Source organism: Actinacidiphila yanglinensis (assembly GCF_900107965.1).
GTDB lineage: Bacteria > Actinomycetota > Actinomycetes > Streptomycetales > Streptomycetaceae > Actinacidiphila > Actinacidiphila yanglinensis.
Genome location: NZ_FNVU01000001.1, coordinates 857,839 through 914,154, shown reverse-complemented (window position 1 = coordinate 914,154; position 56,316 = coordinate 857,839). Strand labels below are relative to the sequence as shown.

Below are 56,316 nucleotides of genomic sequence, written 5' to 3'. Positions count from 1 at the left end.
GCGCATCAGCAGCTGGTCGCGGGTGATGCCGGCGTTGGCGACGAGCACCTCCACGTTGCCGTGCTTTTCCTCGACCTCCTTGTACGCCTGCTCCACCTGCTCCGCGTCGGTGATGTCGCAGCGCACGGCGAGCACGCCCAACTCGGCGAGCTCCGCGGGCGGCTCGCCCGACCGGTACGTGATGGCGACCTTGTCGCCCGCGTCGGCGAAGGCCCGGGCGATGGCGAGGCCGATGCCCCGGTTTCCTCCGGTGACGAGAACCGAGCGGCTCAACGGATCACTCTTTCCCTGCGTCGATGGTCGTGGTGTATGCCTGAAAACTATCGGCAACCACCGCGTTCCGGGGGATCGCCCCCCACAGCCTGGTAACGCGGTCCCTGTCGGATTCCTACAGTCCCCGCGTCGCCACTGGTCCGGACCCAGATTTCCGGTCCCCGAAGTGGCACGCCGATCCAAGCGCCGCGCACGGCGCCGCCGGTCGGCGTCACCTGCACCGTACCCGTACCGCTGCCTGCGCCGTCGTGCGGGAGCGGCCGCCGTCCACGTGGACACCGGACCCGGTGGCGGGGCGAGCGGGGGCACGTGGATCCGGGGCGCGCTGTTCGAACGCGACATCGGACGCGACGTCGCGCACGACACCGGACGGGGCTTCGGACAGGGCTTCGGACGAGGCGCCGGACGCGGTGTCGGGCGGGGCGCGGTGGGCGGCCGGGGAGTTGTCCACAGGCGGGCGGAAATCTCCGTCGCGGGGTGCCGCGGACATGGTTCACTGCGAAGACGCGAAGGAAGGGAAGATCGTCGTGCCGCATGAGGTGGATGAGTCGTTCGTGGCGTTGCCGTTGCGCGCGCTTGCCGACGCCGCGTTGGCGAGGGCGCGTGCGCTGGGGGTGGAGCACGCGGACTTCCGGCTGGAGCGGGTGCGCAGCGCGGCGTGGCGGTTGCGGGACGCCCGCCCGGCCGGCGCCTCCGACTCCACCGACCTGGGATACGCGGTGCGCGTCGTGCACGGCGGGGCGTGGGGCTTCGCCGCCGGCGTGGACCTGACGATGGACGGCGCGGCCAAGGTCGCCGCGCAGGCCGTCGCGATGGCGAAGCTGTCGGCGAAGGTGATCGACGCCGCCGGTTCGCAGGAGAGGGTGGAGCTGGCCGCCGAGCCGGTGTACGCGGACCGCACCTGGGTGTCGGCCTACGAGGTCAATCCGTTCGACGTGCCCGACCCGGAGAAGACCGGTCTGCTCGCCGAGTGGAGCGAGCGCCTGCTGCGCGCCGAGGGCGTCTCCCACGTGGACGCGTCGCTGCTCACCGTGCAGGAGAACAAGTTCTACGCCGACACCGCCGGGACCAGCACCACCCAGCAGCGCATCCGGCTGCACCCGTCGCTGACCGCGGTGTCGGTCGACCCGGACAGCGGCGACTTCGACTCGATGCGCACCCTCGCCCCGCCGGTCGGCCGCGGCTGGGAGTACCTGACCGGGGACACCTGGGACTGGGACGGTGAACTCGCCGCAATCCCGGGTCTGCTGGCCGAGAAAATGCGCGCCCCCTCGGTCGAGGCGGGGCGGTACGACCTGGTGGTCGACCCGTCGAACCTGTGGCTGACCATCCACGAGTCGGTCGGCCACGCCACCGAGCTGGACCGCGCGCTGGGTTACGAAGCGGCCTACGCCGGCACCTCCTTCGCCACCTTCGACCAGCTCGGCACCCTGAAGTACGGCTCCTCGCACATGAACGTGACGGGCGACCGGACCGCCGAGCACGGCCTGGCCACCGTCGGGTTCGACGACGAGGGCGTGGCCGGCCAGTCCTGGGACCTGGTGCGCGACGGCGTCCTGGTCGGCTACCAGCTCGACCGGCGGATCGCGAAGCTCACCGGGTTCGAGCGGTCCAACGGCTGCGCGTTCGCGGACTCCCCCGGCCACGTCCCGGTGCAGCGCATGGCGAACGTGTCGTTGCAGCCCGCACCGGACGGACCGTCCACCGAGGAGCTGATCGGCTCGGTCGACCGCGGGATCTACGTGGTCGGCGACCGCTCCTGGTCGATCGACATGCAGCGGTACAACTTCCAGTTCACCGGCCAGCGGTTCTTCCGGATCGAGCACGGCAGGCTCGCCGGCCAGCTCAAGGACGTCGCGTACCAGGCCACCACCACCGACTTCTGGGGTTCGATGGCGGCGGTCGGCGGCCCGCAGACCTACGTGCTCGGTGGCGCGTTCAACTGCGGCAAGGCCCAGCCGGGCCAGGTCGCGGCGGTCAGCCACGGCTGCCCCTCCGCCCTCTTCCGGGACGTCAGCATTCTCAACACCACGCAGGAGGCCGGCCGATGACCAGCAGCGCCAGCAGCGCGGCGACCAAGCCGCACGAGATCGTCGAGCGGGCCCTGGAGCTGTCCCGGGCCGACGGCTGCGTGGTGATCGCGGACGAGGAGTCGAGCGCCAATCTGCGTTGGGCGGCCAACTCCCTGACCACGAACGGCGTGACCCGCGGCCGGACCCTGACGGTGATCGCCACCGTCGACGGCGCCGAGGGCACCGCGTCGGGCACCGTGTCGCGTTCCGCGGTGAGCGCCGAGGAGCTGGAGTCGCTGGTGCGGGCCGCGGAGGCCGCCGCCCGGGAGGCGGGACCCGCCGAGGACGCCCAGCCGCTGGCGGCCGGCCGCGCCCCGTCGGCCGACTTCACCGCACCGCCCGCCGAGACCTCCTCCGAGGTCTTCGCGGCCTTCGCGCCCGCGCTGGGCGAGGCCTTCGCCACCGCCCGGGCCGGCAGCCGGGAGCTGTACGGCTTCGCCCACCACTTCGTCACCTCCACCTACCTGGGCACCTCCACCGGGCTGCGCCTGCGGCACGACCAGCCGTCCGGCACCCTCGAGGTGAACGCGAAGTCGCCCGACCGCACCCGCTCAGCGTGGGCCGGCCGCGCCACCCGCGACTTCACCGACGTCGATCCGCTGGCGCTGGACACCGAGCTGGCGCAGCGGCTGGGCTGGGCGGAGCGCAAGGTGGACCTGCCGGCGGGGCGGTACGAAACGCTGCTGCCGCCCACCGCGGTCGCGGACCTGCTGATCTACCAGCTGTGGTCGTCCGGGGCGCGGGACGCCGCCGAGGGCCGCACCGTGTTCAGCCGGAGCGGCGGCGAGACCCGGATCGGCGAGAAGATCGCCTCGCTGCCGGTGACGCTGCGCAGCGACCCGGCGGAACCGGGCCTGGAGGCGGCGCCGTTCGTCATCGCGCACGCCTCCGGCGACGACTCCTCGGTCTTCGACAACGGACTGCCGCTCGGCCCGGTGGACTGGGTGCGCGACGGCACCCTCAACCAGCTGATCACCACGCGGCACAGCGCGGAGCTGACCGGTGTGCCGCTCGCCCCCATGGTGGACAACATGGTGCTCGACGCGGGCGGCACACGGTCCCTGGAGGAGATGGTCGCCGGCACCGAGCGCGGCCTGCTGCTGACCTGCCTGTGGTACATCCGCGAGGTGGACCCGGCGACGCTGCTGCTGACCGGCCTGACCCGGGACGGCGTGTACCTGGTGGAGGGCGGCGAGGTGACCGGTGCGGTGAACAACTTCCGCTTCAACGAGTCGCCGGTCGACCTGCTGGGCCGGGCCACCGAGGCCGGCCGCACCGAGCGCACCCTGCCCCGCGAGTGGGGCGACTACTTCACCCGCGCCGCCACTCCGGCGCTGCGGATTCCCGATTTCAACATGAGTTCGGTCAGCCAGGGAGTCTGACCGGACCCGGGCCGGCCGGGGTGCGCCCGGCCGGCCCCGCCGAGGGGGCGGACGCACATGCTCGACGAGAAGCAGACCGTCAAGGTCTCGAAGTTCCTGTCACGGGTGCTGCGGCACGACCCGCAGGCGGTCGGCGTCACGCTCGACGGCGGCGGCTGGGTGGACGTGGAGGAGCTGCTGGCCGCGTGCGCCGCCAAGGGCCGCCGCTGCTCGCGGGCCGACCTGGACCACGTGGTCGCGACGAACAACAAGAAGCGTTTCGCCTTCTCCGCCGACGGCCGCCGGATCCGGGCCAGTCAGGGCCACTCGGTCCCGGTCGACCTGGGCCTGGCGGCCGCCGTTCCCCCCGACGTGCTCTACCACGGCACCGCGACCGCCACATGGCCGTCGATCCGGGCGGAGGGGCTGCGCCCGATGTCCCGGCAGGACGTGCACCTGTCGGCCGACGTGGAGACGGCCCTGCGGGTCGGCGCGCGGCACGGCAGCCCGCTCGTGCTGGTGGTGGACGCGGCCGGACTGGCCGCGGACGGCCACGAGTTCCGGGTCAGTGACAACGGGGTGTGGCTCACCGGCCCGGTGCCTCCGCGGTGGCTGCGGCGGTGGAAGGCGTCATCGGAGCAGCCCCGCGGCTGACGCGGCGACCCGCCCGACGCGACACGCTGCGCCCGCGTACGGCGCCTCCCGCCCCGGCCGCGCCGGTCACACCGTGGTGCTGCGCTTTCGGCCCTTGTAGGCGGCCCACAGCCCGTCGCCGAGGGCCACGAGCACGATCGCGCCGACGAGTTGGAGGGCGTGCCGGGTCCAGTCGAAGCCCTTGGTGTCGTCGACCCCGATCCAGCGGGCCGCACCGTTGCCGAGTGCGCTGCCGGCCATACCGCAGATGACGGTGAGCCACAGGGGCAGGCTCTGCTTGCCCGGGATGATCGCCTTGGCGATCAGACCGAGCACCAGACCGACGATGATCGCCCACAACCAGCCCATGCCGTTCGCCTCCTCCGGCCGGGCAGCGGGTGCCCGGCAGTCGTGCCGCCAGTCTCCGTCCGGTCCTCCTACGCCGCACGTCGGAGGGCCCACTACCGCTCGGGGCCGGCCAGGCCCGGCACGGCACGCGGGCAGCTCCCCCACCCTGATGCGCGGGGACCCGGCGGCGTACCGTGGACCCGTCGGGCAGCAGCGTCGTGACCCGTGATCGGCGCGGTCCGATGCGTGGAGCAGGCGGGTGGAGCGGGATGCGGAAGCAGGGCGGGTCGGAGGTCTTCCCGATTTCCGGGGCACGGACCGGACTGACCGAGGACGTACGCGGGCGCCAGCGGCGCTACATCATCTCCATGTCGATCCGCACCCTCTCGGTGATCCTCACCGTGGTGCTGTGGAACGTCGAGCGGCCGCTGGCCTGGGCGACGCTCGTGCTCGGCCTGCTGCTGCCGTACGTGGCCGTCGTGTTCGCGAACGCGGGCCGGGAGAACACCCCGACGCTGCCCTCCTCCTACGTGCCGCCGTTGATCCGGCCGGCCCTGGAGCCGACCCGGGTGGAGTCGGCGGCCGAGCGGGCACCGGAACCCATGGCGGAAGCGGCGGCGGACCCGGGACAGGAACCGGCGGGCGAGCGCCCCGACGTGGGCTGATTCCCCCTGGCGCGATCATGGATAGGTCTAGACCTATGGCAGCTCGCGGGGAACCTCAAGAAAAGCTCAGATCAATCATCGGGTTCCCCCTCCACGAGCGGCTGACCGCGTGACATACTGCGGTACGCGCTCCGTATCCCCCGTCGGAGCGATGGACCGACGCCGGGCGGCTCCCCCCGTGGCTGCCCGGCGTCGCCATGTTTACTGGGTGCCATGAGCGACGAGACGCCGACCTGCTCGGCCAAGGGCTGCCGGGTGCCGGCCGTGTGGGTACTGGCCTGGAACAACCCGAAGCTGCACACGCCCGAGCGGCGCAAGACCTGGCTGGCCTGCGAGGAGCACCGCGAGCACCTGTCCCGGTTCCTCGGCGCGCGCGGCTTCCTCAAGGACGTGGTCGCGCTGACGGAATGGCAGGAGCGGTCAGCCGCCGATGGCTGACATCGGGCGGTCCGGCTGGAGGAAGGCCGGGTCGTCCAGGCCCGAGCCGGCCTTCTTGCCCCACATCGCCGCCTTCCACCGCGCGGCGACCTCGTGGTCCGGGGCGCCGGAGCGCAGCGCGCCGCGCAGGTCGGACTCCTCGCGGGCGAACAGGCAGTTGCGCACCTGGCCGTCGGCGGTCAGCCGGGTGCGGTCGCAGGCACGGCAGAACGGCCGGGTGACCGACGCGATCACGCCGACCCGGGCCGGGCCGCCGTCCACCAGCCAGCGCTCGGCGGGCGCGTGGCCGCGGGCCGGCTCGCCCTCGGCGGTGAGGGTGAAGCGGGTCCGCAGCGCGCCGAGGATCTCCTCGGCGGTGACCATGTCCGTGCGCTGCCAGCCGTGCTGGGCGTCGAGCGGCATCTGCTCGATGAACCGCAGCTCGTAGCCCTCCGCCAGTGCCCAGCGCAGCAGTTCGGGGGCCTCGTCGTCGTTGACCCCCCGCATCAGCACGGAGTTGACCTTCACGGGAGCGAGCCCGGCGGCGCGGGCGGCGTCGAGGCCGTCGAGCACGTCCTGGTGCCGGTTGCGGCGGGTCAGGGTGTGGAAGACATCCGGGCGCAAGGTGTCGAGCGAGACGTTGACCCGGTCCAGGCCGGCCGCGCGCAGGGCGGCGGCGGTGCGACCCAGCCCGATGCCGTTGGTGGTCAGGGAGAGCTTCGGGCGCGGCAGCAGGGCGGCGCAGCGCTCCACGATGCCGACCAGGCCGGGGCGCAGCAGCGGCTCGCCGCCGGTGAAGCGCACGTCGGTGACGCCGAGGTCGGTGACGGCGATCCGGATCAGCCGGACGATCTCGTCGTCGGTGAGCAGATCGGGTTTGGCCAGCCACTGCATGCCCTCCTCGGGCATGCAGTACGTGCAGCGCAGGTTGCAGCGGTCGGTCAGCGAGACCCGAAGGTCCGTGGCCACCCGACCGTACGTGTCGACGAGCACGGTTCCTCCTCTCGCGCCGGGGCGCCCGCGCGGCGCCTCGTACCACCTCCTTCCACCCTAGAGGGCACCGGCGGTGATCCGGGGGGCTGCGCCGCTCCGGCTCGGGCGCGCGGGCGCCCGCGCCGGTGCGGCGGCGGTGGCGGGTACCGCCGCAGCGTACGCGACGGGGCAGGGCTGTCAACAATTTGTTGAAGCGATGGCTGAGGGCGCGCGGGGGCAGCGGCCGGCCCCGGCGGGGCGCGTCCGCGCTAGCGGAGTTCGGCCGCCGCGGGGAGGGTGGCGCCCTCCGGGGGCACGGCGGCGTCCGGGTGCGCGGCGGCGCCGGGGGCGGCCTCCGGGCGCCAGCCCGGGCCGAGCACGAGGTGGCGTGCGCGGTCGCGCCAGGTGCGGGCGGCGGCGACGTCGCGGGCGATGGCGGCGTACTCGTGGGTGGCGACCCGCAGCGGGTTGTAGGTGGAGATGTTCTTGGTCAACCCGTAGACGGGACGCTCGGTCTCCGGCGCGAACGAGCCGAACAGGCGGTCCCAGACGATGAGGATGCCGCCGAAGTTGCGGTCCAGGTAGCCGCCTTGGGAGGCGTGGTGCACGCGGTGGTGCGAGGGGGTGTTGAGGACGAACTCCGCCGGGCGTGGCAGCCTGTCGACGCGTTCGGTGTGGATCCAGAACTGGTAGACGAGGTTGACCGACGTGCAGAACGCGAGCACCGCCGGATGCACGCCGAGCACGATGAGCGGCAGGTAGAACGGCCAGGAGGTGAGGCTGGTCCAGGGCTGGCGCAACGCCGTGGAGAGGTTGAAGTTGCGGCTGGAGTGGTGCACGACGTGGCAGGCCCACAGGATGCGGATCACGTGGTGCCCGCGGTGCGACCAGTAGTAGAAGAAGTCCTGCGCGAGCAGCACGAGCAGCAGCGTCCACCAGTGCACCGGCACCCGCAGCGGGGTCAGCGCGTACACGGCGGAGTAGAGCGCCACGATCGGGATCTTCCACAGCGCGTCGGTGAACAGGCTGCCGGTGCCCATGGACAGGCTCGCGGCGGTGTCCTTGCCGGCGTAACCGGCGGAGTCCTCGTCGGGGTGGATCCGGTAACTCACCATCTCCACGACGGTGAGCAGCACGAAGGCCGGCACCGACCACAGCACCACGTTCGGCAGATCTGGCATGAACGCACCATAGAGTCGCCCAACGGCGGTCCGCCAGACGTTGTTACCGACTGGTATGCCGGACTCGCTCGGGGGTGGGGTGGAAAACGCTGTCGGCGACGGCGCTTATCCTCAATGACCATGCTGGACAACCGGACCGACCCGTCTCCCGTCTCCGGCGGGCCGAGGGCGACGCCGTTCCCGACACCGCCCGCGACCGGCGCCGATTCCGAGCCCGGGGCGGCGCCCGTTCCCGAGACCGGGGCCGCGCCCGCGACTTCGGTGCCCGCGCCCGCTCCGGTCGCCGTACCGGCGCCCGCGCCCGCACCGTGGCCCGCGGGCTACCCCGCCGGGTACGCCGTGGTCGACGTCGAGACCACCGGCCTCGGCAGGGACGACCGGATCGTGTCCGCGGCGGTCTACCGGCTGGACGCCCGGGGCGAGGTGCAGGACCACTGGTACACACCGGTCAACCCGCTGCGCGACCCTGGCCCGGTGTGGATCCACGGCCTCACCGGCGCGATGCTCGCCGAGGCGCCGCTGTTCCCCGAGATCGCCGGCGAACTCGCCGAGCGGCTGGCCGGACGGGTGCTCGTCGCCCACAACGCGGTCTTCGACTGGTCCATGCTGGCAAGGGAGTTCGCCCGCGCGCAGACCACCGCCCAGGTCGAGCACCGGTTGTGCACGATCGTGCTGGCCAAGGAGCTGCGGCTGCCGCTGGCCAACCACAAGTTGGAGACGCTCGCCGCCCACTACGGCGTCGTGCAGCGCCGTGCGCACCACGCGCTGGACGACGCGCGGGTGCTGGCCGAGGCGTTCCGGCCGAGCCTGCACCTGGCGGCCGCCGCCGAACTACCGCTGCCGCTGCACGCCTGCCGCCCCCTGACGGAGTGGAAGGACAGCGCCGCCCGCCCCGGCGAGGAAGCCGCCGTGCCCGGCCCCCGCTACGGCCGGGTCAGCGGCTCCGGCTACGGCAACTCCGGCTGGCGGCCCGCCCGCAAGCGACCGGTCTGCCCCTACCCCAACCCGGGGCGGCTGGCGGCGGACGGGCCCTTGGTGCAGGGGATGCGGGTGGCGTTCTCCGGCGACACCGGCATCGACCGCGAACTCCTGGAGGACCGGGCCACCGACGCCGGACTGCACGTCGCCTCCTCCGTCAGCCGCCTCACCAGCCTGCTGGTCACCAACGACCCCGACTCCTTCACCACCAAGGCGGCCAAGGCCCGGCAGGTCGGCACCCCGGTCATCGACGAGGCACGCTTCGCCGAGCTGCTGAAGGCGGTCCGACCCGCTGAGGATGTACACGGCTGACGCCTGAGTGCCGTCCACCGCCGTCCGGGTGAAAGCGGGCAGCAGACCCCGCTCCGCTCCGCGAGCTGTGTTGCCCGGCAGCAGGCGGATCCGCAGCCTGTGCCTCATGGCCCGTTGCGAGGTTTGCGGAAACGACTACGAGATGAGCTTCGAAGTGCACGCCCAGGGGGTGGTGCACGTCTTCGACAGCTTCGAGTGCGCGATCCACCGGATGGCACCGATCTGCGAGCACTGCCGCGTGCAGATCGTCGGCCACGGCGTCGCGGTGGACGGCCGCTTCTACTGCTGCGCGCACTGCGCCAAGGCGGAGGGCGCGGACGGCATCGTGGACCGGGTCGGGACCGCCGAGCCGGCCTGACCCCGCCGCGCGCCCGCGCGGGCCGCACGCCTCGTCGCGCCGCCGCCCGCCGCCCACCCGGCCGCCTGCCCCCCGCCACCGAGCTGTACGGTCGGGGGGCGACTGCACCCGGTGACGGCCGGCGACGGCCAGATGAAGGCGGCGAGGCGAACACGTGGCAGCACCCATCGAGGACTACGCGATCATCGGCGATCTGCAGACCGCCGCGCTCGTCGGCCGGGACGGCTCCATCGACTGGCTGTGCCTGCCCCGCTTCGACTCGGCCGCCTGCTTCGCCGCGCTCCTCGGCGACCGCGACAACGGCCGCTGGCGGATCGCCCCGGTCAACTCCTCGCACTGCGCCACCCGTTCCTACCGCGGCGACACCCTCGTACTGGACACGGTGTGGGAGACGCCGAGCGGCACCGTGAAGGTCACCGACTTCATGCCGCAGCGCGACAAGGCGCCCGACGTGATCCGCGTCGTCGAGGGCATATCCGGCGAGGTGGCCATGCACGCCGAGCTGGTGCTGCGCTTCGACTACGGCAACGTCGTGCCGTGGATGCGCCGCATCGACGGCCACCGGGTGGCCACCGCCGGCCCCGACTCCGTCTGGCTGCGCAGCACCCCCAACGTGCCGATGTACGGCAAGGACATGCGCACCTACGCCGACTTCACCGTCTCCGCCGGCGAGCGGGTCGGCTTCGTCCTGACCTGGAACGTCTCGCACGCCCGGCATCTGCGCAAGGTCGACCCCTTCGCCGCCCTCGACACCTGCCTGAAGGACTGGGAGTCCTGGTCCGCGCAGTGCCGCTACGAGGGCCCGTGGCGCGACGCCGTCCTGCGCTCCCTGATCACCCTCAAGGCACTCACCTACGCGCCCAGCGGCGGCATAGCGGCCGCCGCGACCACCTCGCTGCCCGAGGAGATCGGCGGCGTCCGCAACTGGGACTACCGCTACTGCTGGCTGCGCGACGCCGCCCTCACCCTCAACGCGCTGATCGCCGGCGGCTACCTGGACGAGGCGCACGCCTGGCGGGACTGGTTGCTGCGGGCCGTGGCCGGCGACCCCGCCGACCTCCAGATCATGTACGGCATCGCGGGCGAGCGCCGGCTGCCGGAGTACGAGGTGCCGTGGCTGGCCGGCTACCAGGGCTCCGCACCGGTCCGGATCGGCAACGCCGCCGCCGGCCAGCTCCAACTCGACGTCTACGGCGAGGTGATGGACTCGCTGTACCTCGCCGGCCGGCGCGGCCTGGCCGCCGAGTCGCACGCCTGGAACCTCCAGCGCTCCCTGATGGACTTCCTGGAGTCCAAGTGGCGCGAGCCCGACGAGGGCCTGTGGGAGGTACGCGGCCCGCGCCGGCACTTCGTGCACTCCAAGGTGATGGCCTGGGTCGCCGCCGATCGCGCGGTGCGCACCATGGAGGCCCAGCCCAAGTTGCGCGGGAACACCGACAGCTGGCGCGCGATGCGCGAGCAGGTGCACGCCGAGGTGTGCGCGAAGGGGTACGACGCGGACCGCAACACCTTCACCCAGTCCTACGGCTCGCGCGAGCTGGACGCCGCCACGCTGCTGATCCCCCAGGTCGGCTTCCTGCCGCCGGACGACCCCCGGGTGATCGGCACGGTGGAGGCGGTCCGCGCCGAACTGGACCTGGGCGGCTTCGTCCGCCGCTACAGCCCCGAGGCGTCCGGCGTCGACGGCCTGCCCGGCAGCGAAGGCGCCTTCCTGGCCTGCTCGTTCTGGATGGTGGACGCCCTGCACGCCACCGGGCGGACCAAGCAGGCGACGGAGCTGTTCGAGAAGCTGCTGTCGCTGCGCAACGACGTCGGGCTGCTGGCGGAGGAGTGGGACCCGGCCGCCGGGCGGCAGTTGGGCAACTTCCCGCAGGCGTTCAGCCACATCGGCCTGGTCAACAGCGCGCTGGCGCTCACCGGCCAGGGCAGCGCCACCGCCCCCTGACAGGACAGCGGCGGCCCCGGGCGGGGCCGCCGGGTCAGCTCACCCGGCGGGCCCGGTGCCGGACCGCCCGCAACCTCGCCTCGGCGGGCAGCGTGTCGAGCCCGGCCGAGGTACGGGCGCGTTCCATCACCGAGGTGTCCAGCCCCGTGACGACCTCGTCCGGGCTGGCGTAGGGCTCCAGGCCGAGCACCAGCCGCGCCGAGGGGTTGCCGCGCTTGCCCACCAGCCGGGCCCCGGCCCAGGACACGCCGTCGTACGCCTCCGACTCCGCGGTCAGCACGCTCTCCACGGCCCGGCCGCGCAGCAGAGCGCCCTGGCCGTCGCCGCTGTCGACCCGCAGCTGCCGCACCCGCCGGGTGCGGGCCTGCGCGAACAGCCACCACAGCCCGATCAGCAGCAGTACCGCGAGCACCGCGATCACCACCGGCCACCACCAGCCGTCCGAGCGGTAGCGGGTACGGTCGTGCGCGGTGAGCAGCACGTCCTTCGGGCCGGTGAACGGCCACCAGCTCGGCACCGTGAAGTCCCAGTGCTTCTGCAGATCGAGGCTGCCGACCAGGACCGAGAGGCCGACCACCAGCAGGATCAGGCCGAGCAGGCCGAGCATGAGCCGGTTGAGTGTGGTGCGCATGCGCCCTCTCCTCACGCCTTCTTGTCGGCACGGTGGACGTGCACCCGCAGGGTGGGCGGCTTGGCGAGGCCGAGCTGCCGGACCGCCCCCTCCAGAGCGCCCGTCAGGTCGCGGCGGACGTCGTCGAGTTCGCGGAAGTGCGAGGCGGCGCGCGCCCTGATCTTGCGGCGGCCGACCTTCACCCGCGACCAGCGCACCCCGGGCACCTCCATGGCCCGGTCGCGCAGCACCAGTTCGGCCGCGTGCCGGTCCAGCCCGGCGCGGACGGCGTGGGGGCCGCGGCGGGCCATCGGCAGCAGCTCGCGCTCGCCCGGGGTGGCCGCGAGCACCAGCAGCCACAGGCCGAGGGCGGCGGCCACCGAGGCGCCGAGGATGATCCACGTGTCGTCCAGGTGGCGGGTGGCCAGCTGGTGGGCCAGGCCCTTGCGCCAGGCCATCGCCTGGCGGTCGGTGCGCACCGCGGCGATGTCGTAGAGGAACAGACCGGTCAGGCCGGTGCAGACGGCGGCGGTCAGCGCAGCGGGGATGCGCCGGCCGGACCAGAAGCGCTTGGCGTGCACCGCGGGTTCACCCGGTGCCGGGGGGTACAGGCTCGCGCCCGACGCGGCTTCCGGCGGCAGGGTGTCGAGGGCGGTGGGCAGCTTCACCGTGGGCTCCGACCCGTCGGACCCCTCGCCGAACCCTTCGGACCCGTCGAACCGGCTCGCACCTGCGGCGCTGCCGGCTCCGGAGGCCGACCCGGCGTCAGAACCGGGACCGTGGCTCTCGCCGTCACCGTCGCCCCGCCGGTCGGCGGGGCGGTCGGGGGGGACGGGACCGTGGTCGCTCACTGCACCCTCGCTTCGTCCTTGCTGCGGCTGGCGGACGAGTGCAGCCGCTCCACCTCGACGGCCACCTCGGGTACCGCCATTCCGGTCAGTGCCTCGACCCGGCCGGTCACATGGCGCCGCACGCCGCGGCAGATGGAGCCGATGTCGTTGGGGTAGCCGAGTTCGAGCGCCAGCCGGAGCCGGGCGGTGTCCTTGCGCACCGACACCGTGGCGTGCGGGCGCGCGTCATCGGGCACCAGGTCGGCGCCGGGCGCGCCGGTCAGCGCCTCCCCGGCGGCCTGCGCGGCGATCTTCGCGATCACCCGGTCCGCGATCCGCAGCGCGCCGCGCTCGGCGGGCGGCATCCTGGCGGGCGAGGCTGGTGCCATCAGCGCCGCCGGTCGCGGTCACGATCGCGGTCACGCGTCCGGAAGAACTCCCCCGGTTCGATGTCGCCGTCCAGGAACTTGCCCGCCACGAACCCGACCGCGCCGAGTGCGGCCACCAGCAGGAAGGCCCCGAACCCGCCGAACCATCCGGCGAACCCGAGCGCCATTCCGACGGCCAGGCCGATCACCGCCATACTCATCCCGCGCTCTCCGTCCCCTCAGCCATGACCGCTTCCACCTGCGTCGGCGCCGGGTGCGTCCCGGCCCGCGCGGCTACTGGACCCGCTGCTCGCGATCGTCGTCGTCCTCCTCGTCGGGCAGCTTCACATCCCCCACCGCGACATTGACCTCGACGACCTCGAGACCGGTCATCCGCTCCACCGCCGCGATGACGTTCTCCCGCACGGCGCGGGCGACTTCGACGATCGACACGCCGTACTCGACCACGATGTCCAGGTCGAGTGCGGTCTGCACCTCCCCGACCTCGGCCTTCACCCCGCGGGTCACGGAACGGCCGCCGCCCGGCACCCGGTCGCGCACCGCCCCGAACGTACGGGACAGGCCGGTGCCCATGGCGTGCACGCCCAGCACATCGCGAGCGGCAAGGCCGGCGATCTTCTCCACCACACCGTCGGCGATGGTGGTACGGCCCCGGGTGGCGGGATCGCCGAGCACCTTGCGCCCGCCCGCACCTCCCTTGTCCAGCGTCCTGCCCTCCGACGCGGACGAGCCGATCGGTTCGGGGTTGCCCTGCTGTGTGGTGTCGCTCATCGCGAGTCGTCCCTCCGTATGGGCTGCTCCGTGCTCCACACTATGTGCGCATGCCCCCTCTTGCGTGGGGGATGCGGCGAGTGGGGTGCTGCCGGCCCCCCAAACGAGTGGTCGGCGTGCGGAGGCGAGGCGTGGTGTCCATGGACCGGCTGGCTCGGACAGTACGGGAACAGGTCGCACTGGGGAGGCTGCTGCCCCTCGGCGGCCCCGAGGACACGGCGTGGATCACCGAACGGGCGGCCGTCGCCGCCCTGCGGGCCGTGTGCGCGGCGCTGCCCGGGGTGCGGCTCGGCGAGGTCGATGTCGCCGCGCTCCCGGACGACGCCGGCGTCCCGGAGGTGCCCGCGGCCGCCCCGCTGGGCGCCCTGCCGCACCAACCGCTCAGGATCGAGGCGCGGTTCGAGGCGGCGGTGGACGAGCCGCTGCCGGTCGCGGCCGAGCGGCTGCGGTTCGCGCTGTTCGCCGCCGCGGGCGACGACGGGCTCGGCCTGCCGGTGCACGTCGTCGACCTCGCCGTCACCGGCCTGCTCGACGGTCCGGTCACCCCGTCGGCCGCCGTCGGGGGCGGCTCCGCCCGCAAGGAGCTGGAGGGTACGGAGGGGGACGACGAGGCCGAGGCCGGGCAGGCGATCGTGCAGGGCACCGCGGAGGCGGCGGAGGCCGCGGCGAAGGCCGTGCCGGGAGTGGTCCGCCTGACCCGGCGGCTCGCCGGGCACGGGGGGCTGCGCATCCGCGACACCCGGCCGCCGGTGCCGCCGGCCCGCCACGTCCAGGTGCAGATCGCGACGGCGCGCTCCTTCCGCCCGCTGGCGGTGGCCCGGGAGACCGGGGCCGCGGTGACCACGGCCACCACCCCGGGTGCCCCCGGCCCCGTCACCACGGCCGTCATCGTCACGGACATCGCCTGACGGTTCCTGCCGACGGCCCCTCGGAACCCACCGGCAGCCGGCTCCTCGACCGGCGGAACCGCCCGTCCGCGGAGGGTCTACTCCCCCACGCCGGCAAGATCACGGAGGCGCCGCCCCTGGGCCGCGCGCTCGGCCGCACGCTGCGCCTCCTCCGAGGCGCCGAGCGCGGACCGCAGCAGTGCCTTGGTCTCGATGACGGCGTCCCGCGGTGCGGCCAGCACGGCGGCGACGAGGTCGTCCACCGTCGCGTCGAGCTCCGCCGCGGGCACCACCACATTGGCGAGCCCGCAGCTCGCTGCCTCCTCCGCGCGCACGAACCGGCCGGTCACGCAGATCTCGATCGCGCGGCCGTACCCGACCAGTTCGACCAGCGGCTTGGTGCCGGTGAGGTCGGGCACGAGCCCGAGCGAGGTCTCCCGCATCGCGAACTGCACGTCGTCCGCGCAGACCCGCATGTCGCAGGCGAGGGCGAGCTGGAAGCCGGCACCGATCGCGTGCCCCTGGACGGCGGCGACCGTGATCAGGTCGGTGCGCCGCCACCAGGTGAACGCCTCCTGGAACCCCGCGACGGCCGCGTCGAGTTGCTGCTCGGAACCGCGCGCGAGGTCGAGGAAGGACGGCTCGCCCTCGAAGCCCTCAGGAGTGAACGCACGCCGGTCGAGTCCGGCGGAGAAGGACACGCCTTCGCCGCGCAGCACCGCGACCCGTACGCTCCCCGGCAGCAGCCGCCCCGCCTCGGCCAGGGCCCGCCACAGGGCGGGCGACTGGGCGTTGCGCTTGGCGCCGTTGCAGAGGGTGATGTGCGCGACGGCTCCGTCCAGGGTGAGCCGGACTCCGTCGCGTTCGAGCAGGACGTGGGCATCGGGCATCGGGCGCCTCCGAGCGGACCGCGGACATGATTACCGAAGGGTAACCACTCGGTCGGCTCGCCGGACGCACGGGTGCCTGCCCGCGGGGATCCCCGCGGGCGATCAGGCCGCGGTGGCCTTCTTGCCCCGTGTGGCGCCGCCGCGACCGCGCAGCGTCACGCCCGACTCGCTCAGCATCCGGTGCACGAACCCGTAGGAACGGCCGGTCTCCTCGGCCAGGGCTCGAATGCTCGCACCGGAGTCGTACTTCTTCTTCAGGTCTGCCGCGAGCTTCTCGCGCGCGGCGCCGGTCACCCGGCTGCCCTTCTTCAGAGTCTCGGCCACCCGTGCCTCCTCCAGGGAAGTGCGCTATGGACTCTCATGATCACCCCTACGCACGTTCCTGGCCACCCATTCGACAAGGTCCATCCCCGTCCATTCACCGACCGAATGCCCCGATAGCCCCGTCAGAACCCGAGTCGGACGCTATTTCCCGCCCGCGAATTCCGCATCGCGATCCGGGGCCCGGGAATACCGGCAGGTCAGCCGGGTCAGTAAGGAGTTTCCCGACGTCACGGCACTGATCGCGGCGCGGCGGCGGCGACCGGCCCGGGCGACGGGGCGGTACCAGGCCGACTCATACAGATGAAGGATCAATGATGGGCCGAATGATCGATTCGGCATGATCATCCGGCCCATCGGCGCAGTACGGGGCCGTACTCCGGGCCGCGCGGTACCGCGGCCCGGGCCGGCTCAGGCCAGCGCGACCAGGTCGGCGTACGTCTGGCTCCACAGGTCCTCGACACCGTCGGGCAGCATGATGATCCGCTCGGGTTCGAGTGCGTGGACGGCGCCCTCGTCGTGGGTGACCAGCACGACCGCACCGGTGAAGGTGTGCAGCGCGCCCAGGATCTCCTCGCGGCTGGCCGGGTCGAGGTTGTTGGTCGGCTCGTCGAGCAGCAGGACGTTGGCACTGGAGACCACGAGGGCGGCCAGCGCCAGCCGGGTCTTCTCGCCGCCGGACAGCACCCGGGCCGGCTTGTCGACATCGTCGCCGGAGAAGAGGAAGGACCCGAGGATCTTGCGGATCTCGACGAGGTCGGTGTCGGGCGCGGAGGAACGCATGTTCTCCAGCACGGTGCGGTCCGGGTCGAGGGTCTCGTGCTCCTGCGCGTAGTAGCCGAGCTTGAGGCCGTGGCCAGGAGTGACGCCGCCGGTGTCGGGCTTCTCCACGCCCGCCAGCAGCCGCAGCAGCGTGGTCTTGCCCGCGCCGTTCAGCCCGAGGATGACCACCCGGGAGCCGCGGTCGATGGCCAGGTCGACGTCGGTGAAGATCTCCAGCGAGCCGTAGGACTTCGAGAGCCCCTCGGCCATCAGGGGGGTCTTGCCGCACGGCGCCGGGTCGGGGAAGCGCAGCTTGGCGACCTTGTCGGCCTGCCGGACCTCTTCCAGTCCGGACAGCAGCTTCTCCGCGCGGCGGGCCATGTTCTGCGCGGCGACCGTCTTGGTGGCCTTCGCGCGCATCTTGTCGGCCTGGGAATTCAGCGCGGCGGCCTTCTTCTCGGCATTCGCGCGCTCACGGTGGCGGCGCTTCTCGTCGGCTTCCCGCTGCTGCTGGTAGAGCTTCCAGCTCATGTTGTAGATGTCGATACGGGACCGGTTGGCGTCGAGATAGAACACCTTGTTGACGACGGTCTCGATGAGCTCGACATCGTGGGAGATGACGATGAATCCGCCGCGGTAGGTCCTGAGGTAGTCCCGCAGCCACGCGATGGAGTCCGCGTCGAGGTGGTTGGTGGGCTCGTCGAGCAGCAGGGTGTCCGCGTCGGAGAACAGGATCCGGGCCAGCTCGACCCGGCGCCGCTGGCCGCCGGACAGGGTCTGGAGCGGCTGGCCCAGGACGCGGTCGGGCAGGCCGAGCGCCGCCGCGATGGTGGCGGCCTCCGCCTCGGCGGCGTAACCGCCCTTGGTGAGGAATTCGGTTTCCAGCCGCGAGTACTTCTTCATCGCGTTCTCGCGGGTGGCGCCTTTCCCGTTGGCCATCCGCTCCTCGTTCTCGCGCATTTTGCGCAGCACGGTGTCGAGGCCGCGGGCGGACAGCACCCGGTCGCGGGCGAGGGTTTCGAGGTCGCCGGTGCGCGGATCCTGCGGGAGGTAGCCGACCTCGCCGGAATTGGTGACGCTTCCGGCGGCGGGCTGGCCCTCGCCGGCCAGCACCTTGGTCAGGGTGGTCTTGCCCGCTCCGTTCCGGCCGACCAGGCCGATGCGGTCGCCCTTGGCGACCCGGAAGGAGGCGGACTCGATGAGGATGCGGGCGCCGGCGCGCAGCTCGATGCCGGTGGCAGTGATCACGGAAAAAGCTCCAGGGGAGGGCCGCCGCGACGGCGGCAGCGGGGAGGGCGAAGTACCAGGGCACGGCGGCGCGAAGGCGTCGGAAGCCGGCCTGCGAACGGCGGGGGCGCGGGCGTCGGGACCGGTGGCCCGAGGCGCGGCCGGTCGGCGCGGCTAATCGAGGAGCAGGACTGCCATGGGACCATTCTACGGGTGCCGGCAACCCGTTTTACGGGCCTGCGCCCGCCACGGACCCGCATCCCCTCACCCCCGCACCGATTCGCCCATACTCGACCATGTGCTGACCAAACGGCACGAGATCGGCATCCGACGGCGAGGAGGAGGGAGACCGTCCATGACGGACCGGCTCAGCGTGTATCCCACCCTGCGGTACAAGGACGCGAAAGGAGCCATCGCGCTGCTGAAGGAGGCGTTCGGCTTCACCGAGGTCGCGGTGCACGAGAACGGGGACGGCACCATCGCCCACGCCGAACTCGCCTACGGCAACGGCATGGTGATGCTCGGCAGCGCCAGGGACGACGGCGAGTACGGGCACGCCGCCAAGGACCTGGGCCCCACCTCGGTGTACGTGGTGGTGGACGATCCCGACGCCCATCACGCCCGGGCGGCGGCCGGCGGCGTGAAAATCGTGAAGCCGCTCACCGACGAGGACTACGGTTCGCGCGACTACATCGCGAGGGACGCCGAGGGCAACCTGTGGTGCTTCGGCACCTACGCACCCGAACTCCCCTCCGCCTGAGGCGGGTCCGGCCGGGCGGGGCCCGGCCGGATCGCGGCAGACCGGGCGGCCGGCCTCACGCCTCCCCGGTGTGCACCTGGAACGCGGCCTTGCGCACCGCCTTGGCGAGCGCGGGGTCTGGGTGCGCGGCGGCGAGCGCCACCAGGACCTGCACGGTCCTCGGGTGGCCGACCTCGCGAACTTCCTGGAGCAGCCCGCGCACCGAGCCCTGCACGGCCGTCTCCAGGTGGCTCACCAGCAGGTGGTCGTCACCGTGGTCGGCGACCGCCGCGGCGGTGTCCACCCACAGCCAGGTGGCCTCCTCGCGGGTCAGCAGCGCGGTCGCGGCGTCCGGGTCGCCGCCGTCCAGCTCGGCCAGCCACAGCACCGCGTACGGGCGCAGCGTCGGCTCGTGCACCACCGCGCACACCGCGGGCTCGGCCGGGTCGCCGACCACCCGCAGCGCCTCGAAGGCCAGGCCGCGCAGCAGCGCGTCCTCCCCGCGGGCGGTCTCCAGCAGCTCGGCGACGGCCGGCGCGACCGGGCGGGCGGCCAGCCAGGCGCGGTACTCGGTGCGGGCCGGGCCCGGGGAGAGCCGCGCGCAGGCGCGCAGCATCGTCTCCGCGGACTGCTCCATGTTCCCGGCCGGGCCCTGCGCGGCCACGCAGATCTGCTCCAGCTTCACCCACACCGCCCAGCTGCCCAGCGGGGTGAGCACGGCCTCGTCGGGGCGCTTCGGGTCGCGCGGGCGCAGCGCGCCCACGTCGGTGGCGGCCTCCAGCACCCAGTCGAGCAGCGCGGGCAGCGGGTCGCCGGCGGCGGGCGGTTCGTGCCGCTCGGTGCGCAGTTCGGCGACGCGCTGGCGCAGCAGGTCCAGCAGGGTGTCCAGCGGTACCGGCCCCTGCGACAGGTGCAGGAAGGAGAGCAACTGCGGTGCGGCCTCGATGACTTCGGCGACCAGCGCCGGGTCGGGTGCGAGCGCGGGGCCGGTGCCGCCCGCCTCCGCGCCGGGCGGCAGGAACGGGTGCGCGAGCGACCAGGCGTCGAAGAGCGCCACCCAGCCGCGCAGCACCGCCGTGTCGTCGGTGTCCCAGGCCCGCAGCCGCCAGCCGGGGCGGGCGGTGCCGCGGTGCAGCTCGATCAGGCCGGAGAGCCGGGCCCGGTCCCAGGCGGTACGGATCTGGCCGGGCGTCAGGCCGAGCACCGCGGCGGCCTCGCGCACGGTGGCGTCGGGCAGTATCCCGGTCGGCCCGGCACTGCCGGGGCCGGTGCCCGCCCATCGTGCGAGGCGTACGGCGGCGGCGAGTTCGGCCCTGGCGAGGCGGGCGAGTTCAGGGATCGAGGGAGTGCCCTCGGGGGGGCGCGCCGGTCGCGACCTGCGCGTCGTGGCGGTCCTGCGGGCCGCGGTGAGCGGCCGGCGGGGGACGAGGCGGAGCGGAGTGTCTCGCGGGATACGGGACGTCACCTGATCAGTCTCGCCGCTCAGCGCCCATAATCCCAAACCCGCGTGTGAAGGCGCTCACATGAGCGGGGTGAGGAAGCGCCGCAGCGTCTCCTCGTACTCCTTCGGATCGGCGTTCCACATCGCGGTGTGGCCGGCTCCGGAGACCTGCCGCAGCGAGACCTTGTCCGGGTAGCGGTCGGCGAGCGCGCGGGAGGCGGACCAGGGGGCGAAGTCGTCGTCGGGGCCGTGCACGATCAGGGTCGGGACGTGCGGCCGGACCGGCACCGCGGCCTCGGTGTCGGCGGCGGTGTGCCGTGCGGCGCGCACCCCGGTACGGCCCTCGGCGGCCCGCACCGCGAGCGGGGTGAGCGCGCCGGGCAGGCCCCGCGAGCGCACCGCGGCGTTGACCGTGGAGCGCCAGTCGAGCACCGGGGAGTCGAGGATCAGGCCGGTGACCTTGCCGGCGGCCGGCGAGCGGTGCAGGGCGCGCAGGGCCATCACGGCGCCGCTCGACCAGCCGTACAGCACGAGCCGGGCCGCCCCGTGCTCGACGGCGTAGCGCATCGCCGCGTCCAGGTCGTGCCACTCGGTGGCGCCGAGGTGGCCGATGCCGTCGGGTGACGCGGGGGCGCCGGAGTCGTTGCGGTAGGTGGGCACCAGGACCGGAAGCCGGAAGCCGTGCAGGGCGGGCAGCACGGGCAGGACCTGCTCGCGGGTGGCGCCGACGCCGTGCACCGCCAGCACCCAGGTGGCGCGCGCGCCGGGCAGGTACCACGCGGGCAGCATGCCGAGCTCGCCGGGGACCATCGTCTCGGTGAACTCCAGGCCGTGCGCGGTGCGCGGGTCGCCGGTGTACGCCTGCGGGGTCATGCGGACGAACACGCCCGCGTCCAGCGCGCCCTTGTCGACGCGGAGCAGGACGCGCGTGACGGAGTGACCGTTCTCGGCGACCACCCGGCCCACGGTGGCGTGCACGCCCGCGCCGGTCAGGCCGTAGACGCCGGGGCGCTCCGCGGCGGGGGTGCGGGTCAGGACGACGCGGTCGCCCGTCACGCTGTGCACCGTGATGAGGCCCTCGGGGGCCGGGCCCGCGATCGCCGGTTTCAGGGCGAAGCCCGATCCGTACCGGCCTGCCGCCAGCGCGGCCGTGCCGGCACCCACCACGAGTGTGGCCGCCGCGGCCACCGCGTATCGAAGGCGCATCGCCCCCAGTCTGAGCGTGCTCCCGTTGGGCCGCCACCTGACCTCCCGGGGTGCTCCGTCCTGCCGGTTGAGGGACCACCTGCCGGTGGGTGGCTGAGCGCGCAGTTCCCCGCGCCCCTTCGGGGCAGGTCCTTCGCAGGAGTCGGGCCACCACCGCGGGCCCCCGAGGCTGCCCCCTCCTGCCCGTCACGGGACCTTGCGGTCCGCGGTGGCTTGTCGCGCAGTTCCCCGCGCCCCTGGTTCGTGCGGGTGCCTCCGCGAAAAGAGGGTCACCACCAAGGGCATGGGGAACTGCGCTCCGGGGCAGCCTCGGGGGCTCGCGGGCTCGGGCGACTCCCACGGAGGAGGTGCCCCGAAGGGGCGCGGGGAACTGCGCGGCCAACCCACCGCCGGCAGGTGGTCCCTCGACCGGCGGTCAGGGGCACCCCGGGGGGTCAGGGGCGCCCCGGGGAGCGCTGGCCGTAGCCGGAGAGCTTCGCTGAGGCCGCCGCCAGCTCGGCGGGGGAAAGGACGACGGGGGCCGCCCCCGTGGAGCTGGCGGCCAGCCACACGCGGCACATCCATTCGAGCTGGGCCCCGCGGTCGTACGCCTGCTCAAGGCTCTCGCCGAGACTGATCATCCCGTGGTTCCGCATGAGGCACGCGGTACGCCGGTCGCGGAGGGCGTGCAGGACGGCGTCGGCCAGCTCGGGCGTGCCGTAGAGGGCGTAGTCGGCGACGCGGACCGGTCCGCCGAGGTCGGCCGTCATGTAGTGGATCGGCGGCAGCTCGGAGACGAGCGTGGAGACGGCGGTGGCGTGCGGCGCGTGGGTGTGCACGAGGGCGCGGGCGTCGGTACCCCGGTAGACCGCGAGGTGGAGCGGGAGTTCGCTGGTCGGACGGAGCGAGCCCCGCACCTGGCGGCCGGTGCCGAGGTCGACGGCGACCACGTCGTCGGGGCCGAGCCGGTGGTAGGGCACGCCGGTCGGGGTGACGAGCACCAGATCGTCGCCGACGCGGGCGGACACGTTGCCGGACGTGCCGACGACCAGGCCGTCGGCGACGGTACGGCGGGCCGCGTCGACCACGTCGGACCAGGTCTTCTGCTCTGCGTCGCGCACAGGGTTCTCCTTGTTGCCAGGGGTGCTGCCGAAGTGGTTCGAGGATGCCGCAGGACATTGCCGGGCCGGCCCGGCCGGCAGTAGCGTCCGCACACCACCCACGGCGTGCCCGGGCGGCGGGCCGGGCACACGCGGGCCGGCACGCAATCACGGAATCGCGGGGAAATCATGGGCACGGTCAACGGCGGCATCTCCTTCTGGTACGCGGGCAGCGGCATACCGGCCCCGCGCGAGCCGCTGCCGGGCGACACGGACGCGGACGTGGTGATCGTGGGCGGCGGCTACACCGGCCTGTGGACGGCGTACTACCTGAAGCAGGCGGCGCCCTTCCTGCGGATCACCGTGCTGGAGGCGCGGTTCTGCGGGTACGGCGCGTCGGGCCGCAACGGCGGATGGCTCTACAACGGCATCGCGGGCCGTGACCGCTACGCGGCGCTGCACGGCCACCGGGCGGCGCAGGCGCTCCAGCGGGCGATGAACGACACCGTCGGTGAGGTGGTGCGGGTCGCCGCGCGGGAGGGTGTCGACGCCGACATCCAGCAGGGCGGGGTGCTCGAAGTGGCCCGCTCCCCCGCCCAGTTGGCGCGGCTGAAGGCGTACCACGAGTCGGAGGTGTCGTTCGGGGAGACGGACCGGATCCTGCTCGGGGCGGCGGAGTCGGCACGGCGGGTCCGGGTGGCGGGCACCGTCGGCGGCACCTGGACCCCGCACGGCGCGCGGGTGCACCCGGCGAAGCTGGTGCAGGGGCTGGCAGCGGCGGTGGAACGGCTGGGCGTGACCGTGCACGAGGGCACCGCGGTGACCGCGATCCGCGCCCAGCACGCGGTGACCCCGTACGGCACGGTGCGGGCGCCGTACGTGCTGCGCTGCACCGAGGGGTTCACGGCCGGGCTGAGCGGTCAGCGCCGGACCTGGCTGCCGATGAACTCCTCGATGATCGCGACCGAGCCGCTACCGGAGCAGGTGTGGGCGACGATCGGGTGGGAGGGACGTGAGGTGCTCGGCGACATGGCGCACGCCTACGTGTACGCGCAGCGCACCGCGGACGGCCGGATCGCGCTGGGCGGGCGCGGGGTGCCGTACCGCTTCGGGTCGCGGACCGACGCCGACGGGGGCACGTCGGCCGCGACGGTCGACGCGCTGCGGCGGATGCTGGTCCGGATGTTTCCCGCGGCGGCCGGGGTCGCGGTGGACCACGCCTGGTCGGGCGTGCTCGGGGTGCCGCGGGACTGGTGCGCGAGCGTGCACCTGGACCGGACGAGCGGGACCGGGTGGGCGGGCGGATACGTCGGCAGCGGCGTGGCGACGTCGAACCTGGCCGCGCGCACCCTGCGGGACCTGGTGCTGCTGGACTCCGGGCAGGGGCAGCGCACCGAACTGACCGCGCTGCCGTGGGTGGGGCACCGGGTGCGGCGCTGGGAGCCGGAGCCGGTGCGCTGGGCGGCGGTGCGCGGGATCTACGCGGCCTACCGGGGCGCGGACCGGCGCGAGTCGAACGGGCGCAGCGCGGCGACGGACCCGGTGGCGCGCTGGGCGGACCGGCTCACGGGGCACTGAACAACGCTCGTTTCGCTGCCGCGGGTACGCCCGGACCAACTCCCGCCGATCTCCGCGCGACCCCTTCCCGATCTCCCCGTGTTCACCGATGATTCATGTCGGCACCCTGAGTCCGCTCCCAGTTCACCTTCCGTTCATCAATGATCCGTACGTTCGCCTCGCCCCTGCCCGACCGAACGATTGCTGGGCCCATGGAACACATCACGCTCCTGATCGGACTCGTGATCGCCACCGCTCTCGTCTTCGACTTCACCAACGGCTTCCACGACACCGCCAACGCCATGGCGACCACCATCTCGACCGGCGCGCTCGGGCCCCGGATCGCGGTGGGCATGTCAGCCGTACTCAACCTGGTCGGCGCCTTCCTGTCGGTGGAGGTCGCCAAGACGATCTCCGGCGGGATCGTCGACGAGTCAGCAGGGATCAGACCCGCGATGATCTTCGCCGCGCTGGTCGGCGCCATCGTCTGGAACCTGGTCACCTGGCTGGCCGGGCTCCCCTCCAGTTCCTCGCACGCCCTCTTCGGCGGACTGATCGGCGCCACCCTCGTCTCGGTCGGCGCCCACGGCGTCAACGGCGACGCGGTCGTCACCAAGGTGATCATCCCGGCCGTGGCCGCGCCGATCGTGGCCGGTCTCGCCTCCATGCTCGCCACCCGGCTCACCTACCGGCTCGGCCGCAACGCCGATCCCGCGGCCACCTCACGCGGCTACCGGGCCGGGCAGATCGCCTCGGCCGGCCTGGTCTCGCTGGCGCACGGCACCAACGACGCACAGAAGACCATGGGCGTCATCACCCTCGCCCTCATCGCGGGCGGCGTCATCGCGCCGGGCTCCAACCCCCCGCTGTGGGTCATCTGCTCGGCCGGCACCGCCATCGCGCTCGGGACCTACATCGGCGGCTGGCGGATCATCCGCACCGTCGGGCGCGGCATCACCGACATCCAGCCGCAGCAGGGCTTCGCGGCGCAGACCGGTGCCGCCGCCACCATCCTCGCCTCCTCCCACCTCGGCTTCGCACTGTCCACCACCCAGGTGTGCTCCGGTTCCGTGCTCGGCGCGGGACTGGGCCGCACCGGCGCGGTGGTCCGCTGGGGCACGGCCGGCCGCATGGTCGCCGCGTGGGCGCTCACGCTGCCGGCCGCGGGCCTGGTCGCGGGCGGCGCGGCATACCTCGCCGACCGCGGCACCTGGGGTGTCACCACGGTCGGCGTGATCGGCCTCGCGGTGTGCGTCGCGGTCCGCGCGGCGTCCAGGCGCAAGCCCGTCACGCGCGCGAACGTGAACGACCCGGTGGACGTGGTGACCGTGCAGGTGACTCCGTCGGTCGAGGCGGCCGACGAGGTCGCCCCGGCGATCGCTCCGGTCACGCCACCGCCGGCTGCCGCCGCCCCCTCCGCTCCCACCCGCACTCCCACCACGGCCTGAAGGGCATCGACATGACCATCGACTGGCACGCGCTCGGCACGGTCCTGGCCGTCACTCTCCTGTCCACGGTCGGGCTGGTGGGCGTCTTCACCCTCGGGATCGTCGGGATGTCCCGGCCGGGTGGGGGCGGGGCGGGAGTGCTCGGGCGCACCGCCGCGTACGTCTGTTTCGCCGCGTGTGCGGCGGCTGTCGCGTACGGGATCGACCTCATCGCGGGGTAGCTCCTGCGGAGGGCCGCGCCGTGGTGGGTTCCCCCGGGGGCCCTTGCGGCGCGGCTTTCTGGCGTTTCCGCCCGGGTGCGTCTACGGCGAGGGCTCCTGCCGTTTTCCGTACCGCGGCCCTCCGAGGTTCCGCCCGGGTGCCGGAGGGGGACGGCCACTCGCCGTCACGGTGCCGGGATGCTCCCGCGCTTCCGCCCGTGGCCGGTTGTGGGGGTACCTCCCAGGCGAAGCTCTGCGGGAGCAGTTCCCCGCGCCACCGGGAGTTGGCCCCTTTGCGCGGAGCGGGCCGCGCCCCCGGAGTAGCCGGCCAATTTTGCGTGAAGGGTCCCCGCGCCCCTGAGTGGTTGCCCTCCTTGCGCGGAAGAGGGCCCGTGGCGCTGGGGAGTTGGGCTCTTGTGAGGTGAGGGGGTGATCCTCCTTACAGGGGGGGCGGTGGGGGGGTCGGTTGACTGGATTTCCGGGGGCGTGGTGAACTGCCGGGAGCCATACGGCGGCAGGAGAGGAAGTCCGGTGCGAATCCGGCGCGGTCCCGCCACTGTCACCGGGGAGTGCACTCCCAACCCGTACGTCACGGCTGACTCCGGTCGGCTGGAAGACCGGGAGTGCGTAGATCCGGGAGCCAGGAGACTCTCACCGCCGGTCACGTCGAACCAGGGCGCGGACCCTGAGTGAGGACTTTCGCCATGCCAGGCACGCAGGCCGCCGAGCCCTCGGCCGCCGAAACGACCCGACCATGAGCCGTGCCGACCGCGTCTTCGCGTACGGCGCCACGCTCGGCTTCCTCGGCGACCTCCTGACCGGCGATCCGCGCCGCGGCCACCCGGTGGCCGGCTTCGGGCGGGCCGCCGGCGCGCTGGAGCGGCGGCTGTGGCGCGACCACCGAGGCAGCGGGGCGGCCTACGCGGCGCTGTGCGTCGGGGGGGCGGCGCTCGGCGCGGCCGTCGCCGAGCGCGCGGCCCGCTCCCGCCCGGCGCTGTCCGTCGCCCTCACCGCCGCCGCCACCTGGTCGGTGCTCGGCGGCACCTCGCTCGCGCGGGAGGCCCGCACGATCGGTGCCGCGCTGGAGGCCGGCGATCTGGCCGCCGCGCGGGCCCGGCTGCCGCACCTGTGCGGGCGGGACCCGGCCGCGCTGGACGCGGACGCGCTCGCGCGCGCCGTCGTCGAGTCGGTCGCCGAGAACACCTCGGACGCGGTGGTGGGCGCGCTCGTGTGGGGCGGGCTGGCCGGGATACCCGGGCTGGTCGGCTTCCGGGCCGCCAACACGCTGGACGCGATGGTCGGCCACCGCTCCCCACGCCATCTGCGCTTCGGGTGGGCCGCCGCCCGGCTGGACGACGCCCTCGGCTACCCGGGCGCCCGGCTCACGGCCGCGCTGGCCGCGCTGGCCGCGCCGTACCCGCGGACCGCGCTGGCCACCGCCCGCCGGGACGGCCCGCGCCACCCCTCCCCCAACGCCGGTCCCGTCGAGGCCGCGTTCGCCGGGGCGCTGCGGCTGCGGCTGGGCGGCACCCTGTCGTACGGCGGGCACACCGAGCACCGCCCGGTGCTGGGCGCCGAGTTCCGCCCGCCCGGGCCGGCCGACATCCCCCGGGCGGTCCGGCTGTCCCGCCGGGTCGGCGCGCTCGCGCTGGGCGCGTCGGTGCTGCTGTCCGCGGCGCGCGGGGCGCGGCGGGCCCACCCCGGGCCGGCGGCACCCCAGGGGGGCGCGGCGTGAAGGGGCTGATGGTCGCCGGGACCGGCTCCGACACCGGGAAGAGCGTGGTGACCGCCGGGATCTGCCGGTGGCTGACCCGCAAGGGCCTGCGGGTGGCGCCGTTCAAGGGCCAGAACATGTCGCTGAACTCCTACGTGACCCGGGAGGGCGCTGAGATCGGCCGGGCGCAGGCGATGCAGGCGCAGGCCGCCCGGGTGGAGCCGTCGGCGCTGATGAACCCGGTGCTGCTCAAGCCCGGAAGCGACCGCAGCAGCCAGGTGGTGGTGCTGGGCAAGCCGGTCGGCGAGCTGAGCGCACGCGGCTACCACGGGGGCAGGCAGGCCGAGTTGCTGGACACCGTGGTGGAGTGCCTGGCCGAGCTGGGCCGTGGCCACGACGCCGTGATCTGCGAGGGCGCGGGCAGCCCCGCGGAGATCAACCTGCGCCGTACCGACATCGTCAACATGGCCGTGGCCAGGAGCGCCGGGCTGCCGGTGCTGGTGGTCGGGGACATCGACCGCGGCGGCGTCTTCGCGTCCTTCTACGGCACGACGGCCCTGCTCGCGAAGGAGGACCAGCGGCTGATCGCGGGCTACCTGGTGAACAAGTTCCGCGGCGACGTGTCGCTGCTCCAGCCCGGTCTGGACATGCTGCGCACCCTCACCGGCCGGCCCACTCTCGGGGTGCTCCCCTTCGCCCACGGCCTCGGCATCGACGAGGAGGACGGCCTGCGGGTGTCGCTGCGCGGCGCCGTGCGCGAGTCCGCGGTCGAACCGCCCCACGGGGACGAGGTGTTGCGGGTGGCGGTGGCCGCGGTCCCGCTGATGTCGAACTTCACCGACCTCGACGCGCTCGCCGCGGAGCCCGGTGTGGTGGTGCGGTTCGTGGACCGCCCGGACGAACTCGCCGACGCGGACCTGGTGGTCCTGCCCGGCACCCGCGGCACCGTCCGCGCGCTGGCCTGGCTGCGCGAGCGGGGCCTGGCCGACGCCGTCCGCCGCCGCGCCGCCGAGGGCCGCCCGGTGCTCGGCATCTGCGGCGGCTTCCAGATCCTCGCCGAACGCATCGACGACGAGGTGGAGTCGAAGGAGGGCACGGTGCCGGGCCTCGGCCTGCTGCCGGTCCGCGTCCGCTTCGCCCGGGAGAAGACCCTCGCCCGGCCCGAGGGCACGCAGTACGGCGAGCCGGTGCGCGGCTACGAGATCCACCACGGCGTGGCCGAACTCCTCGGCGGCGACGAGCCGTTCCTCGACGGCTGCCGGGTCGGTGCGGTCTGGGGCACCCACTGGCACGGATCGCTGGAGAGCGACGGCTTCCGGCGGGCGTTCCTGACCGAGGTCGCCGAGGTTGCGGGCCGGAGGTTCGCCCCGGCCCCGGACACGGTCTTCGAGGCCCTGCGCGAGGGCCAGTTGGAGCGGCTGGCGGACCTGGTGGAGGAGCACGCCGACACCGCCGCGCTGCTGCGGCTGATCGAGCAGGGCCCGCCGCAGGGGCTGCCCTTCCTGCCGCCGGGGGCACCGTGACCGCCCCGACGACCGCCCGCACGGGCACATCCGGCCGGCCCACCGGCAACTTCCCCGAAGGAGCGACCCATTCATGAGCGTGCCCTACCCGTTCTCGGCGATCGTCGGCCAGCGGGATCTGCGCCTGGGGCTGCTGCTCAACGCGGTCAGCCCCGCCGTGGGTGGCATCCTGGTCCGGGGGGAGAAGGGGACGGCGAAGACCACGACCGTGCGCGCGGTCGCCTCGCTGCTGCCGGGCCTGACCGCGGTGCCCGGCTGCCGGTTCAACTGCGACCCGGCGGCGGCCGACCCGGACTGCCCGGACGGGCCGCACCCCGCCGACGTCCAGGGGGTGCCGCGGGCCGCGAGGCTGGTCGAGCTGCCGGTCGGGGCGTCGGAGGACCGGCTGGTCGGCTCCCTCGACATCGAGCGGGCGCTGGCGGAGGGCGTGAAGGCGTTCGAGCCGGGCCTGCTGGCCGAGGCGCACCGCGGCCTGCTCTACGTCGACGAGGTCAACCTCCTGCACGACCACCTCGTGGACCTGCTGCTGGACGCGGCCGCGATGGGGGCGAGTTACGTGGAGCGCGAGGGCGTGTCGGTCCGGCACGCGGCGCGTTTCCTGCTGGTCGGCACGATGAACCCCGAAGAGGGCGAGCTGCGGCCGCAGTTGCTCGACCGCTTCGGGCTGACCGTGGAGGTCGCCGCCTCCCGCGAGACCGACGAGCGGGTGGAGGTCGTCCGGCGGCGGCTGGCGTACGACGCGGATCCGGCCGGGTTCGCGGCGCGTTGGGCCGTCGAGGAGCGGGAGGTGCGCGAACGGATCGCCGTGGCCCGGGAGTTGCTGCCGGCCGTGGTCCTCGGCGATGCGGTGCTGCGGCAGATCGCCGCGACCTGCGCGGCATTCGAGGTGGACGGGATGCGCGCGGACATCGTGATGGCGCGCACGGCCACCGCGCTGGCCGCGTGGGCGGGCCGGTCCGAGGTGACGACGGCGGATGTGCGGCAGGCCGCGCTGCTCGCTCTGCCGCACCGGCGCCGCCGCAACCCCTTCGACGCGCCGGGGCTGGACGAGGACAAGCTGGACGAGACGCTGGAGCGGGCCCGCCAGGAGGCGGAGCAGGCCGAGGAGGCGGAGCAGGCGCGGCGCGACGCCCAGGACACGGACGGGAACCCGGAGCCGGAACCCGACCCCGATCCCGAGGGCGGGCCCGACGGTGACGGTCCCGACGGCGGGGGGCCGGGTGGTGGCGGGGTGCCGCCGCAGCGCGATCCGGGCAACGGCCCCGGCGCCGAGGCGGGTTCGGCCACCACAGACGGATCAGGCGGATCCGACGGCGCGACGGCCCCTGCTCCGGAGCGGGCCGGCGCGGGGACGGGTGGGAAGGCCGCGGCCGCACCCGAGCAGCCGCCGCTCGCCGCCGGGGACCCGTACCGGACCCGCGCGCTGACCGTGCCCGGGCTGGGCGAGGGCGCGGCGGGCCGCCGCTCGCGGGCCCGGACCGCCCACGGGCGGACGACCGGCGCGGAGCGGCCGCGGGGCCGGCTGGCGTCGCTGCACCTGGCGGCGACGGTACGGGCGGCGGCGCCGCATCAGCGGGCGCGGGGCCGCGCGGGCCGCGGGCTGGTGGTGCGGCGCGACGACCTGCGGCAGGCGGTGCGGGAAGGCCGGGAGGGCAACCTGGTGCTCTTCGTGGTGGACGCCTCGGGGTCGATGGCGGCGCGCCGGCGGATGGGCGCGGTGAAGGGCGCGGTGCTGTCGCTGCTGCTGGACGCCTACCAGCGCCGGGACAAGGTCGGGCTGGTCACCTTCCGGGGCGCGGGCGCGGAGCTGGCACTCCCGCCGACGTCGTCGGTGGACGCGGGCGCGGCCCGGCTGGAGAAGCTGCCGACCGGTGGCCGTACACCCCTGGCGGCGGGCCTGCTACGGGCGCACGAGGTGCTGCGGGTGGAGCGGCTGCGCGATCCCTCGCGGCGGCCGCTGCTGGTGGTGGTGACCGACGGCCGGGCGACCGGCGGCCCCGAACCGGTGCCCCGGGCGGCAGCTGCGGCGCGGCTGCTGGCAGCCGCGGGCGTGGCATCGGTGGTGGTGGACTGCGAGACGGGTCCGGTGCGGCTCGGCCTCGCGGGCGCGCTGGCAAGAGAGTTGGGCGCTGCCGCGGTGGCGCTGGAGGAGCTGCGGGCCGACACGGTGTCCGCGCTGGTCAAGGACGTACGGAGGGCCGCGTAATGCCGCAGGGACAGCCGACCGAGGTGCCGGACGACGGCCTGACGACTCGTCAGCGACGCAATCGGCCGCTGACGATCGTGCACACCGGGCCGGGCAAGGGCAAGTCGACGGCGGCCTTCGGAATGGCGCTGCGGGCGTGGAACCAGGGCTGGCCGGTGGGGGTGTTCCAGTTCGTCAAGTCGGCGAAGTGGAAGGTCGGCGAGGAGCGCGCGCTGAAGGTGCTCGGCGCCTCCGGCGAGGGCGGCGCGGTCACCTGGCACAAGATGGGCGAGGGCTGGTCCTGGGTGCAGCGTGACCCCGCCTCCAGCGAGGAGGCCGCCAGGGAGGGGTGGGAGCAGGTCAAGCGCGACCTGGCCGCGGAGACGTACCGGCTGTACGTGCTGGACGAGTTCGCGTACCCGATGCACTGGGGCTGGGTGCCTGTGGACGAGGTGGTGCGGGTGCTGCGGGACCGGTCCGGCACCCAGCACGTGGTGGTCACCGGGCGGAACGCCCCGGCCGAACTGCTGGACTTCGCCGACCTGGTGACCGAGATGACGAAGGTCAAGCACCCGATGGACGCCGGGCAGAAGGGTCAGCGGGGGATCGAGTGGTGAGCGCGGCGGCGTCGGTGCCGCGGCTGGTGATCGCCGCACCGTCGTCGCGCAGCGGCAAGACGACGGTCGCCACCGGGCTGATGGCCGCGTTCGCGGCACGGGGCCTGGCGGTGTCCCCGCACAAGGTCGGCCCGGACTACATCGACCCGGGGTACCACGCGCTCGCCACCGGCCGGCCGGGCCGCAACCTCGATCCGTACCTGTGCGGGGTGGAGCGGGTGGTGCCGCTCTTCCTGCATGGGGCGGCCGGGTCGGCGCTCGCGGTGGTGGAGGGCGTGATGGGGCTGTTCGACGGTGCCACCGGGCACGGCGAGCTGGCCTCGACCGCGCAGGTCGCCAAGGTGCTGGCCGCGCCGGTGGTGCTGGTGGTGGACGCCTCCGCGCAGGCCAGGTCGGTGGCGGCCCTGGTGCACGGCTTCGCCTCCTTCGACCCGGGGGTGCGGCTGGGCGGGGTGGTGCTCAACAAGGTCGGTTCGGCACGGCACGAGGAGATCCTGCGCGCGGCGCTGGAGGAGGTCGGCATGCCCGTGCTGGGCTCGCTGGGCCGCTCCGACGTGCTCGCGGTGCCCGCGCGTCACCTGGGTCTGGTGCCGGTCGCGGAGCGGCGCGCGGAGGCGCTGGCCTGGGTGGACGCGGTCGCCGACCGGATCGCCGCCGGGTGCGACCTCGACGCCCTGCTGGCGCTCGCGCGCACGGCTCCCCCGCTGGCGGGTACGGCGTGGGACCCCGCGAGTGAGGTGGCGCTGGCGGGTGCGGCGCCGGTCGCCGGCCGCGACGCGGCCGGACTCCCGCCTGCCGCCCGGCCCGTGGTCGCGGTGGCCCGCGGCGCCGCCTTCACGTTCGCGTACCCCGAGCACGAGGAACTGCTGACCGCCGCGGGCGCCGACGTGGTGGGCTTCGACCCGCTCGACGACGAGGCGCTGCCCCCCGGCACCCGGGGCGTGGTGATCGGCGGGGGCTTCCCCGAGATGTACGGCCCGGAGCTGTCCGCGAACGGCGCCCTGCGCCGCGAGGTCGCGGCCTTCACCGGGCCGCTCGCCGCCGAGTGCGCCGGACTGCTCTACCTGGTGAGGGAGTTGGACGGCCGGCCGATGTGCGGGGTGCTCGACGCTAAGGCGGCGATGGGCGCCCGGCTCACGCTCGGCTACCGCGAGGCGGTAGCGGTCGGCGACAGCGTGCTCGCCGCCGCGGGGACCCGGATCCGGGGGCACGAGTTCCACCGCACCCGGGTCGAGCCGACCGCGGGCCCGGCCCCCGCCTGGGGATTCATCCGTCCCGAGCGCCGGGTCGAGGGCTTCGTCCAGGGCCGGGTGCACGCCTCCTACCTGCACACCCACTGGGCCGCGGAACCCTCCGTCGCCCGGCGCTTCGTGGACTTCTGCTCCGCCCGGCCGTCCCGGTGAGCGAGCGGCTCTACGTCGGCGTCGGCGCCGGCAGCGCGGCCGGCACGGCGGAGGTCGTGCCCCTGGTGCGGGCGGCGCTGGCGGAGGCAGGGGCGGCGGGGGCGGCCGTGGTCGCGCTCGCCACCATCGCCGGCAAGGAGCGGGCCCCCGGGATCGCCGCGGCCGCGGCCCACCTCGGGGTGCCGGTGCTCGGCCTGCCCCCGGCCGACCTCGCGCGGGTGGCGGTGCCGACCCCGTCCGGGGCGGTCCTCGCCGCGCTCGGGACCCCGTCGGTCGCCGAAGCCGCGGCGCTGCTCGCCGCCGGCCCGGGCGCCGCACTCGCCCTCGCCAAGCGGAAGTCGGCCCACGCGACCGTCGCCGTCGCCCGCGCGGCACCCGCGCCCGCGGACGGCACGACACCGACACCCGCACGAGGAGACGACATGTACCCCGACGGCCACGACCTGCGGCACCACGGCGATGCCGAAGTGGGCCAGGGGCTGGTCGACTTGGCGGTCAACGTCCGGGCGGGAACGCCGCCCGCGTGGCTCGCCGAGGTGATCGGCCGCTCGCTGGCCGGGTTGGCGGCGTATCCGGACGGCCGGGCGGCACGGCACGCGGTGGCGCTGCGGCACGGCCGGCCCGACCCGGAGGTGCTGCTGACGGCGGGCGCGGCCGAGGCGTTCGTGCTCCTGGCGCGGACGCTGCGGCCCCGGCGCGCGGTGGTCGTGCACCCGCAGTTCACGGAGCCGGAGGCCGCGCTGCGGGCGGCCGGGCACGCGGTGGAACGGGTGGTGCTGGACCCCTCGGACGGGTTCCGGCTCGACCCCGGCAGGATCCCCGACGACGCCGACCTGGTGGTGGTGGGCAACCCGACGAACCCCACCTCGGTCCTGCATCCGTCCGCGCTGGTAAGGGAGTTGGCACGGCCCGGGCGCACGCTGGTGGTGGACGAGGCGTTCATGGACGCGGTGCCGGGCGAGCGGGAGTCGCTGGCCGACGGGAGCACGGCGGCCGGGGTGCCGGGGCTGGTGGTGCTGCGCAGCCTGACCAAGACGTGGGGACTGGCCGGACTGCGGGTCGGCTACGTACTCGCCGAGCCGGAGGTGGTCGCCGCGTTGGAAACCGCCCAGCCGCTGTGGGCGGTGTCCACTCCCGCGCTGGCGGCGGCGGTGGCGTGCGTGTCGGACCGGGCCCTGGAGGAGGCGGCCGAGGCGGCCCTGCAGGTCGCCGCGGACCGTTCGTACCTGCTGGAGCGGCTGCGGGAACTGCCGGGGGTGCGGACCGCCGGGGACGCGCCGGCCGCGCCGTTCCTGCTGCTGCGGCTGCCGGGCGGGGCCGGCGTGCGCGCGGCCCTGCGGGCGTCGGGCTACGCGGTGCGCCGGGGCGACACCTTCCCCGGCCTGGACCCGGACTGGCTGCGGGTGGCGGTGCGGGACCGCCGTACCACCGACGGCTTCCTCGACGCGCTGGCCGCCGTCCTCACTTCACGCCCAGCGCGCTGAGGTCGACCTGGCCGATCACCTGCTGCTGGTAGACGTTGGTGAGGCGGCTGCCGCGGTAGACCAGGTGCCGGTCGTAGACCAGCGGCACCATCGCGGCGTCCTTCATGAGCTGCGCGTCGATCGAGGTCCAGGCCTTGGCCGCGGCGGTCGCCCCGGTGAGCGTGTCCGCCTGGTCGACCATGTGGTTGAGGGTGGCGTCGTCGAGGTTCGCGTAGTTGCTGACGCCGCCGGGCTGGACGAGCTGGCGCAGGAAGCCGCCGCCGGTCGGGTAGTCGCCGATCCACGCGGTGTACACCATGCCCCACTTGGCTGCCTTGAGCTTGCTGGGCGTCAGCAGGGTGTCGTAGAAGGCGGTCGCGTCCATCGTCTTGACGGTGACGTCGATGCCGACCTGCTTCAGCGAGGCGGCGATCGCCTGCATGGCGTCGTTGCCCTTGGAGGCGCTGGAGATGCCCACCAGCGTGGTGCGGAACCCGTCCGCCTTGCCGCAGCTGTCGAGTTCGGTGCGGGCGTCGTCCGCCTCCTGCTCGCCGGCGGTGCTGGAGTACAGGTGCGCGTCGGCGTCATGGCTGATGTTGGTCGGCGGCAGCATGGTGGTGGCGACCTCGCCGCCTTCGTACTGCCCGCCGAGCGCGGCCTCGACCTGGGCCCGGTCGACGGCGTACGCCACGGCCTTGCGGCAGTCGGCGTTGTCGAACGGTGCCACGTCCGTCCTGAGGCTCAGGTAGCGGGTCGCCCCGGTGTAGGCGAGGTCGGTGTTCGCCTTCTCCGCCGGGCTGTTGATGACCTGCGTCTCGGTCTGGTCGTCGAGCAGCGTCTCGGAGAAGTCCAGGTCGGCCGTGCCGTCGAGGAGGGCCTTCTCGACCTCGTCCTGGGAGTCGTAGAGCTTCAGGTCGTAGCCGACCGGCAGTTGGGAGCGGATCGGGTCGGTGGTCGCGTCCCACTCGGGGTTGCGGACCAGGTGCAGCGACTTGCCGGGCTGGTAACTGCTCACCTTGTAGGGGCCGCTGGCCACCGGCGCCTTCTCGTAGTCCTTGCCGTTGCCGGTGTCCGCGGCCGGCGGCACCGCGGCGCCGACCGACATCGCCAGGATGTAGGGGAAGTCGGCGTAGGGCTTGGCGAGGGTGAAGACGATGGTGCTGTCGTTCGGGGTGGCGACCGACTTCAGGCCCATCTTGTCGGGGTCGCTGTCGTCGTACGGGCCCGGGTAGTGCTGGCCCTCGTCGAGGAGGTCGGACAGGTACGTCGGGCCGCCGCCGTGCACGCCGCGGTCGAAGGTGCGCTCGACGCCGTACTTGATGTCTTTGGACGTGATCGGCGAGCCGTCCTGGAAGCGTATGCCGTCCTTCAGGTGGTACGTCCAGGTCAGGCCGTTGTCGCCGACGTCGCCGGTGGTGGTGGCCAGGTCGGGCAGGAGCTTGCGCCCCTTGTCGCCGGGCGCGGGGGCGTAGCCGACGAGGTTGCGGTAGAGCAGGCGCTGGACGTTCCAGGCGCTGGGGTCGTAGGTGTCGGCCGGGTCCAGCAGGCTGGAGTCGATGTAGGAGGCGGCCAGGTCGACCGTGCCGCCGGTCTGGACGGAGGGCCGGACGACCCCGTCGACGCCCCCGTTGTAGCCGGTGCCGGCCGTACCGCCGTGCCGCTTGAGGGCGGCCTGGCCGCTGGTCGGGGTCGGCGTCGGCGGGTCCGGGCTGGGCTTGGGGCCCGGCTTGTCGCCGAAGGCCCCGGTGGCGAGCACGACGGACACGGTGATGCCCGCGAAGGCGAGTGCCGCGACGCCGGTGAGGATCTTGCGGCGCGCGCTCCAGCCCGGCGTCGGACCCGGCATCCCGGCGGAGTGCGGCACGGGGGCCATGCCGGCGTGCGGGCCGGGCGGCATTCCCCCGTGCATGGCGGGCTGCTGGTGCGGCACCGCACCGGCGCCGGCGTTGACCGGCGGCGGGGTGCTCGGCTGGTACGGCGGGGGCAGCGGCACCTGCGGGCTGCGGGAGTACGCCGGGTGCTCGCCGAAGCCGGAGGCCGGCGCGCCGGGCGGCTGCGGAGTCTGCGGCGCACCCGGAAGTCCCTGGTAGGGCCCGGGTGCCGGCGACGGCGGCGTGTCCTGGGGCGGGATCGCGGGGAGCGCGGCGCCGACCCCGAAGGTGGCGCGCGGGTCGGCACCGGGGTGCCCGGGCGGGGTGGCCAGGGGACTCGACGGCGTGGCCGGCTTGGCCGGAGTGGACGGCGAGTCCTGCGGGGTGCCGGGGGGCGCCAGTCCGAAGTCCTGCGGCGGCAGGGTGGCCGGGCCGGTCACCGTGGTGGCGCGGGCGGCGGTCAGCCACGCCCACAGCCGGGCCCGGTAGATCCCGGCGTCGGCGGGGCGGCCGGCCGGGTCCTTCGCCAGCGCCGCCAGGACCAGAGCGTCGAGTTCCGCCGGCACCCGGGGATTGGCGGCGGAGGGCGCGGGCGGCTCGGAGTGCACGTGCCAGTACATGACGCTGAGCGGGTTGCCGTCGTGGAACGGCGGCTTGCCGGTGAGCAGTTCGGTGAGCACGCAGCCGACCGCGTAGACGTCGCTGCGGGCGTCCACGTCGCCGCCGTTGACCTGCTCGGGCGACATGTAGCTGGGGGTGCCGATGGAGGAGCCCGCGGTGGTCAGCCGGGTGTCGACATCGAGCACGCGGGCGATGCCGAAGTCGGCGACCTTGACGGCACCGCCCGTGGTGACCATCACGTTGGCGGGCTTCACGTCGCGGTGCACCGTGCCGTGGGCGTGCGCGTGGGCGAGCGCGTCGAGCACGTCGCAGACGATCCGCACCGCCCGCTCGGGCGTGAACGGCGCCTGCTCGCGGACGAGTTGGGCCAGCGTGCCGCCCTGGACGTACTCCATGACGAGGTACGGCACGACGGTGTCGCCGTCGCGATACTCGTCCTGGTCGTGGACGGTGACGATGCCCGGGTGGTTGAGCGAGCCCGCGGCGTGCGCCTCGCGGGCGAACCGGCGCCTGGCGTCGGGGTCGAGGGCCAGCTCGGGCATCAGCGTCTTGATCGCGACGATGCGGCCCATCCGCGTGTCGCGGGCCCGGTGCACCCGGGCCATGCCCCCGGAGCCGAGCAGCTCCGCGAGTTCGTATCTGCCCGCGAACAGCCCGTCACTCATGCCCCGCCCGCCCCTGTTGCCCCACCCTGCCGGTGCCCGTACCGCCGCCGCTCGCGCGACCCGGGCGTGAGGAACAGAGTACGGGGGGCGGCACCACCGCCGATGCCGCCCCCCGCGCTTGTTACCGCCTTGTGGCGATCACACGTCGCCGTCGGCGGACGAACTCGCTTGCTTGCGACGCCGGTTGGTGAAGACGAAGGTCAGCGCGCCCGCGGCCACCAGCGCCACGGCGCCGACCGCGAGGTACGGGGTGGTGGAACCGGCCCCGGTCTCGGCGAGGTTGCCGTTGTCCGCGGCGTCGGCGACCGTCTGGGTCTGCGCGCCCGAGCCGCCCGTGCTGGAGGAGCCGGAACCCGAGGAACCGGAAGAACCCGAGGAGCCCGAGGAACCGGACGAGCCCGAGGAGCCGGACGAGCCGCCCGAACCGGTGGAGCCGCTGCTCGAACCGCCGCCCGAGGCACCGCCGTTGCCGGAGCCGCCCGAGGAGTGGCCACCGCTCGTACCACCGTTGCCGGAGGAGCCGCCATTACCGGACCCGCCCGATCCGCCGGACGCACCGCCCGACGACCCACCGGACGACCCGCCGCCGTCGTGCGGGGTGCGGCAGGTGGCCTGGGCGAGGGTGACGTCGCCGGTCACGTGTGCGACGCCGAGGCTCAGCGGGTCGATGTCGACCTTGAGCTGCAGGGCGGTCGCGGCCGCGGTACCGGTGGTGGTGACGGTGTTCGTCAGGTCCAGCTCCACCACGCCGACGCCGGGGACGGCGACCTTCGTGGTGCCGATCGCCGACAGCGCGATCCGCTTGCCCAGCACGGTGACGCCCGCGAGGTGCGAGGAGGCGACCGGCCGGTGGCCCACCCGGCAGGTCGCGGTGGACGTCACGGCGTCCAGCTTGACCAGGGAGAGCAACGGCAGCCCGGGGACGTGCAGTTGGGCGGTCGCGATGGTGGCGACCCCCTCGGCCTTGTCATGGCCGGTGGTGGCGTTCGCGGTGGCGACCGAGGCGCGCAGGATGCTGATGGAACGGTTCGCCTCGACGCCGTGGCCGACCGTGACGTTCAGCGCGGTCTCCTTCGCGTCGGCGGGGGCGTGCACGTCGTTCAGGGCGACGTTGACGGGCACGTCCACGGTCCTGCCGAGCAGGGACACGTCCAGGCCCGCGCGCAGGTCGGTCGCGGTGGCGGCGCCGGAGTCGTGCGAGGTCGCGGGCGCGGCCTGCACCGCCGGTGCGACGGCCAGCACGGTCCCGGCGGCGAGCGCCGTGGCGGCCCCGAGGACGGCGGCCGAACGGCGCGCGGGCAGGCGGAAGTTGATGGTGCGGTACACGGTTGGGAAACCCCCACGTATGGGATGGAGCCCCCGGCGCGCGCTGATTGGGGACAGCCGCCGGGGACATCGACCCGGCCATGTTTACGCACTGAGGGTGAATTGACGGCTACACGGAGCCAGTTCACTCAGAAGGGTGGTTTCCGCGCGTTTCTTCGATTTCCGGCGCACGGCCGTTCTGTTCGGCTCACTCCCCGGAGAGGATCCCGACCCCCGTCGAGGGGCTCCCGGGTCGCCGGATTGACGAGCCGCCAGGCTGCCGGACTGTACCAACTAGTAGGTACACTGCCGGTCATGGACGCTTCCCAGTACGCGATCACGTTGCCGGCCGACTACGACATGGCGGTGCTGCGCGAGCGCAGCGCGGCGGTCCGGCCGATGTTCGACGACCGCGCCGGCCTCGCGCTCAAGGCCTACCTGATCCGCGATCGCGGCCGGTCCGGCTCGCCGGTCAACGAGTACGGTGCGCTGTACCTGTGGCAGGACGCGGGCGCGATGGCCCGCTTCCTGGTCGGCGGCGCCGGTTTCGAGCGGATCGCCCGGAACTTCGGGCGGGTGCCGGTCGGCACCTGGACGGTCCTCGCCACCGTCGCCGGCCCGGCCCGCGCCGCGGCCCCCCGGGCCGCCTCCCGGCGCCTGAGCGTGCCGCCGGCCGACCCCGACGTCGACGGCACCGGTCTGGGCCTCAGCGCCGCGATCGACCGCGAGACCGGGGAGTTGGCGGCATTCGCCGGCCGGGAAGGCGTGCACACCGCGGTCCTCGCACTGGCCCCGGCGAGCTGGCAGTTGCTGCGCTTCGTACTGTGGCAGGACGAGGTCCCCGCCGCCGAGGACGCCACCGAGCGGTACGAGGTGCTGCACCTGTCCGCGCCGGGACTGGCCGGGATGCCGGACGGCCGGCACTGGTAGCCGCCCGGCTCGCGCGTCCCCATCCGGCCCCGGGTGGGCGGGCGTTCGCAGGGGGCGGCGCGGCCGCCGCGGCCTCAGGCCACCGTGCGGCCGCGCAGCACGATCCGGCGCGGCGCGGCCAGCACCGCGACGTCCTCGCGCGGGTCCGCCTCGTACACCAGAAGGTCGGCGGGGGCGCCCTCCTCCAGCCCGTCGCGGCCGAGCCAGCGCCTGGCACCCCAGGTCGCGGCGGACAGCGCGGCGGTGTTCGGCAGCCCGGCGCGGACCAGTTCGGACACCTCCTCCGCGACCAGGCCGTGGGAGATGCCGCCGCCCGCGTCGGTGCCCGCGTAGACGGGGATGCCGGCGTCGTAGGCGTCCCGCACGGTCCGGTAGCGGCGGGCGTGCAGCCGCTCCAGGTGGGCGGACCAGCGGGGGTAGCGGACGGAGCCGCCGAACGCGAGCCGGGGGAAGGTCGCGATGTTGACCAGGGTCGGCACGATCGCGACGCCCCGCTCGGCGAAGAGCGGGATGGTGTCGTCGGTGAGCCCGGTGGCGTGCTCGATGCAGTCGATCCCCGCGGTCACCAGGTCGGCGAGGGAGTCCTCCGCGAAGCAGTGCGCGGTGACGCGGGCACCCTCCTCGTGGGCGGCCGCGATGGCCTCGCGCACCGCGTCCTTCGGCCAGCACGGGGCGAGGTCGCCGATCTCGCGGTCGATCCAGTCGCCCACCAGCTTCACCCAGCCGTCGCCCCGGCGGGCCTCCCGGCGGACGTACGCGGTGAGGTCGCCCGGCTCGATCTCGTGGGCGTAGTTGCGGATGTAGCGTCGGGTGCGGGCGATGTGCCGGCCCGCCCTGATGATCTTCGGCAGGTCGTCGCGGTCGTCGACCCACCGGGTGTCGCTGGGCGAGCCGGCGTCGCGCAGCAGCAGGGCGCCGGCGTCGCGGTCGGTCAGCGCCTGCTTTTCCGAGGTGGCGTCGTCCACGGCGCCGTGCGCGTCGAGGCCGACGTGGCAGTGGGCGTCCACCAGACCCGGCAGGACCCAGCCCTCGGCGGTCGCGGTGACCTCGGCGGAGGGCTTCGTGTAGGTGATCCGCCCGCCCACCACCCACAGTTCGCCCCTGACCTCCGCGTCGTCCGGTCCGGCCAGCACCCGGCCCCTGACGTGCAGTACTTCGTCGACTCCGGCTCCCATATCCGCACTGTACGCATGCGGCTGCGCCGGGCGGGAGGGGGTCGGGGCCGGCGGCCCCCTGATCACCGCCGCCGGGGGCTCGGCCCGCGGGCCCGGCGCGCCAACGCCCCGGCTGAGCGCGCAGTTCCTCCCCAGGCGGCTGGGTGGGGGTGCCCCCGGCGAAGCCAGGGGGAGTGCCCCCAGCGCTGCCTTCGGGGCCCGACCCCGCGGGGTGGGCCGCCGACTCCCCGCCGCTGAGGCTCGGCCCGCGGGCCCGGCGCGCCAACGCCCCGGCTGAGCGCGCAGTTCCCCGCGCCCCTTGGTGGCTGCGCTCCTTTCGCGGAAAGAGCCGCACACATCCAGGGGGCGCTGGGGGCCCCACCCAGCCGCCAAGCTGGGGGAGGAACTGCGCGCGCAAGCCGCCACCGGCGGGTGGTCCGGGGACGCGGGTGCGGGGCAGGACGGGCGGGCCCCGAAGGGGCGGGGACGTTAGGAGACGAGGGCGTTGAGGTTGATCGCGTTGGCCAGCGCCAGCATCCCCGCGTCGTTGGGGTGGAGATGATCCCCGGAGTCGTAGGCGGGAGCGAGCGCGGACGGGTTCGAGGGGTCCCGTACGGCCCGGTCGAAGTCGGCCACCGCGTCGAACGCGCCGCTGCTCCTGATCCACTGGTTGACCTCGGTGCGGATCGCGTTCATCGCCGGGCTGAGCCGGCTGTACGGAAGAATCGTTCCGCCGATGACCCGCACCCCTGCCGCGTGCGCGCGGGCGATGAGGGCGCGGTAGCCGTCGATCAGGTTCTGCGCGGTCAGCGGACCGCCCGCCGCGTTCACGTCGTTGCTCAGGTCGTTGACGCCTTCGAGCACCACGACGTCCTTGACCCCGGACACGTCGAGCGCGTCGTGCGTGAACCGGCTCACCCCGCTCGGCCCGCGGTAGACCTCCGGGGCGGCGCTGAGCAGCCGGTTCCCGGCGATCCCGGCGTCGACCACGCCGAGTCGCTGGCCGCCGGGCGCGGAGGCCAGCCGCCGGGCGAGCTGGTCGGGCCAGCGCCGGTTCGCGCCCGCGGTCGAGTGGTAGCCGTCGGTGATCGAGTCGCCGAAGGCCACCACTGTGCCGTGGGCGGTCGGCGAGGAGACGTCGAGACCGGACAGGTAGTACCAGGACGTGGTGGTGCCGGTGTACCCGGCGGCGGAGTCGTCGGCGACGTGGTCGACACCGTCCGAGGAGACGTACGTGGTGTCGTACGCCTCGCGGTGGAAGGCGGACGAACCGGTCGGACCGGGGAGATAGAGGCTGACCAGCAGGTTCTGGTCGGCGGCGACCCGCATCGGGATCACGTCGCTGTACCGCTCGGTGCCCGCGGCGACCATGGTGGAGCGGGAGCCGGAGAACGTCACCCGGTGGTGCGTGCCGGCGACCGCGCGGCCGCCGTCGTACTGCTCGGCGACGTCCGCCTCGCCCACCGCGAGGGCGCGTTCGCCGCGCAGGTCGGAGACCCGGATCCGTATACCCGAGCCGCCGACGCTGGTGTGCACCACCATCCGTATCGTCTGGCGGCGGAACGACGGGCCGCCCGTGCTCAGCGCGCTCCCCCAGGCGCCGACCCGGCTGCGGGCGCCGGCCGTCCCGCCCTGACCGTCACTCGCGGTGGCCGCCACCTGGGTCTGCCGGGACGCGTCGTTGCCGTCCTGGTGCGCCCCACCGCGCGCGTGGGAGACCAGCAGGCCGGCGACGGTCGCCGCGGCGACCACGCCTGCGGCGGGAGCGAGGACCGAGCGGCGAAAGGTCCGGCCGCGTGCGCGGCGCGTGGCGTCGTGACGGGCGCGGGACATGCGGTCTCCCCCCAAGGTGGTTCCGTGCGACCTGCTCTCGGCCGTATCGGACGCCCCGTGCCGGGCGGCGGCGTTCCGTCGCATGTCTACAGCCCTTCCGAGAGCATATGCGGAGAACCGGTGAAGACCACATCAGCGTCCCACGGGCTCTCTCTCCCCACACCCGCACACGCCCGTCCCCGGGGGCCGGGGGTCGGGGCGCCACCGGAACGGTGACGCGTCCGGACGCCGTTCCGGTTCCCGCCTGTTCCTCCCGCTTCCGGGCCCCGCTTACCGCCTTGCGCTCGGGGCCGTACGTACGGCGGCGCGCGGGTTCAGGCCGCGGGGAGGCGGGTGAAGGTGGCGCGGTAGTCGGAGGGGGTAAGGCCGACCCGGCGGAGCAGGTGCTGGCGGAGGGAGTCGGCGGTGCCGAGGCCGCTGGCGCGGGCGACCTGGTCGACGGGGAGTGTGGTGGTCTCCAGGAGTTCGCGGGCCCGCTCCAGCCGCTGGTGCAGGAGCCACTGCAGCGGGGTGAGCCCGGTCTCGGCGTGGAAACGGCGGCTGAGGGTGCGCACGCTGACCGACGCGTGGCGGGCGAGGTCGGTGAGGGTGAGCGGCTGGTCGAGCCGGGTCATCGCCCACGCGCGGGTCTCGGCGAGGGAGGTACCGGTCTCGGCGGGCAGCGGGGTGTCGGTGAACTGCGCCTGGCCGCCGGGGCGTACGGGCGCGACCAGGGCGAGGCGGGCGACGGCGTTGGCGACCGCGGCGCCGTAGTCGGTCCGCACCAGGTGCAGGCACAGGTCGATGCCGGCCGCGTAGCCGGAGGAGGTGAGGATGCGGCCGTCCTGCACGTAGAGCACGTCGGGCTGGACCAGCACGTCGGGGTACTTCTCCGCGAACTGCCCGGTGTACGCCCAGTACGTGGTCGCGTGGCGGCCGTCGAGCAGCCCGGCCGCGGCGAGCAGGAACGCCCCGGTGCACACGGACGCGACCCTCTTCCCGGCCCGCGCGGCGGACCGCAGCGCCTCCAGCACCCGCGGGTCGGGGTCCTCGGCGGCGCCGGTCCCGGCCACGATCACGGTGTCGGCCCGGTCGACCGCGTCGAGTCCGCTGCGGATCACGACGTCCGCGCTGCCGCTGGTCGTGACCGGTCCGGGGTCGGGGGTGCACAACTCCACCTCGTATCCGGGCCTGCCGTCCACCTCGACCTTGAGCAGCAGCAGTTCGGGCACCGCGAGGTTGAACAGCGAGACGGGACGGGAGGCGATCACGGCCACGCGGTGCGGGCGCGGGCAGGTGAACGGCCCGACGGACGCGGCGGATACGGCGGGGATCGGGGGCATCGCGGGTGTCGCCGGCTGCGCGGACACGGTGGGCGCGGCGGGCACGGCAGGCTGCATGGCCAGAACCTCCGGGAGCGTGGCATTCTGGCCACTACTGTACGCGGGCGGCCGGCCTCAGGCTGGCGGCATGTCACCGGAACCCCTCACAGACGACTCGCCACTGCCGCCGCTCCCACGGAAGTTGAGGAGCCGGAGGGCGCTGCCGCCGGCACCGGGCGAGAGCGGCGTCTCCCCCGGCCCGACCCTGACCGCCGCCCTGATCGGCTTCTTCCTCGTCACCCTCGACGCGTCCGTGGTGAACGTCGCCCTGCCCGCGATGGGTCGCGAACTGCACGGCGGGCTGGCCGGGTTGCAGTGGGTGGTGGACGGCTACACGCTCGCGTTCGCCGCCTTGATGCTGTCCACCGGCGCGCTGGCCGACCGGGTCGGGGCGAGCCGGGCGTTCGCCGCGGGCACCGCGGTCTTCACCGCCGCGTCGGTCGCCTGCGGCCTGGCGCCGGACCTGGTCGCGCTGGTGGCCGCGCGGGTCGTCCAGGGCACGGCCGCGGCGGTGGTGCTGCCCTCCTCACTGGCGCTGGTACGGCAGGCGTTCCCCGACGCGAGGAAGCGGGCGCGGGCCATCTCCGTGTGGGCGGCGGGCGGCTCGACGGCGGTGGCGCTGGGCCCGGTGCTGGGCGGCGCGCTGACCACGGCGTGGAGCTGGCGGGCCATCTTCTTCGTCAACCTGCCGGTGGGTGTGGCCGCGCTGCTGCTCGCCTCCCGGGTGGCCCGCTCGCCCCGCCGGCCGGCCCCGCTGGACCTGCCCGGCCAGGCGGCCGCGGTGGTGGCGCTGGCCGCGACGACCTACGCGGTGATCGAGGGCGGCCGGGTGGGCGCGACCGCCGCCGCGGTCGCCGCGGTCGCGCTGGCCGTCTTCCTCGCGGTGGAGTCCCGGCATCCGCACCCGGTGGTGCCGCTCGGGCTGTTCCGGAACGCGACGGTGTCGGTGTCCCTCGCCACCGGCGCGGCGCTCAGCTTCGCCTTCTACGGGGTGATCTTCGTCCTGAGCCTGTTCTTCCAGGAGGTCCGCGGCCAGTCCGCGATGACCGCCGGGCTGATGTTCCTGCCGATGACCGTGCTGATCTCGACGGTGAACGTGGTGTCGGGCAAGGCCACCAACCGTTACGGGCCCCGGGTGCCGATGATCGTCGGCCAGGTCGTGGCCGCGGCCGGGCTGCTCGTGCTGCTTCCGGTCGGCACGGGCACGCCCCCGCCGGTGCTCGCGCTGGCGATGGCCCCGCTCGGGCTCGGCGCGGCGCTCGCGGTGCCCGCGCTGACGGCCGCCGCGATGGGGGCGGTGCCCGCGGAGCGGGCCGGGATGGCGGCCGGTGTCCTCAACGCCGGCCGGCAGGTCGCGGGCGGGCTGGCGGTGGCGGTCTTCGGGTCGCTGGTCGGCGACCGCACGCGCTTCCTGAGCGGGATGCGGGAGGGGCTGGTGGTCTCGGCGGTGCTGCTCGCCGCGACGGCGGCGGCCACCGCGGCGGGGCTGCGCGTCCGGCAGACCGCGCAGCCCGGGCCGGAAGGCCGCAAGCTGGGAGGGGGCGGCGAATGAGCAACGCGGCTCAGAGGAGGTTCATCATGGCGTCCACCAGCGGGTTCCGGGTACGCCGGGTCTACGATCCGCCCGAGGCCGGGGACGGGGTACGCGTCCTGGTCGACCGGCTCTGGCCGCGCGGCGTGTCCAAGGAGGCCGCAGCCGTCGACGAGTGGCCCAAAGAGGTCACCCCTTCCGGCGAGTTGCGGAAGTGGCTGCACGCCAACCCCGAGCGCTACGACGAGTTCACCCGCCGCTATCACGCGGAGCTGGCCTCACCCGAACTCCGCGACGAGCTCGCGCGATTGGCGGGGCTCGCCGCGAAGAAGAGGGTGACCCTTCTTACGGCGGTCAAAGAGCCCGCCCACAGTCACGTGCCCGTCCTCCTCGGGACCCTGGAGAAGACGACTCCGCGGTGACCCGTCCCCCCGGGCTGCCGCGTCCTGCCGGTTGAGGGACCTTGCGGTCGACTGTGGCTTGTCGCGCAGTTCCCCGCGCCCCTGGGTATGTGCGGGCCTTCCGCGCTGAGGTCCCCCGGGCTGCCCCGTCCTGCCGGTTGAGGGACCTTACGGTCGACTGTGGCTTGTCGCGCAGTTCCCCGCGCCCCTGGGCAGGTGCGGGCCTTCCGCGCTGAGGTCCCCCGGGCTGCCGCGTCCTGCCGGTTGAGGGACCACCTGTCGGTGGTGGGCTTGTCGCGCAGTTCCCCGCGCCCCTGGGGGCGGTGGGGCTCCTCCGCGAAAGGAGGGTCACCACCAAGGGGGCGTGTGGGGGCGCCTCCCAGCCGCCAGGCTGGGGGAGAACCGCGCGAACAACCACCGCCGGACCGCGAGGTCCCCGTGTCAGCAGGACGAGGCACCCCGGGGTGCCCGCCTCACGGGTGACCCTGAACCCGCTGGGGCACCCCCGCGGGGTTGCCGTCGCGCAGCTCGGCCGGGAGGAGGGCCTGCGGGGTGTCCTGGTAGGCGACCGGCCGCAGCCAGCGCTCGATCGCGGTGGCCCCCACCGACGTCGACGTGGAGGTGGTGGCCGGGTACGGCCCGCCGTGGTGCTGCGCGGCGGTGACGGCGACGCCGGTGGGCCAGCCGTTGACCAGGACCCGCCCGGCGAGCGCGCCGAGCCGGGTGAGGAGCGCGGCGGCGGACCCGTCGGGCGTGGCCGCCTCCTCCGCGCCGAGGTGCGCGGTCGCCGTGAGGTTGCCCGGCAGCCGGTCGAGGACGGCGCCGAGCTGCTCCGGGTCGCCGTAGCGGACCACGACGGTGAGCGGCCCGAAGCACTCCTCCAGGAGGAGGTCGTACGCGCCGGGCGCGGCCAGTTCGGAGGCGTCGACCACCACGTAACCGGGGCGGACGGCGAGCGGGTCGTCCCCGTCACCGGCGGCGACCGGGACGGTGACGGCGGGCAGCGCGGCACGCGCGGCGGCGCCCCGCAGGAAGTTCTCCCGCATGCGGCCGTCGAGCAGGACACCGGCCGAGGCGTCCCGGGCGGCGCCGGTGAGCGCGCCGACCAGGCGGTCGCCGGCGTCGCCGGCGGGGGCCAGGACGAGGCCGGGCTTGGTGCAGAACTGGCCGTTGCCGAGGGTGAAGGACCCGGCCAGGCCGGTGCCGATCTGCTCGGCCCGCTCGGCGGCGGCGGCCGGCGTGACGACGACCGGGTTGAGGCTGCCCAGCTCGCCGTGGAACGGGATCGGCCGGGGCCGGGCCGCGGCCGCGTCGAAGAGCGCCCGCCCGCCGGGGATCGAGCCGGTGAAGCCGGCCGCGGCCACCAGCGGGTGCGAGATCAGCTCGATGCCGGCCTGGAAGCCGTGCAGCAGCGTGACGGTGTCCGCGGGCAGGCCGACCGCGACCGCCGCCTCGCGCAGCAGGCCCGCGGTCAGCACGGAGGTGGCCGGGTGATCCGGATGGGCCTTGACGACGACCGGGCAGCCGGCCGCGAGCACGCTGGCGGTGTCGCCGCCCGGCACGGAGAAGGCGAGCGGGAAGTTGCTGGCCGCGTAGACCGCGACGACGCCGAGCGGGATCTTGTAGCGGCGCAGGTCGGGTCGCGGGATGGGCTTCGCGTCGGGGTCGGGGTGGTCGATGATCACGTCCAGGAACGCGCCCTCGTCCACCACGTCGGCGAAGGTGCGCAACTGGAAGGCGGTGCGCGCCAGTTCGCCGGTGAGCCGGGGGACGCCCAGCGCGGTCTCGGCGTCGGCGGACGCCACCACCGCCTCGGCGTCCCGCTCCAGCAGCCCGGCGGCCGTGCGGAGCAACCGGGCCCGTACGCTACGGTCGGCGAGGGCGGGGAGCGCGGTGGCGGCGGCGCGGACGGCGGCATCGACCTCCTCCGCCGTGGCCTCGACGGCGACCTGCTCGCGCTGCTTCCCGGTTCGGGGGTCGACGCTCCAGACTGGTACTCCCACCGGAATAACCTCCACATTCTCGGTCAACTGCACGCCGCCGTCATCGCTCGTTCTCTATACTGAACAACGTCTTCACATGTGAATCTACGTCCGGAGCCTACGTCCATGCGGCCGGGCCGAACAAGAGGGGTCAGACGCGATGGCTGCTGCCGAGGGAGCCGGTTCCCAGGTCAAGTCCGCGGTCCGCACGGTGGAACTGCTGGAGTTCTTCGCGGGCCGCCCCGGCATGCACAGCCTGGCCGCCGTCCAGGAGTCGGTCGGCTACCCCAAGTCGAGCCTCTACATGCTGCTGCGCACCCTGGTCGAGCTGGGCTGGATCGAGACCGACGCGACCGGCACGCGGTACGGCATCGGGGTGCGCGCGCTGCTGGTCGGCACCTCGTACATCGACGGCGACGAGGTGGTGGCCGCCGCCCGGCCCACCCTCGACCGGCTGTCCGACGAGACCAGCGAGACCATCCACATGGCCCGGCTGGACGGCACCAACGTGGTCTACCTCGCCACCCGCCAGTCGCAGCACTACCTGCGCCCCTTCACCCGGGTCGGCCGCCGGCTGCCGGCGCACTCCACCTCCCTCGGCAAGGCGCTGCTGGCCACATACACGGACGAGCAGGTCCGCAAGCTCCTCCCGGAGACGCTGGAGCCGCTCACCGAGCACACCCACACCGACCGCGAGAAGCTGATCGAGGAGCTCGCCCTCATCCGCGAGCAGGGCTACGCCGTGGACCGCGAGGAGAACACCCTCGGGCTGCGCTGCTTCGGCATCGCGATCCCCTACCGGACCCCGGCCCGCGACGCGGTCAGCTGCTCGGTACCGGTGGCCCGGCTCACTCCGGGGCACGAGCAGATGATCAAGGACACGCTCTTCGACGCCCGGGACCGCCTGCTGCTGGCCACCCGCCGGCTGTGATCCACCCGACCCGGGGGCGAACGCTCCCCCGGACGGCAGGCGCGCACCGTAGATTCGGAGCATGGCTACCGAGACCACGGGCAGCGCCCGTACCCACCGTGACGGCCCCTACGACCCCCAGCTGATCAAGGCGCGCGCGTCGTCCTTCGGACCCGCGGCGGCGGCGTACGCCGAGCACCGGCCCGACTACCCGGTCAACGCGGTGCGCTGGGCGCTGGAGCCCGCGCGGGACGCCGGGCTCGGCGCGCCCGACGGCACCCTGGACGTGCTGGACCTGGGAGCGGGCACCGGCAAGCTGAGCGCGGTGGTGGCCGGGATGGGACACCGGGTGACCTCGGTGGAGCCGGACCCGCTGATGCTCGCCGAACTGCGGTCGCACATACCGTCGGTGACGACCCATCAGGCAGGGGCGGAGGAGATCCCGTTGCCGGACGCGTCTGTCGACGCGGTGGTCGTCGGGCAGGCGCTGCACTGGTTCGACCAGAGCCGGGCGCTGCCCGAGATCGTGCGGGTGCTGCGACCCGGCGGCGTGCTCGGCGCGCTGTGGAACACCGACGACGACCGGCTGGAGTGGATCGCCGGCCTCGGCAAGGTGGCGCAGAGCCGCAACTCGTTCATCGACTGGAGCCCGGGGCGGGGCATCCAGCCGCACCCCGAACTCACCCCGGTCGAGCACGCGTTCTTCCCGCACCGGCAGCGGCGCACCGCCGACTCGCTGATCGACACGATCGCCACCCACTCGCACACGCTGACCCTCGATCCGGCCGAGCGGGAGGGGTTGATCGCGGACATCCGCGCGTACCTGCGCTCCCGTCCGGAGACCGCGCAGGGCGAGTTCGACCTGGAGATCATCACCCGCGTGGAGCGCTCCGCGCACCCGGGAATTGCCGGTTCCTGACCTCTGCCCACGGTCCGACCGCGCTGCTACGCTCACGCCGCGCCGTGGCGGGGAGGTCCGGGCAGGAAGAGGTGACCGTGGGCATGTCCGTCGGGAACGGTGCCGGGTCCACCGCTGACGACGAAGCGGCGGCCTTCCACGAGTTCTTCGAGCAGCACTACGCCGAACTCGCCCGCCTCGCCCATCTGCTGACCGGCGAGGCGGACGCGGCCGACGACCTCGCGGCGGACGCGCTGGTGGCGCTGTGGCGGCACTGGGATCGGGTACGGGTGGCCGATCACCCGGCCGCGTACGCGCGTGGGGTGGTCGCGAACCTGGCCCGCTCCCGCATCCGCAGCGCCGTCCGCGAGCGCCGCCGGATCGCGCTGTTCTGGTCGCAGCGGACCGAACGCGCGGTGGAGCAGCCGGATGTGCCGGCGGTGCTGGACCTGCGGGAGGCACTCCAGCGGCTGCCCTTCCGCAAGCGGGCGTGCGTGGTGCTGCGCCACGCGTTCGACCTGTCGGAGAAGGACACGGCCGAGGCGCTGGGCATCTCGGTGGGCACCGTGAAGAGCCAGACCTCCCGCGGGGTGGCGGAACTGGAGCGGCTGCTGGCCCACCCGGCCGCGGCGTCCACCGGTGCCTCCGCCGTCCCGGCCCCTCCGGTGACGGCGGTCGCCCGGTCCGGCCCGGCGCTGAACTCAATTGCAGGCGCTACCAGTTCGGTCCCCACGCCGGGGGCGCCACCGGGGTCGGCGGCGGTCCCCGCCGTGGCGTCCGCGGTCGGCGACCCGCTCACCGCCGCGCGCGCCGGGCACGACCCGGAACCCGCCCTGGGACCGGCCACCGCGGCACTCGGCAGCATGCTCGCCGAGCAACCGCCGTCGGCGGGCGGCACGTTGGGCCCGGCCGAGGACGGCGCCGCGGGCACCACCCTGCTCGCCGAGCAAACCCCGCCCGCTGCGGGCGGGTTGCAGGCTCTCGGCGGGCAGGACGCGGGCGGCGCCGGGAAACGGCACGCGCGGAGCGGGGAAAGTGCGGCGGCAAGCGGGAGCGCTCCCGCGGCGGAGGCCGACGCGGAACGAAGCGGCGCGGCGCGGATACTGGAGTCGACGGATTCCACCACGCGCCCGCGTACGCGCACGGGACGGGGAATGTGATGGGCCAACTGCCGCAACTGCCGCAGCAACTGCGCGAGGCAGCGGACGCGTACCGGCCGGACCGCGAGCGGATGCTGGCCCGGGTGGAGCGCGCGATCGCCGAGAGCGGCGGGCCGACGGGCTCGGGAGCGGCGACGCGGGAGCGCCCGCCCGCTCCCTGGATGCGGGTGACCGCGGTCGCGGCAGCGGTGGCGGGCGCGATCGGCATCGGCGGTCTCGCGGTGGGCGCGGTCGGCGGCGACGCCGCTCCGGGGCAGAACGTGGTGAGCCCCCGCGACGCGACCTCCGCGCAGCCGGGCCCCCAGGGCGCGGCCACTTCGGGCACCGCGACCCGCTCGCACCCGGCCGAGCGGGAGGGCACCACGCGATCCGGCCACTCCGCGCCGGGGGCCCGGGCCACCGCCGGGCACCCCGCGGGCTCCGCCGCGACCCCCTCGGCCGGTGGCACGCCGGCCGCTCCCCCGCCCTCCGGCGGCACCACGCGGCCGCCGTCCCCCGCCGGCAGCAGCGGGGTGACGTCCGTGGGCAGCGTCGACCCGAACAGCAACCCGTACTGGACCGAGGACGACGTCGACCTCACCAGCACCGTCGCGCTGACCTCGCTCACCGTGGAGGTGCGGGTCTCCGGCTCGGCGGGCTCGGTCAGCCAGAACAGCTCCTACACCTCGGCGTCCGGGGTCAGCACCGCGGTCTCGGTGGACGGCACCGACCTGGTCTACCGCTGGACGCTCGACGCCGGGCACACCCTGCCGCCCGGCACGTACACGTTCGCCGGTCAGTTCAACCACGCGGAGGGCGACCGGTCCAGCGCGGCCGACCGCTACTCCGTCAGCGCCGACGGCTCCAGCGGCCCGGCGTCCTCCACCGGCGGTTTCTGAACGGCGGGTGCCCTTCACGGGCCGGTCGGGGTGCCGCGATGTCGCCGTCCCGACATCGGCCGGAAATATCTGGGCCGCCACGGCAACCCCTCGCGCCTCGGTGGCGACTTGGGTACGCACGGAACCTCCCGCCTCAGGGCGGTCGGGGCTTCCGGGGCGCGGCGGTACCCCCATGATCGCCGCGCCCCGGGAACGCCCCCGGGAAGGCCCTCGGAGGCGCGCCCGGAGGACGCGCCCCGGTGGCGCCGGGTGCGCGGCTACGCGGCCGGCCGCAGGGCCGCCCGTACCGCCGCGAGGTCCGCGTCGCTCGCCAGACCCGCATGATAGAGCCGGAGTTCGGTCGCGCCCAGTGCCGCGGCATGGGCCGCGTCGGCGGCGAGCGTGCCGGGACTGCCGCCCATGCCGGTCACCACCGTGAGGTTCGCCGCGATGACGCTGCCCTCGCGGCGGTGCGCGGCGAGCGGCCCCAGGACCGCCTCGCGCGCGGCCGCTCCGCCGGTGCAGGGCAGCACCAGGCCGTCGGCGTGGCCGAGGACATGGGCGGGGTCGACCCCGGCGTTGGCTCCGCAGCGGTACGGCACCGGGTCGGCGTGCATCAGCACCTGGAAGCCCGGCCCGGCCGCCGCACGGACCGCCGCGATCGCGTCCGCCTGGAGCGAACCGGCCATGCGCGTACGCCAGTTCAGGGTCAGGGCGGTGAACTCGGCACCGAGCAGCCGCTCGATGCCCTCGGCGCCCGCGGCCGCCCCGGCGCCGCTCTCCCCGGACCAGACCGGCGCCAGCGCGGCGCGGACCGCGGCGGCGAGCGCGTCCGGGTCGGCGCCGAGCCCGGCGTAGCCCTCGCGGCAGTGCGGGCAGAAGCACAGCGACATCAGGTACTGCGCCGCGTCGCCGAGCGGCACACCGCCGATCTTGTCGTGGCCGTGCAGGTGGGCCAGGCCGTACCAGCCCAGGGACTCCAGCTCGGTGCCGGCGGCGCCGGGGCGGGGCGCGGCCTCGGCGGCCAGCTCCACCAGGTGGGCGCGGACGGCGGGTTGGGCGATGCACGGCGCCCACGGGTAGCGGTCCCCGTAGGCGTTGACCACGCTGGTCCCCGGATGCTCCGCGCCCATCCGGGAGTTGTGGGCGAGCACCACCCAGCTGTGCACCTCCAGGCCGGCGGCCGCCAGCGCGGCCGCGGCCGTACCGTAGGCGTCCTGCTCGCCGTCCGCCCAGGCGCCGGCAGGGTACGGGCGCAAGGCGTGCGCGCGCCAGCGTGCCGCGTCGGGCGGGTAGAGCACGGCGGCGTGCTCGGCGGTGACCACGCGGTGCCGGGGATGGCGCGGCGTCAGGGCGCGGGTGGAGTGATAGGCGGCGGCGAGGGTGACCTGCCGGACGCCGAGCGACGCGACGCGCTCGGCGGCGGCCGGGTCGCCGACGACGTCCCACGGGTAGAGGAAGGCGGAGGTCTTCATGGCGGTGGCCGCCTCGGCGGGCAGGCCGGCGGCGGGGAGGTCGGCAGCGGCCATGTCAGTGGTCGCCGACCAGGGCCAGGCCGCGCTCGATGAGTTCGGCCAGCTCCTTGACGTGCGCGGGGGCGGGCTCGGACAGCGGCGGGCGCACCTCGCCGACGTCGAGGCCGCGCAGCCGCACCCCGGCCTTGACCAGCGAGACCGCGTAACCGCGGCCCTGGTTGCGGAGGTTGACCAGCGGCCGGTAGAAGCCGTCGAGCAGCTTGTTGACGGTGGCGTCGTCCCCGGCGGTCAGCGCGCGGTGGAAGGCGAGCGCGATCTCCGGCGAGAACGCGTACACCGCCGAGGAGTAGAGGGACACGCCGATGCCGCGGTAGGCCAGGCCGGTCAGTTCGGCGGTCGGCAGGCCGTTGAAGTAGAGGAAGTCCTGGCCGGGCAGTTCGGTGCGGACCGTGCTGATGATCCGCTGCATGAGGTCGAGGTCGCCGACGCCGTCCTTGAGCCCGATGATGTTGGGCACCCGGGCCAGCGCGACCACGGTCTCGGGGGTGAAGACAGCGTTGTCACGCTGGTACACGATGACGTCCAGGCCGGTACCCTCGGCGAGCGCGGTGTAGTGCCGCAGCAGACCGTCCTGATCGGCCACCACCAGGTAGGGGGGCATGGCGAGCAGGCCGTCGGCACCGGACCGCTCCGCGATCGCGGCGTACTGCAGCGCGAGCGCGGTGCCGTACCCCGCACCGGCCACCACCGGCACCCGGCCGGCCGTCTCCTCGACGGCCGCGGCCACGCAGGCGCCGAACTCCTCGGGGCTCAGCGCGTGGAACTCGCCCGTGCCGCAGCACACGAAGGCGGCCGCCGCCCCCGCCTCCACGCCCTGCCGCACATGGGCGCGGAAGGCGCCGAGGTCGACCGAGCCGTCCGCGTCGAAAGCCGTCACGGGAAAGAACAGCAGACCGTCAAGTCGCTCGGCGAGTGCGGGCGAGGTCATCGGGGGTCCCCCTCGGAGCCGGTTGGCGCGATGTGCGCTCTTATGATTCATGTCTATATTCGTGAACGCTGCCACGCTAAGCGAGGTGCCCGGTACGGGTCAAGCGGCCGAGCCGCCCGGTAATGACGTGTTTACCACCACCATCTGTCTATATATCTGAATGCCATTCATGGATACACTCGCCTCGTCACGTCCGTCACGCCCGTCCCGCCGACGGGTCGGACTTCGGGGCTCCGTCGTCGAACCAGGAGGACCACCATGCCCGCTCCTCGTACCGTTCTGCTCACCGGTGCCGCCGGCGGCCTGGGCACGCTGATGCGCGGCCTGCTGCCGTCCTACGGCTACGACCTGCGGCTCCTCGACCTGCAGCCGATCGAACAGCCGGCGGGCGAGCCGGCCGCCGCCGCGGTGATCACCGCCGACCTCGCCGACCGCGACGCGTTGCGCGAGGCGGTGCACGGCGTCGACGCCGTCCTGCACCTGGCGGGCATCTCCCTGGAGTCCACCTTCGACAAGATCCTCGCGGCGAACATCCAGGGCACCTACAACCTGTACGAGGCGGTGCGCGAGGAGGGGGTCCGTACCGGCGGCCCGGCGCCCCGGGTCGTCTTCGCCTCCAGCAACCACGCGGTCGGCTTCACCCCCCGCCCGCAGGGCGACGACCCGCTCATCCCGGTCGACACCCCGCGCCGACCCGACACCTACTACGGCCTGTCCAAGTGCTTCGGGGAGGACCTCGCCCAGCTCTACGCCGACCTGCACGGCATCGACACGGTCTCGGTCCGGATCGGCTCGTGCTTCCCCGAACCCGCCAACGTGCGGATGCTGTCGGTCTGGATGAGCCCCGCGGACGGCGCCCGCCTCTTCCATGCGGCACTCGGCGCGGGCAGCTCCGGCCACACCGTGGTCTACGGCAGCTCCGCGAACACCCGCCTGTGGTGGGACCTCGGGCCGGCGCGGGCACTGGGGTACGCGCCGCAGGACGACTCCGAGGTGTTCGCCGCGCGGCTCGTCGCCGAGCAGGGCGAACTCGACCCGGACAATCCCGCGCACGCGAACCTCGGCGGCGCGTTCTGCACGGACCCGCCGATCTGGCCGTACTGACACGTACCGACCCGGTCCGGCCCGCGGCGGCCGGTACGGGCGGCTGTGGGCGGAGCACGAGCGGGCCCGCGGCCGGCGGATCGGGGCGGCGGCCGCGGACACCGCGCCGGGCCCGCGACCTGCACCGTCGGCGACCTCCCCCGATCTCCGCCGGCCTCCGTCGCTAATGGAACCGTAAAGAGGGATCTGTCGTTACCTAAGGCATGACCGCAATGACGCCTGGCTCGAATGTGCCGCTCTCCGTTCCGCGAGTGGCGGTGGACGTCTCCGCACCCGTGCGGCTCGACGTCTCGGGTCTGCTCCTGACCGCTGACGGCAAGGTGCGCTCGGACGACGACTTCGTCTTCTACAACCAGCCGCAGGGGCCCGGGGTGACCCACCACTCGGGTGGCCGCTCCGCGCCGGACTCGATCGAGGTGGACACCACGGCGGTCCCCGCCGAGATCGAGAAGATCGTGGTGACCGCCAGCATCGACGGCGGCGGTGTCTTCGC

Annotated in this window: 50 protein-coding genes, 1 pseudogene and 1 riboswitch (2 of these 52 cut by a window edge); of the genes and pseudogenes, 28 read left to right on the top strand and 23 right to left on the bottom strand. The window is 74.3% G+C overall.

The window, feature by feature from the left end; all coding sequences use genetic code 11:
* Nucleotides 1-273, bottom strand: partial view of a 3-oxoacyl-[acyl-carrier-protein] reductase gene (fabG, locus tag C4U44_RS03800; RefSeq protein WP_103884095.1) — the beginning only. Its footprint begins 447 nt before the window's first position; only the first 273 of its 720 coding nucleotides appear in the window; its start codon is at nt 271-273; its stop codon lies off the left edge, out of view.
* A 527-nt stretch (nt 274-800) separates the two neighbouring features.
* On the opposite strand from fabG, the gene C4U44_RS03790 reads away from it, so the two are divergent.
* Genes C4U44_RS03790 through C4U44_RS03780 form a run of 3 tightly spaced genes read left to right on the top strand, consistent with a single transcriptional unit; the run spans nt 801 to nt 4,360 of the window.
* Nucleotides 801-2,324 carry a TldD/PmbA family protein gene (locus C4U44_RS03790; protein ID WP_103884202.1) on the top strand — a complete coding sequence of 508 codons (1,524 nt, stop codon included), beginning with the start codon at nt 801-803 and terminating at the stop codon, nt 2,322-2,324.
* On the top strand, nt 2,321-3,727 hold the full coding sequence (locus C4U44_RS03785; protein ID WP_103884093.1) for a metallopeptidase TldD-related protein: 1,407 nt from the start codon (nt 2,321-2,323) through the stop codon (nt 3,725-3,727). The genes C4U44_RS03790 and C4U44_RS03785 overlap by 4 nt, the downstream gene beginning before the upstream one ends.
* A 57-nt stretch (nt 3,728-3,784) precedes the next feature.
* The gene (locus C4U44_RS03780; RefSeq protein WP_103884092.1) at nt 3,785-4,360 is read left to right on the top strand and encodes an RNA 2'-phosphotransferase; all 576 of its coding nucleotides are present in this window, start codon (nt 3,785-3,787) and stop codon (nt 4,358-4,360) included.
* Between the two features lie 66 nt (nt 4,361-4,426).
* Here C4U44_RS03780 and C4U44_RS03775 read toward each other — a convergent pair whose 3' ends face one another.
* Nucleotides 4,427-4,708, bottom strand: a complete 282-nt coding sequence (locus C4U44_RS03775) for a GlsB/YeaQ/YmgE family stress response membrane protein (RefSeq protein ID WP_103884091.1) — start codon at nt 4,706-4,708, stop codon at nt 4,427-4,429.
* A 248-nt stretch (nt 4,709-4,956) separates the two neighbouring features.
* Here C4U44_RS03775 and C4U44_RS03770 point away from each other — a divergent pair, with 248 nt between their 5' ends.
* Complete coding sequence (locus C4U44_RS03770) at nt 4,957-5,352, top strand: DUF3099 domain-containing protein (protein ID WP_103884090.1); 396 nt, start codon at nt 4,957-4,959, stop codon at nt 5,350-5,352.
* Between the two features lie 213 nt (nt 5,353-5,565).
* A complete protein-coding gene (locus tag C4U44_RS03765) occupies nt 5,566-5,790 on the top strand; it encodes a hypothetical protein (protein ID WP_103884089.1) in 225 nt (74 codons plus the stop codon).
* Here the strand turns inward: C4U44_RS03765 and moaA are convergent.
* Both moaA and C4U44_RS03755 read right to left on the bottom strand, forming a co-directional pair.
* On the bottom strand, nt 5,773-6,762 hold the full coding sequence (moaA, locus tag C4U44_RS03760) for a GTP 3',8-cyclase MoaA (RefSeq protein WP_103884088.1): 990 nt from the start codon (nt 6,760-6,762) through the stop codon (nt 5,773-5,775). The genes C4U44_RS03765 and moaA overlap by 18 nt on opposite strands.
* Nucleotides 6,763-7,010: 248 nt before the next feature.
* Nucleotides 7,011-7,922: a sterol desaturase family protein gene (locus C4U44_RS03755; RefSeq protein ID WP_103884087.1), complete on the bottom strand. Its 912-nt coding sequence runs from the start codon at nt 7,920-7,922 to the stop codon at nt 7,011-7,013.
* 120 nt (nt 7,923-8,042) lie between these two features.
* Here C4U44_RS03755 and C4U44_RS03750 point away from each other — a divergent pair, with 120 nt between their 5' ends.
* From C4U44_RS03750 to C4U44_RS03740, 3 genes are all read left to right on the top strand, one after another.
* Nucleotides 8,043-9,212, top strand: coding sequence for a DEDDh family exonuclease (locus tag C4U44_RS03750; RefSeq protein ID WP_103884201.1), 1,170 nt, complete (start codon nt 8,043-8,045; stop codon nt 9,210-9,212).
* A gap of 106 nt (nt 9,213-9,318) precedes the next feature.
* Nucleotides 9,319-9,570: a hypothetical protein gene (locus C4U44_RS03745; RefSeq protein WP_103884086.1), complete on the top strand. Its 252-nt coding sequence runs from the start codon at nt 9,319-9,321 to the stop codon at nt 9,568-9,570.
* Nucleotides 9,571-9,724: 154 nt separating this feature from the next.
* Nucleotides 9,725-11,515, top strand: coding sequence for a glycoside hydrolase family 15 protein (locus C4U44_RS03740; protein ID WP_103884085.1), 1,791 nt, complete (start codon nt 9,725-9,727; stop codon nt 11,513-11,515).
* A gap of 34 nt (nt 11,516-11,549) precedes the next feature.
* Here the strand turns inward: C4U44_RS03740 and amaP are convergent, their stop codons facing one another.
* From amaP to C4U44_RS03715, 5 genes are all read right to left on the bottom strand, one after another.
* The gene (amaP, locus tag C4U44_RS03735; RefSeq protein ID WP_103884084.1) at nt 11,550-12,146 is read right to left on the bottom strand and encodes an alkaline shock response membrane anchor protein AmaP; all 597 of its coding nucleotides are present in this window, start codon (nt 12,144-12,146) and stop codon (nt 11,550-11,552) included.
* A gap of 11 nt (nt 12,147-12,157) precedes the next feature.
* On the bottom strand, nt 12,158-12,793 hold the full coding sequence (locus C4U44_RS03730; RefSeq protein WP_407642763.1) for a DUF6286 domain-containing protein: 636 nt from the start codon (nt 12,791-12,793) through the stop codon (nt 12,158-12,160).
* Nucleotides 12,794-12,972: 179 nt separating this feature from the next.
* Nucleotides 12,973-13,344, bottom strand: a complete 372-nt coding sequence (locus C4U44_RS03725; protein WP_103884082.1) for an Asp23/Gls24 family envelope stress response protein — start codon at nt 13,342-13,344, stop codon at nt 12,973-12,975.
* On the bottom strand, nt 13,344-13,544 hold the full coding sequence (locus tag C4U44_RS03720; protein WP_103884081.1) for a hypothetical protein: 201 nt from the start codon (nt 13,542-13,544) through the stop codon (nt 13,344-13,346). Before C4U44_RS03720 ends, C4U44_RS03725 begins: the two co-directional genes overlap by 1 nt.
* 73 nt (nt 13,545-13,617) lie before the next feature.
* The gene (locus C4U44_RS03715; protein WP_103884080.1) at nt 13,618-14,115 is read right to left on the bottom strand and encodes an Asp23/Gls24 family envelope stress response protein; all 498 of its coding nucleotides are present in this window, start codon (nt 14,113-14,115) and stop codon (nt 13,618-13,620) included.
* A gap of 140 nt (nt 14,116-14,255) precedes the next feature.
* On the opposite strand from C4U44_RS03715, the gene C4U44_RS03710 reads away from it, so the two are divergent.
* Nucleotides 14,256-15,023, top strand: a complete 768-nt coding sequence (locus C4U44_RS03710) for a hypothetical protein (RefSeq protein WP_235031795.1) — start codon at nt 14,256-14,258, stop codon at nt 15,021-15,023.
* 77 nt (nt 15,024-15,100) lie between these two features.
* On the opposite strand, the gene C4U44_RS03705 is transcribed toward C4U44_RS03710, so the two are convergent.
* From C4U44_RS03705 to C4U44_RS03695, 3 genes are all read right to left on the bottom strand, one after another.
* Nucleotides 15,101-15,892, bottom strand: coding sequence for an enoyl-CoA hydratase/isomerase family protein (locus C4U44_RS03705; RefSeq protein WP_103884079.1), 792 nt, complete (start codon nt 15,890-15,892; stop codon nt 15,101-15,103).
* Nucleotides 15,893-15,994: 102 nt separating this feature from the next.
* Nucleotides 15,995-16,216, bottom strand: a complete 222-nt coding sequence (locus tag C4U44_RS03700) for a helix-turn-helix domain-containing protein (protein ID WP_177246478.1) — start codon at nt 16,214-16,216, stop codon at nt 15,995-15,997.
* Between the two features lie 408 nt (nt 16,217-16,624).
* Nucleotides 16,625-18,223, bottom strand: a complete 1,599-nt coding sequence (locus tag C4U44_RS03695) for an ABC-F family ATP-binding cassette domain-containing protein (RefSeq protein ID WP_103884078.1) — start codon at nt 18,221-18,223, stop codon at nt 16,625-16,627.
* 334 nt (nt 18,224-18,557) lie between these two features.
* Here C4U44_RS03695 and C4U44_RS03690 point away from each other — a divergent pair, with 334 nt between their 5' ends.
* Nucleotides 18,558-18,962 (top strand): VOC family protein, encoded by a 405-nt coding sequence (locus C4U44_RS03690; protein WP_103884077.1) that lies wholly within the window; start codon nt 18,558-18,560, stop codon nt 18,960-18,962.
* Nucleotides 18,963-19,017: 55 nt separating this feature from the next.
* Here C4U44_RS03690 and C4U44_RS03685 read toward each other — a convergent pair whose 3' ends face one another.
* From C4U44_RS03685 to C4U44_RS03675, 3 genes are all read right to left on the bottom strand, one after another.
* Nucleotides 19,018-20,406 carry a hypothetical protein gene (locus C4U44_RS03685; protein WP_103884076.1) on the bottom strand — a complete coding sequence of 463 codons (1,389 nt, stop codon included), beginning with the start codon at nt 20,404-20,406 and terminating at the stop codon, nt 19,018-19,020.
* Nucleotides 20,407-20,460: 54 nt separating this feature from the next.
* Nucleotides 20,461-21,588, bottom strand: a complete 1,128-nt coding sequence (locus C4U44_RS03680; RefSeq protein ID WP_103884075.1) for an alpha/beta fold hydrolase — start codon at nt 21,586-21,588, stop codon at nt 20,461-20,463.
* A gap of 434 nt (nt 21,589-22,022) precedes the next feature.
* Nucleotides 22,023-22,688, bottom strand: coding sequence for a class II aldolase/adducin family protein (locus C4U44_RS03675; protein ID WP_103884074.1), 666 nt, complete (start codon nt 22,686-22,688; stop codon nt 22,023-22,025).
* A 168-nt stretch (nt 22,689-22,856) separates the two neighbouring features.
* Here C4U44_RS03675 and C4U44_RS03670 point away from each other — a divergent pair, with 168 nt between their 5' ends.
* The 9 genes from C4U44_RS03670 (at nt 22,857) to cobC (ending at nt 34,798) form a co-directional block, all read left to right on the top strand.
* A complete protein-coding gene (locus C4U44_RS03670; RefSeq protein WP_103884073.1) occupies nt 22,857-24,245 on the top strand; it encodes an NAD(P)/FAD-dependent oxidoreductase in 1,389 nt (462 codons plus the stop codon).
* A 191-nt stretch (nt 24,246-24,436) separates the two neighbouring features.
* Entirely contained in the window at nt 24,437-25,672 is a 1,236-nt protein-coding gene (locus C4U44_RS03665; protein ID WP_103884072.1) for an inorganic phosphate transporter, read from the top strand.
* A gap of 11 nt (nt 25,673-25,683) precedes the next feature.
* Nucleotides 25,684-25,893, top strand: a complete 210-nt coding sequence (locus tag C4U44_RS03660; protein ID WP_103884071.1) for a hypothetical protein — start codon at nt 25,684-25,686, stop codon at nt 25,891-25,893.
* 452 nt (nt 25,894-26,345) lie between these two features.
* A riboswitch (cobalamin riboswitch) is annotated at nt 26,346-26,542 on the top strand.
* Nucleotides 26,543-26,626: 84 nt separating this feature from the next.
* Nucleotides 26,627-27,607, top strand: coding sequence for a cobalamin biosynthesis protein (locus C4U44_RS03655; RefSeq protein ID WP_103884070.1), 981 nt, complete (start codon nt 26,627-26,629; stop codon nt 27,605-27,607).
* An 8-nt stretch (nt 27,608-27,615) separates the two neighbouring features.
* Nucleotides 27,616-29,109, top strand: a complete 1,494-nt coding sequence (locus tag C4U44_RS03650; RefSeq protein WP_103884069.1) for a cobyric acid synthase — start codon at nt 27,616-27,618, stop codon at nt 29,107-29,109.
* A gap of 73 nt (nt 29,110-29,182) precedes the next feature.
* Nucleotides 29,183-31,315, top strand: a complete 2,133-nt coding sequence (locus C4U44_RS03645) for a putative cobaltochelatase (RefSeq protein WP_103884068.1) — start codon at nt 29,183-29,185, stop codon at nt 31,313-31,315.
* Complete coding sequence (gene cobO, locus C4U44_RS03640) at nt 31,315-31,911, top strand: cob(I)yrinic acid a,c-diamide adenosyltransferase (protein ID WP_103884067.1); 597 nt, start codon at nt 31,315-31,317, stop codon at nt 31,909-31,911. Before C4U44_RS03645 ends, cobO begins: the two co-directional genes overlap by 1 nt.
* On the top strand, nt 31,908-33,314 hold the full coding sequence (locus C4U44_RS03635; protein ID WP_103884066.1) for a cobyrinate a,c-diamide synthase: 1,407 nt from the start codon (nt 31,908-31,910) through the stop codon (nt 33,312-33,314). Before cobO ends, C4U44_RS03635 begins: the two co-directional genes overlap by 4 nt.
* Entirely contained in the window at nt 33,311-34,798 is a 1,488-nt protein-coding gene (cobC, locus tag C4U44_RS03630) for an Rv2231c family pyridoxal phosphate-dependent protein CobC (protein WP_103884065.1), read from the top strand. The genes C4U44_RS03635 and cobC overlap by 4 nt, the downstream gene beginning before the upstream one ends.
* On the opposite strand, the gene C4U44_RS03625 is transcribed toward cobC, so the two are convergent.
* Both C4U44_RS03625 and C4U44_RS03620 read right to left on the bottom strand, forming a co-directional pair.
* Entirely contained in the window at nt 34,776-37,934 is a 3,159-nt protein-coding gene (locus C4U44_RS03625; RefSeq protein WP_103884064.1) for an ABC transporter substrate-binding protein, read from the bottom strand. The two genes, cobC and C4U44_RS03625, sit on opposite strands and share 23 nt — an antisense overlap.
* 138 nt (nt 37,935-38,072) lie before the next feature.
* A complete protein-coding gene (locus C4U44_RS03620) occupies nt 38,073-39,260 on the bottom strand; it encodes an SCO1860 family LAETG-anchored protein (RefSeq protein ID WP_235031766.1) in 1,188 nt (395 codons plus the stop codon).
* A gap of 294 nt (nt 39,261-39,554) precedes the next feature.
* Between C4U44_RS03620 and C4U44_RS03615 the strand changes: the two genes are divergently transcribed.
* A complete protein-coding gene (locus C4U44_RS03615) occupies nt 39,555-40,169 on the top strand; it encodes a DUF4865 family protein (RefSeq protein ID WP_103884063.1) in 615 nt (204 codons plus the stop codon).
* 74 nt (nt 40,170-40,243) lie between these two features.
* On the opposite strand, the gene C4U44_RS03610 is transcribed toward C4U44_RS03615, so the two are convergent.
* The 3 genes from C4U44_RS03610 to C4U44_RS03600 form a co-directional block, all read right to left on the bottom strand.
* Nucleotides 40,244-41,344 carry an amidohydrolase family protein gene (locus tag C4U44_RS03610; protein WP_103884062.1) on the bottom strand — a complete coding sequence of 367 codons (1,101 nt, stop codon included), beginning with the start codon at nt 41,342-41,344 and terminating at the stop codon, nt 40,244-40,246.
* 468 nt (nt 41,345-41,812) lie between these two features.
* Nucleotides 41,813-43,156, bottom strand: a complete 1,344-nt coding sequence (locus tag C4U44_RS03605) for an SGNH/GDSL hydrolase family protein (RefSeq protein WP_160144971.1) — start codon at nt 43,154-43,156, stop codon at nt 41,813-41,815.
* A 314-nt stretch (nt 43,157-43,470) separates the two neighbouring features.
* Nucleotides 43,471-44,478 (bottom strand): GlxA family transcriptional regulator, encoded by a 1,008-nt coding sequence (locus tag C4U44_RS03600; protein WP_103884199.1) that lies wholly within the window; start codon nt 44,476-44,478, stop codon nt 43,471-43,473.
* A 127-nt stretch (nt 44,479-44,605) separates the two neighbouring features.
* Here C4U44_RS03600 and C4U44_RS03595 point away from each other — a divergent pair, with 127 nt between their 5' ends.
* On the top strand, nt 44,606-46,069 hold the full coding sequence (locus C4U44_RS03595) for an MFS transporter (protein ID WP_103884060.1): 1,464 nt from the start codon (nt 44,606-44,608) through the stop codon (nt 46,067-46,069).
* A gap of 26 nt (nt 46,070-46,095) precedes the next feature.
* Complete coding sequence (locus tag C4U44_RS03590) at nt 46,096-46,470, top strand: DUF488 domain-containing protein (protein ID WP_103884198.1); 375 nt, start codon at nt 46,096-46,098, stop codon at nt 46,468-46,470.
* 452 nt (nt 46,471-46,922) lie between these two features.
* Here C4U44_RS03590 and C4U44_RS03585 read toward each other — a convergent pair whose 3' ends face one another.
* Nucleotides 46,923-48,452: an aldehyde dehydrogenase (NADP(+)) gene (locus C4U44_RS03585; RefSeq protein ID WP_103884059.1), complete on the bottom strand. Its 1,530-nt coding sequence runs from the start codon at nt 48,450-48,452 to the stop codon at nt 46,923-46,925.
* A 139-nt stretch (nt 48,453-48,591) separates the two neighbouring features.
* Here C4U44_RS03585 and C4U44_RS03580 point away from each other — a divergent pair, with 139 nt between their 5' ends.
* From C4U44_RS03580 to C4U44_RS41420, 4 genes and pseudogenes are all read left to right on the top strand, one after another.
* A complete protein-coding gene (locus tag C4U44_RS03580) occupies nt 48,592-49,362 on the top strand; it encodes an IclR family transcriptional regulator (protein WP_103884058.1) in 771 nt (256 codons plus the stop codon).
* Nucleotides 49,363-49,423: 61 nt separating this feature from the next.
* Nucleotides 49,424-50,260: a class I SAM-dependent methyltransferase gene (locus tag C4U44_RS03575; protein ID WP_103884057.1), complete on the top strand. Its 837-nt coding sequence runs from the start codon at nt 49,424-49,426 to the stop codon at nt 50,258-50,260.
* Between the two features lie 83 nt (nt 50,261-50,343).
* Nucleotides 50,344-50,934: pseudogene (locus tag C4U44_RS03570) on the top strand (SigE family RNA polymerase sigma factor); the annotation flags it as partial.
* A gap of 464 nt (nt 50,935-51,398) precedes the next feature.
* Entirely contained in the window at nt 51,399-52,277 is an 879-nt protein-coding gene (locus tag C4U44_RS41420; protein ID WP_103884056.1) for a hypothetical protein, read from the top strand.
* Nucleotides 52,278-52,534: 257 nt separating this feature from the next.
* Here C4U44_RS41420 and C4U44_RS03560 read toward each other — a convergent pair whose 3' ends face one another.
* Together C4U44_RS03560 and C4U44_RS03555 are read right to left on the bottom strand one after the other, a co-directional pair.
* Nucleotides 52,535-53,731 carry a hypothetical protein gene (locus C4U44_RS03560; RefSeq protein ID WP_103884197.1) on the bottom strand — a complete coding sequence of 399 codons (1,197 nt, stop codon included), beginning with the start codon at nt 53,729-53,731 and terminating at the stop codon, nt 52,535-52,537.
* 55 nt (nt 53,732-53,786) lie between these two features.
* Nucleotides 53,787-54,719, bottom strand: coding sequence for a 5-dehydro-4-deoxyglucarate dehydratase (locus C4U44_RS03555; protein ID WP_103884055.1), 933 nt, complete (start codon nt 54,717-54,719; stop codon nt 53,787-53,789).
* Between the two features lie 258 nt (nt 54,720-54,977).
* On the opposite strand from C4U44_RS03555, the gene C4U44_RS03550 reads away from it, so the two are divergent.
* Nucleotides 54,978-55,823, top strand: coding sequence for an NAD-dependent epimerase/dehydratase family protein (locus C4U44_RS03550; protein ID WP_103884054.1), 846 nt, complete (start codon nt 54,978-54,980; stop codon nt 55,821-55,823).
* 212 nt (nt 55,824-56,035) lie between these two features.
* Nucleotides 56,036-56,316 carry the 5' portion of a TerD family protein gene (locus C4U44_RS03545; RefSeq protein WP_103884053.1) on the top strand. 979 nt of this gene lie beyond the right edge of the window, so the window shows 281 of its 1,260 coding nt (coding positions 1-281); its start codon is at nt 56,036-56,038; the stop codon falls past the right edge of the window.

Bases quoted from the DNA above. Each gene is read 5' to 3' on its own strand.
- C4U44_RS03785 (WP_103884093.1), top strand. From the start codon at position 2,321: ATGACCAGCAGCGCCAGCAGCGCGGCGACCAAGCCGCACGAGATCGTC.
- C4U44_RS03780 (WP_103884092.1), top strand. From the start codon at position 3,785: ATGCTCGACGAGAAGCAGACCGTCAAGGTCTCGAAGTTCCTGTCACGG.
- C4U44_RS03775 (WP_103884091.1), bottom strand. From the start codon at position 4,708: ATGGGCTGGTTGTGGGCGATCATCGTCGGTCTGGTGCTCGGTCTGATC.
- C4U44_RS03770 (WP_103884090.1), top strand. From the start codon at position 4,957: ATGCGGAAGCAGGGCGGGTCGGAGGTCTTCCCGATTTCCGGGGCACGG.
- C4U44_RS03765 (WP_103884089.1), top strand. From the start codon at position 5,566: ATGAGCGACGAGACGCCGACCTGCTCGGCCAAGGGCTGCCGGGTGCCG.
- C4U44_RS03755 (WP_103884087.1), bottom strand. From the start codon at position 7,922: ATGCCAGATCTGCCGAACGTGGTGCTGTGGTCGGTGCCGGCCTTCGTG.
- C4U44_RS03750 (WP_103884201.1), top strand. From the start codon at position 8,043: ATGCTGGACAACCGGACCGACCCGTCTCCCGTCTCCGGCGGGCCGAGG.
- C4U44_RS03745 (WP_103884086.1), top strand. From the start codon at position 9,319: ATGGCCCGTTGCGAGGTTTGCGGAAACGACTACGAGATGAGCTTCGAA.
- amaP (WP_103884084.1), bottom strand. From the start codon at position 12,146: ATGCGCACCACACTCAACCGGCTCATGCTCGGCCTGCTCGGCCTGATC.
- C4U44_RS03725 (WP_103884082.1), bottom strand. From the start codon at position 13,344: ATGGCACCAGCCTCGCCCGCCAGGATGCCGCCCGCCGAGCGCGGCGCG.
- C4U44_RS03720 (WP_103884081.1), bottom strand. From the start codon at position 13,544: ATGAGTATGGCGGTGATCGGCCTGGCCGTCGGAATGGCGCTCGGGTTC.
- C4U44_RS03715 (WP_103884080.1), bottom strand. From the start codon at position 14,115: ATGAGCGACACCACACAGCAGGGCAACCCCGAACCGATCGGCTCGTCC.
- C4U44_RS03710 (WP_235031795.1), top strand. From the start codon at position 14,256: ATGGACCGGCTGGCTCGGACAGTACGGGAACAGGTCGCACTGGGGAGG.
- C4U44_RS03705 (WP_103884079.1), bottom strand. From the start codon at position 15,892: ATGCCCGATGCCCACGTCCTGCTCGAACGCGACGGAGTCCGGCTCACC.
- C4U44_RS03690 (WP_103884077.1), top strand. From the start codon at position 18,558: ATGACGGACCGGCTCAGCGTGTATCCCACCCTGCGGTACAAGGACGCG.
- C4U44_RS03680 (WP_103884075.1), bottom strand. From the start codon at position 21,588: ATGCGCCTTCGATACGCGGTGGCCGCGGCGGCCACACTCGTGGTGGGT.
- C4U44_RS03670 (WP_103884073.1), top strand. From the start codon at position 22,857: ATGGGCACGGTCAACGGCGGCATCTCCTTCTGGTACGCGGGCAGCGGC.
- C4U44_RS03665 (WP_103884072.1), top strand. From the start codon at position 24,437: ATGGAACACATCACGCTCCTGATCGGACTCGTGATCGCCACCGCTCTC.
- C4U44_RS03660 (WP_103884071.1), top strand. From the start codon at position 25,684: ATGACCATCGACTGGCACGCGCTCGGCACGGTCCTGGCCGTCACTCTC.
- C4U44_RS03655 (WP_103884070.1), top strand. From the start codon at position 26,627: ATGAGCCGTGCCGACCGCGTCTTCGCGTACGGCGCCACGCTCGGCTTC.
- C4U44_RS03650 (WP_103884069.1), top strand. From the start codon at position 27,616: ATGGTCGCCGGGACCGGCTCCGACACCGGGAAGAGCGTGGTGACCGCC.
- C4U44_RS03645 (WP_103884068.1), top strand. From the start codon at position 29,183: ATGAGCGTGCCCTACCCGTTCTCGGCGATCGTCGGCCAGCGGGATCTG.
- cobO (WP_103884067.1), top strand. From the start codon at position 31,315: ATGCCGCAGGGACAGCCGACCGAGGTGCCGGACGACGGCCTGACGACT.
- C4U44_RS03625 (WP_103884064.1), bottom strand. From the start codon at position 37,934: ATGAGTGACGGGCTGTTCGCGGGCAGATACGAACTCGCGGAGCTGCTC.
- C4U44_RS03615 (WP_103884063.1), top strand. From the start codon at position 39,555: ATGGACGCTTCCCAGTACGCGATCACGTTGCCGGCCGACTACGACATG.
- C4U44_RS03610 (WP_103884062.1), bottom strand. From the start codon at position 41,344: ATGGGAGCCGGAGTCGACGAAGTACTGCACGTCAGGGGCCGGGTGCTG.
- C4U44_RS03605 (WP_160144971.1), bottom strand. From the start codon at position 43,156: ATGTCCCGCGCCCGTCACGACGCCACGCGCCGCGCACGCGGCCGGACC.
- C4U44_RS03600 (WP_103884199.1), bottom strand. From the start codon at position 44,478: ATGCCCCCGATCCCCGCCGTATCCGCCGCGTCCGTCGGGCCGTTCACC.
- C4U44_RS03595 (WP_103884060.1), top strand. From the start codon at position 44,606: ATGTCACCGGAACCCCTCACAGACGACTCGCCACTGCCGCCGCTCCCA.
- C4U44_RS03590 (WP_103884198.1), top strand. From the start codon at position 46,096: ATGGCGTCCACCAGCGGGTTCCGGGTACGCCGGGTCTACGATCCGCCC.
- C4U44_RS03580 (WP_103884058.1), top strand. From the start codon at position 48,592: ATGGCTGCTGCCGAGGGAGCCGGTTCCCAGGTCAAGTCCGCGGTCCGC.
- C4U44_RS03575 (WP_103884057.1), top strand. From the start codon at position 49,424: ATGGCTACCGAGACCACGGGCAGCGCCCGTACCCACCGTGACGGCCCC.
- C4U44_RS41420 (WP_103884056.1), top strand. From the start codon at position 51,399: ATGGGCCAACTGCCGCAACTGCCGCAGCAACTGCGCGAGGCAGCGGAC.
- C4U44_RS03560 (WP_103884197.1), bottom strand. From the start codon at position 53,731: ATGAAGACCTCCGCCTTCCTCTACCCGTGGGACGTCGTCGGCGACCCG.
- C4U44_RS03555 (WP_103884055.1), bottom strand. From the start codon at position 54,719: ATGACCTCGCCCGCACTCGCCGAGCGACTTGACGGTCTGCTGTTCTTT.
- C4U44_RS03550 (WP_103884054.1), top strand. From the start codon at position 54,978: ATGCCCGCTCCTCGTACCGTTCTGCTCACCGGTGCCGCCGGCGGCCTG.